Below are 57,671 nucleotides of genomic sequence, written 5' to 3'. Positions count from 1 at the left end.
GAAAAACAAAAGTTGTATTTTTATTTCTACAGGAAGCATTTTTCCAAAATAGTATTAAAACAACAATTGTATTTAGGGATTATTGAAGGAATTAAAAAAATATTCCTCAAGGGAAATCCAGTTCATTTATTTAATATTATAAAAGGGTATAGATTGTCAAATTTTAAGGCTAATTGATGTTAGTTGTAAACAAATAAAGTTTTATGTTAAATAGAATTAAAGAGTTTTTTAGAAGAAAAATTTACAAACGTTATAATATAAGTTTCTCAAAATCTGGAGAAGATATGCAGTTAAAGCAGCTTTTAAACACAAGAAAAAAAGGAGTATATGTAGATGTTGGTTGTTGGGATCCAGTCAAAGCATCAAATACTTATTATTTTCATTTAAGGGGATGGAAAGGTATTTGCATAGATCCAAATCCAAGAATGAAAGAGTTGTTTGCAAAAAAAAGAAAATCCGATATTTTTGTGAATTATGCGGTTGGCTTGGGTAATGAAAAATTAACTTATTATATGTTAGAAGATGAATTTTCTTCTATGAATACTTTAGATTTTAGTTTTATTAAAAATAACAACTTAGAGGACAAAGTGGTGGCTAAAAAAGAAATCATAACAATAAATCTAAAGAGTTTATTAGATAAGTTTATTGATGATAATCAAAAGATTGATTTTCTAGACATTGATGTAGAGGGTTATGATTTAGAAGTTCTTAAGTCAAATGATTGGAGTAAGTATAGACCTAAAGTTATTTTAATCGAATCAGACAGAGAATTAAAGGATAGTTTTAGTTGTGAAGTCACTCAATATCTGATAAGTAAAAACTATTCATTAGTCGGGAAGTCACTTATTAATTATAATTTGGGAAATTTATTTTTTACTGATAATCAACAGTAAGGTAATGCGAGTAGGCTTCAATCCCCATAAAGACAAAATTCAACAAGCATCTGAGTATGTACATCAGGTAATTATTCCTGTTTATATTCCTAATCAGGAAGGCTATTTTAAAGATAGTTTTGCGATTTTAAAATTGTGTTTGGAGTCTTTATGTGCCACTGTACATGAGAAAACGTTTATCACGATAGTTAATAATGGGAGTGAAAAGATTGTTGCGGATTACCTTGATTTACTTTTAAAAGAAAATAAAATACAAGAACTCATTCATACCGAAAATATTGGGAAGCTTAATGCTATTTTAAAAGGCTTGGTTGGAAATGCTATTGAGTTGGTTACTATCTCTGATTCGGATGTATTATTTTTGCCAAATTGGCAAAAAGAAACCCTAAAAGTATTTAAGGAGGTTTCCAAAGCTGGAGTGGTTGGTATTGTTCCTCAATTTAAGACGTATGAGAGTAATTGTGGGAATGTGTTATTTGATTCTCTATTTAATTCGAAGCTTCAATTTGTACCAGTAAAAAACAAAGAAGCCTTAATTCGTTTTTATGATAGTTTGGGTTGGGACAGGAATTATAACCAAGATTACTTAGCCTATACTTTAGCTTTAGAAGTCAATCCTGAGTTAAGTGTTTTGATAGGTTCGGGACATTTTGTAGCCACTTATAAAAAAGATATTTTCGAATCTGTTGTTACTTATATTGGATACAAAATGGGAGGAAAAAGTGAAGGTTATTTGGATACTTTGCCTTTGGAAAAAGATTATTGGAGGTTAACCACAGTGGATAATTATGCCTATCATATGGGTAATACAATCGAGAATTGGATGGTGGTTGATACTCCAAATGAAAGTAAAGAAAATGTTATTGTTGAATACAGTTTTCTGAAAAGAAAAAAAATAAACAGCATTTTATATTTTATAAAAAACCGACTTTTTGTAAAGTTTATTTCGGTAAAAATTTTAGTAAAACTTTTTTTGAAGTGGAAAAGATTACCTAAAAAAATGATTCATAACTATTAAAATGCAAAACAGCGCAAAATTTTCCATCTTAATCACTACCAAAAATCGTTTGCCTGATTTGGTGTACACATTACAACGCATTCAGCATTTGATTGAAAGAGAAGACGTAGTTTTTGTGATTTGTGATGATGGTTCTCAAGACGGTACTTCGGATTATATACGGCAGCATTATCCAAACATTATTTTGCATACTAATGTACAATCTAGAGGCTATTTGTTTTGCAGGAACAAAATGTTGAATGAAACTCAAGCAGATTATGCCATTTCACTGGATGATGATGCGCATTTCAATACAGTGGAACCGCTAGAAAGCATTGCCAACTATTTTGAAGAAAACCCTAAGGTAGGTTTGCTAGGACTTAGAGTCTTTTGGTCTAAAGAACAACCATCAGAAACTACGTCAACCGAACATTCTATTCGAATGAAAAGTTTTGTGGGTTGTGGGCATGTTTGGCGAATGACAGCTTGGAGCGCTATTCCGAATTACCCTGAATGGTTTGTTTTTTATGGAGAAGAAGATTTTGCTTCGTATCAATTATTCAAAAAGAATTGGGAAATTCATTATTTGCCTAAAGTTTTAGTCCACCACAGAGTGGATATCAAAGCAAGAAAAACTCAAGGGGATTATAGTCTTCGTTTAAGGCGTTCATTACGTTCTGGGTGGTATTTGTATTTCTTGTTTTATCCTATAAAAAGGATACCAAGAAAAATGGGATACTCTCTTTGGATGCAATTCAAATTGAAAGTATTTAAAGGAGATTGGAGAGCTTTACAAGCAATCGTTTCGGCATTGTTTGATTTACTAAAAGCTACTCCTAAAATTATAAAAAACAGCAATCGATTGACTTCAGAGGAATATAGAGCTTATCAAAAATTAGAAAATGCTAGAATTTATTGGTTGCCTAAAAATGAATAATTTTTTAAAATCTCACAAAATAATAATTTTTTTTCTCAGTTCGAACGATTATTAGTTTGCAACGTGACATATTTGAAGGGTAACTTTGAATAAATTTTGAAGGTTAGCAAAGTTTACTTTTGTTATATTTGAACGTGAAAACACCGCATTTGAAAACCATTGCCATTATATCTGCTTGAGGCGGATCGAAGAGTCTTTCAAATAAGAGTAAATTACTACTTAGAGATTTGTTTTTTGATGATTAATAACAATAAATATATGTATGGTTTCTGATAATTTTTGCGATTCATTATATTATAGGAAAGGGTGTTTTATTCAAATTTTATAAAGACGTAAAAAATAATAGGTTAAATAAAAAAATGAAACACATGAAAGAAGGGAAAACCTATATTATTGCAGAGATAGGTCAAGCCCATGAGGGTAGTATTGGGATATTGCATTCTTATATTGACGCTTTAGTTGAAACAGGAGTAAATGCTGTAAAATTTCAAATGCACATTGCGGAAGCAGAAAGCAGTTCAGAAGAACCTTTTAGAGTTCAATTTTCATTAGAGGATAAGACACGATTTGATTATTGGAAACGAATGGGTTTTACTCTCGAACAATGGAAAGGGATTAAAAAACATTGTGATGCTGTTGGCTTAGATTTTATATGTTCTCCATTTAGTAATTTGGCTGTAGATTGGTTGGAAGAAATTGGAATAGAAAAATATAAGATTGGTTCTGGTGAAGTAAATAATTTTTTGATTTTAGAAAAAATAGCTCAAACGGGGAAACCTGTAATAATATCTTCAGGTATGAGTTCTTTTGAAGAATTAGATCAAACGGTGACTTTTTTGAGGGAAAGAAATGTGGTCTTCTCCATTTTGCAATGCACCACAGCTTATCCTACGCATCCAGAGCAATACGGATTGAATGTAATTCAGGAATTAAAAAACCGTTATAAAGCACCTATTGGTTTTTCAGACCATTCGGCAAGACCTGAAACCTGTATTGCAGCAACGGCTCTTGGGGCAGAAATTTTGGAGTTCCATGTAGTTTTTGACCGGCAAATGTTTGGACCAGATTCCAAATCATCCTTAACGATATCAGAAACCAAAGAGTTGGTATTAGCTGTTCGGAACATTAAACGAGCGCTAGATTGTCCTGTAGATAAAAATTCTAATGAAAATTTTACAGACTTAAAACAAATTTTTGAAAAATCATTGGCTTTAAATAAAAAATTGCCCAAAGGTCATAAAATAACGATTGAAGATTTAGAGGCAAAAAAACCAAAAGGATATGGTATTAACGCAGCAAAATTTAAGGATGTTGTTGGTAAAACTCTTATTTTTGATAAAAACAAATGGGATTTTTTAAATGAAGATGATATACAATGAGTAGAAGAAAAATTGCTGTAGTTATTACAGCTAGGCCGTCCTACAGCCGTGTAAAAACGGTTTTGTCTGCCATTCAAAAGCATGCAGATTTAGAATTGCAGTTGGTTGTCGCTGCTTCGGCTTTGTTGGACCGCTATGGTTCAGCAGTAAATTATATTGAGAAAGATGGTTTTGCTATTGCAGCCAAGGTGTTTAATGTTTTGGAAGGAGAGAATTTAACAGCTGCAGCTAAGACTACAGGAATTGGGATATTAGAATTATCAACGGTTTTTGATAATTTAAAACCGGATATTGTCGTAACAGTGGCCGATCGTTTTGAAACCATGGCCACGGCTATAGCGGCTTCATATATGAACATTCCACTAGCCCACATTCAGGGTGGCGAGGTTACAGGAAATATAGACGAAAAAGTACGCCATGCTATTACCAAATTGGCGGACTACCATTTTGTAGCTTCAGAAGGAGCCAAAGAACGAGTGGTGAAATTGGGTGAAAATCCAAATTTCGTTTTCAATACAGGTTGTCCTTCTATTGATTTGGCCAAAGAGGTGAAGGAAAATAGTGCTACTTTACCCTTTAATCCTTATGAAAAATATGGTGGAGTAGGTGCCAAACCCGATTTGTCGAAGGGTTATTTGGTGGTCATGCAACATCCCGTAACCAATGAATACCAAAATTCGCGTAAACATATAGAAGTAACCTTGGAAGCCATTTGCAAAGTAAATCTACCCACTTTATGGTTTTGGCCCAATGTAGATGCGGGTGCCGATGGGACTTCAACGGGTATTCGAGCCTTTCGAGAGCAACACGACTTGTCTAATGTCCATTTTTTCAAAAATATGGAAGGCAAAGATTTTTTGCAATTGTTACAGCATAGCGATTGTTTGATAGGGAACTCGAGTGTTGGTATCAGAGAATGTGCCTATTTGGGAGTACCGGTAATTAATATTGGTTCCCGTCAAAATAGAAGAGATAGGGGCGCGAATGTGATGGATGTGGATTATGCACAAGCCCCAATTGAAATAGCAATTGCAACCGCAATCCAAAAAGGCAAAGTCAAATCTTCTTCCATTTATGGTAATGGAAAAGCAGGAGTTCAAATAGCCCAATTATTGGCTGAATTGCCGTTGCAGTTTCATAAAACGATAATGTATTAAGATGCGAATTTTAGCCATCATCCCCGCTCGAGGAGGATCCAAAGGTGTCCCTGGGAAAAACACTAAATTGTTAGGAGGGAAACCACTTATAGTTCATGCGAGCGATTGTGCAAAACAATCAAAATATGAAATGGATATCGTAGTTTCTACAGATAGTGAGGAAATTAAAAAATGTTGTATTGATAACAATATAAAATATGTGGATAGACCTTCCGAATTTGCTAAAGATGATAGCTCTGTGATTCCTGTTATTCATCATGTTTTAGAAAAAATGAATAGTAATTATGATTTAATTGTTTTATTACAGCCTACTTCTCCTTTTAGAAAGAGTGAGCAATTAGATCAAATCATTACTTTTTTTAAAAAGGATATCAATTTAGAAGGTGTTATAAGTGTGGTTCCAGTTGAAGATAATCATCCTGCTAGAATGTATAGTTTGAATTCTGATTTTGGAATGAAGCCTTTCTTGTCTTCAAAAGATGAGACGGTTAGAAGGCAAGATTTGAATCCTGTTTATTTAAGAAATGGTTGTTTCTATGTAGTAAAAACTGAGTCATTTTTAGCTCAAAATACAGTGATGCCTTCTCAAAAAAAAGGGTATATCATGGATTCTAAATATCATGTGAATATTGATAATCCAAGAGATTTTATGCTTGCCAGTTTAATATATGAAGAATGGGAAAATGAAAATAGCCATAATTGAATCACAAAATTTCAGTAAAACAGGTCTTGAAAAACTGAAGACTATAGCTGATGTTCAACAATATGATTTTAAAACAATTAAAGAGTTAATTCAACGGTGTAAAAATGTTGACGTGCTTTTTGTACGTTTGCGCTTTAAATTCACCAAAGAGGTCTTGATACAATTGCCTAATGTGAAGTTTATTCTTTCCGCAACTACAGGAACTGATCATATAGATGAAGACTTTTTTTTGAAACGAGGAGGTAAAGTAATTTGCCTAAAAGGGGAGACTGAATTTTTAGAGCAAATACCATCGACAGCAGAACATACTTGGGGCTTGCTTTTATCATTAGTAAAAAAAATCCCATTTTCATTTGATGATGTAAAGAAAGGTAATTGGAACAGGGATTTTTTTAAAGGAAATAATCTTAAAAATAAAAAAATTGCCATTCTTGGAATGGGAAGAGTTGGTAAACAAGTAGCTAAAATTGCCAATTGTTTTGATATGGAAGTTGGATTTTATGATATTAAAGAAGTTGATGTGCCTTATCTTAAATTTGATTCTCCAATGACTTTGATTGAATGGGCTGATATTATTAGTATTCATATTCCGCAGAATAAATCTAATGAAAATTACATAGACAAAAACTTATTGTCACATGTTAAAAAATCCGCAGTATTGATTAATACATCAAGAGGAGGAATTTGGGATGAGGTAACACTCTGTGAAATGATATGGAATAAAGAAATAAAAGGTGTTGCTACAGATGTTTTAAGAAATGAATTGGATAATAAGATTGATAAAAATGGATTAGTTTCTTTATCTCAAAAAGGATTTCCAGTAATTATTACGCCTCATATTGCTGGTGCTACTATTGAATCTATGGAAATGACGGAAGAATTTATTGTGAATAAGTTTATTAATTGCAAAATAAAATAGTTTCTTTTATTATCAATGAGAAATAAAATGATAATTGTTAGCATTTAAATTACGAGATAAATCATATATATAAAACAGAAATTACTTGAAATCAAAACCAAAAATATTCATTTTACTACCCGATGGTATAGGGTTACGAAACTTTGCCTATTCGGAATTTCATACCATAGGCGAAAAAGAAAATTTCGATCTCGTGTTTTGGAACAACACCCCTTTTGATCTAACGACACTTGGTTTTACCGAAATTAAAATCGGAAATTCTAAATCACATCCTCTAACCGAGACGTATAAAAATGCTCGCAAGCAAATAGAGTTAAACCTGAATATTCGAAGGACTAAAGACCGCGTTTATGACACCTATCGCTTCCCTTTTTTGTACAATACTGTAAAAAAGGCGATTAAGAGCAGTGTCACTCAATTAATGTCTTTTACGCATTCTTCGCAATATGGATTAACTCGTATTCGGAAAAAAATCAAACACAAAGAGCGTAAAACCCTGTATTATCATCAGTGTTTGGAAACTTTACAAAAGGAACGGCCTGCCTTTGTGTTTTGCACCAATCAGCGTCCGATGACGGCTATTGCTCCTTTGTTGGCGGCAGAAGAATTGGGTATTCCGACAGCCACCTTTATTTTCTCTTGGGATAATTTGCCCAAAGCCACAATGGTAGTCGAAACGGATTATTATTTTGTTTGGAGTGATTTGATGAAAAAAGAATTACTGTTCTATTATCCGTACCTTAAAGAGGAGCGGGTTTTTGTAACTGGCACTCCACAGTTTGAGTCGCATTTTGATAAGGCCAAGATACTGTCTAAAGAAGATTTTTGTAAACAGTACCACTTAGATTTAAATAAAAGATACATCTGCTACTCGGGTGATGATGTGACTACTTGTCCTGATGATCCCAAATATTTAGAAGATGTGGCTATAGCTGTTCGTGAATTGAATCAAAAAGGGCATGCACTAGGTATTGTTTTTAGACGTTGTCCAGTTGATTTCTCTACTCGTTATGATAAAGTCTTGGAAGACTATAAAGATGTAATTACTCCAATTGTTCCTCTTTGGGAACGAATCGGAGAAGGTTGGAATACGATATTGCCTACGCCTGATGATATTGCGCTACAAAATGCAACCATTGAGCACACGGAAATGGTTGTCAATTTGGGTTCTTCTATGGTATTTGATTATGTGGCGCATCACAAACCGTGTGCTTTTATCAATTACGATGTTGACCAAAAGATAATTACCGATTGGTCGGTTAAAAAAATATACCAATATGTTCACTTTCGTTCGATGCCTAATAAAGAAGCTGTTTTATGGATCAATAGTCCAAGGGAAATCTCGACAATCATCGAAAAAGGAATCACTACACCTTCGTTAATAATCGAAAATGCACAAAAATGGTTTGAAATAATCAATCAACAGCCACCGCAAGAAGCTTCTCAACGCATTTGGAAAGCCATTAAAACTATCATTTCTAAAGAATAATGCTTTTCTTTGCAAAGCAAAAATCAATTCAAATCAAGACTACTGCATTATATGTAATTTACCTAATGAGTTAGTGAGAATTAGTGTAATTCGTGTTAGTTTTTTTAATATAAAATATGTTTTTCAACTCCTTGGCTTTTGCCATTTTTTTACCAATAGTTTTTTTTTTGTATTGGTTTGTTTTTAATAAAACTAAAAACACCCAAAACGCTTTACTGATACTTGCCAGTTATTACTTCTATTCCTGCTGGGATTGGCGGTTTTTATTCCTGTTGGTGTTTTCTACTTTTTTGGATTATTACACAGGTATCCGAATCGAAAAAAGCGCTAATGAGAAAGGGCGAAAGTTTTGGTTTTGGCTCAGTATTCTGGTCAATTTAGGATTTTTAGGGGGTTTTAAATACTTCAATTTTTTCTCGGATTCGTTTGCTCAACTACTTACTTCTGTTGGGTTTAAAGCGAGTCCAATACTTCTGGATGTGATTCTTCCTGTTGGAATTTCTTTTTACACCTTTCATGGCTTATCTTATGTAATTGATATTTATTACAAGCGCATCAAAGCGGAGTATAACTTTGTCGATTATTCTTTGTTTGTGAGTTATTTTCCACTGTTGGTGGCCGGACCAATCGAAAGAGCCACCCATTTATTGCCTCAGGTCAAAGTACAACGAAGCTTTGATTTGGAAAAGGCAAAAGAAGGCCTTGCCCAATTCGTTTGGGGATTGGTCAAAAAAGTTGTGATAGCCGATACTTGTGCGACTTATGCCAATGCAGTTTTTGATAACTATTCTTCTATGAATTCTTTATCCTTGATGCTGGGAGCTATTTATTTTGCATTTCAAATTTATGGTGATTTTTCAGGCTATTCTGATATGGCTTTAGGGATGTCAAAACTGTTTGGCATTGATTTATTGAAAAACTTCAATTATCCCTATTTTTCAAGAGACATCGCCGAATTCTGGAGACGCTGGCACATTTCGTTGTCCTCTTGGTTCAGGGATTATTTATACATTCCTCTAGGAGGCAGTCAAGGTGGAATGTGGTTCAAGATTCGCAATACCTTCATTATTTTCTTGGTGAGTGGTTTTTGGCACGGCGCTAATTGGACGTATGTAGTTTGGGGATTATTGAATGCCATTTACTTTCTACCTTTGTTGGTGTTGCAAAAAAACAGAAACAATACCGGCCCTGTGTTATTGAGCTACGATTGGAAAGGAATACAAACCATTTGGAACATTCTTTTGACTTTTACTTTAAGTACAATTGCTTGGGTCTTTTTTAGAGCAAAATCCATAACCGATGCGGTTTTGTATTTAAAGCAAATGGTCATCAACGGAGATTTTAGTTCGCAGTATTTGTCAAACGAAAGGTACAATTACGAAATACTCCTTTTACTTGGTGTTTTTGTAGTGGTAGAATGGAACAATAGAAACCGAGTAGAACCCTTATCAGGACGCTATAGTCTCCTTAAATTTGGTTTGGCTATTGCTGCCATTATGGCTTTAGGGACTTTTTCAGATTATAAGGAGTTTATTTATTTTCAGTTTTAAGGTATAATTTTAACCCTGTCAGAGTTCCAAATTTTTACAGGGTTAAAACTCTGAGAGGGTTAGTTAAAAACAAGAATCACAAATGAAACAATTTTTACTATATACATTAAAAATACTACTACTAACGATAGTTATCGCTGTGGTATTGGATTTTGGCTATACTAAAGTCTTTTTACAATCCTCGAATAGGGGGAAAATTGAAAAAGTCTTCAATTCTACAGATGAAAAGTATGATGTAGTTATTTTAGGCTCCTCAAGGGCTAACAATCATTTTGTAGCTCAGATGTTTGAAGAAAGAGGATTAAAAACCTTTAACTACGGTATGAGTGGCGGCCATTTGTTTGAAGCTTCCTTGTTATTGAAATTGATGATAGAGCGCAACTATCTAATTAAAAACGTCATTTTGGAAGCCGATTTAAATTTGTCAAACGACCATCAAGCGGAAGGGATATCGGCGAAATTCTTGCCGTTTCTCCACGAATCCGAAACCATAAGAAGGCATTTTGAAAAGGAAGCAGATTATAGGGAGTTGTATTATATTCCTTTCTACCGTTATGTAAAGTATGATGCCAAAATTGGAGTACGAGAGGTTTTGGATACTTCTAGAAATAAACCTACTAGTTTATTAGACAACAAAGGATACTACCCTTTGGGGAAGAAACCGAATGCTAACATGAAAAATAATATTACGAATTTGAACCCTTTGAAAAAGAATCAATATTTTTACGAAATTAAGAAGTTTTGCGAACAAAAAGGAATTAAATTTATTGCTGTAATGACCCCAATGTGTGAAAATACAAAAGGAATGGATTATTTTGAAAAAGTAAAAAAACTATATCCAGAAATTCACAATTATGAAAAAGTCGTTTCAGAAGATCGTTATTTTTCATCTTGTGGACATTTGAATGATGCTGGTGCTAGATTGTTTACTGCTCGAATTTTAAAGGATTTTTTTAATTAACTGAGTTAACCCTTTCAGAGTTCAAAACTCTGAAACAGTTAAAAACGAAAAAAATAACATTGTAATTATGCATATCGCTTTCTTGACCCCAGAATATCCTCATCCTCGTGTCCTACACGCAGCGGGAATTGGTACTAGTATCAAAAACTTGGTTTTGGCTTTAGTAGTAAAAGGAGTACAAGTTTCGGTTTTTGTATACGGGCAAAGTGAAGGGGCTGTTTTTGAGGAAGCAGGAGTTACTATTCATTTGTTAAAAAGTCAAAAATACAAAGGGTTTGGCTGGTATTTTCATCGAAAATTTATTCAAAAATACCTCAACACACATATTGTTTCAGAAAAAATTGATTTAGTGGAGGCTCCCGATTGGACGGGTATCACAGCTTTTATGAAGCTAAAAGCACCATTGGTAATTCGTTTTCATGGGAGTGATACCTATTTTTGTCATTTGGAAAAAAGAAAACAAAAGTTTAAAAATTATTGGTTTGAGAAATTAGCGATGATACGAGCTAGCGCTTTTGTAGCTCCGACTGCCTTTGCAGCTGACGTGACGCAGCAATTGTTTGGTCTTACCCGCAAAAATATAAAGGTTATTTATAACGGATTAGACTTGAATGCGTTTAAAAATGACGCTCCTCTGCTTTATGAAAAAGGACTAATTTTATATGTTGGTACGATTATTCGAAAAAAGGGTGTATTAGAACTACCTGCTATTTTTAATAAAGTGAGAGAAGCAATTCCAGAAGCTCGATTGGTACTTATTGGAAGTGATTCTTTTGATATTCAAACGCAATCTTCATCCACATGGGAATTACTGAAAAAAGAATTTGAAGTGGAGGATCTAGAGCAAGTTTCGTATTTGGGAAAGATGTCTTATATAGCTGTAAAAGAGTATATTAGAAAAGCTAATGTGTGTGTTTTTCCTAGCTTTGCGGAAACTTTTGGAATGGTAACGATTGAAGCTATGGCCATGCAAAAACCAGTAGTAAGTAATGATTTTGAATGGTCTCAAGAAATGATAGCACATGGTGAAAGCGGTTTTTTGGTGCGTCCTTCAAAACACGCCGAGTTTGCTAAAAGAATTGTAACACTATTAGAAGAGGAGCATCTTTGTGAAAAAATGGGGGATGCAGCTAGACAAAGAGTGGAAACTATTTTTGATATTCAGCAAATTGCCCAACAGAATGTTGAATTGTATTCAGAAATAATACTAAAATCTCATAAGGAAAATGAAGTTAGAGGAATATAAAACAAATTCAGGTGAAATTATTCTCTATCAAGGTCATCCTGATTTTGAGATATTAGAAGAGCTTGCATTAGGCACTGGAGATATTTGGCACAGTTCTTTTGAACAAGGCTATAAAAATGTTTTTCAAGAATTGGTTTATCAAACTGCTACTTTTTTTTGGTATTTAAATGATTTCGATAGCCATGAACAATGTGTGAGTTGGAGGGTAAATCCAAGTGCTTTTGCCGTTCGGAAAACAGTTTGGGATATCCTAAACGGCTTTGATTCTGATTATGAGAATCTAGAATTACAAGCGTTAGATTTTGGCTATAACGCGGTACGAAATTCAGGAGCAGTTGCATTGTACGTAAAAGATTTATTTAGAACTACTGACGTTCAACAAATAAATATATCACCAAGAGATCGTTATGTTTTCTTTATAAAAAATTTCAAATTAGATCATGCTATATTCATGATTTATAGACAAGGTTTTTGGAAATGGAAGGAATGGGATGCTTTTTTTTACGCTAAAAAGAATTTTAAAAAATCCAAATTAAAACCAATAGTTAAACCTAAAGTTTTAAATGAAATAGAAGGGAATCCAAAGGTTAGTTATATCATTCCTACTATGCTTCGCCAAAAGTTTACTTTGCAATTACTGGAGGATTTGAGTCAACAATCTTATTTACCCACACAAGTAGTGGTAGTTGATGCAACCCCAATCAGTAATCGAGACGAGAGCTTGTATTTACAAAAAGAATATCCATTTGAATTAATGGTTAAATGGCAAGAATCCAAAGGGAGTTGTAGAGCAAGAAACGAAGCTATTGATTTGTGTATGGGAGATTATATAGTTTTTGGAGATGATGATATTCGAGTTCCAGCAAATTTTATAGAGAATCATATTCGATTTTTGCAAACCAATAAAGCTGGAGCTTGTAATGGATTAGATATTAGAGCTGATCACCAAAAACAAAATTTACAAGATTTGGAAGATAAATTGGAACAGCTAGGTGATAAAAGATGGATTACTGGTTGTGCTCAAATCTTTAGTAATGCCAATTCATGTGTTAAAAGCGAATATGTAAAACAATTGGTAGGGAACGACATAAATTTTGATGGAGGTTATGGTGAAGATGGTGATTTTGGTATGTCATTGTCAGAAATTGGTGTTACTGTATTGCATAATCCTTTTTCGGTAAATTTACACCTCAAACCACCCATAGGAGGTTACCGATTTTGGGGGACCCAAGCAAAGATTATAGGTAAGAAACGAAAGAGGCAACCTTGGGAATTGGATACTCCAGTGAAATGGGTTCGACCTGTTCCAAGTCCCACTGTATTGTATGGTTTTGTTAAACATTTTACTCCACAACAAGTAATCGAATACAAACAAAAACATTTTTTTCTGTATTTGTTTAAAGGACCTAAAGTGACCTTTTTATATCGATTTATTAGAATGCCCTACAAAAATATTCAATTTAAAAAATCCCTTTTTTATGCTAAAAAATTAGTCGCATTGGGGAAAAGAACTCAATAAATATGAAATTTTCACTCATCATTTGTACCTATCTGCGTCCCAAACCTTTGTTGCAATTGTTGCAATCGGTGCAGGAACAAACTTTATATCCTGATGAAATTCTGATTATTGATGGGTCAACTAACGATGCTACTCAAGTTGTTTTGGAGCAAAATCATTTCCAAAACTTACACTATTTTTTAGTGCCCAAAGAACAAAGAGGTTTGACCAAGCAACGCAATTTTGGAATCGATAAGATAGGTGCGGACAGTGAAATCGTTTGTTTTTTGGATGATGATACGGTTTTGTCAACCTATTATTTTGAGCAATTACTAAACACTTACCAAAAATATCCAGATGCGCTAGGAGTAGGCGGGTACATTCATAACGAAACCAAGTGGGAACCTATAGATGCTAATTATAAGCCTCAAATAGATGAGTTTTGTTTTGATGGATGGAAAAGAAAAGACGGAAGTCGATTTGTTTTAAGGAAAAAGTTAGGATTAGATAGTGATTGTCCGCCAGGATTTTCTTCTTTGTATTCACATGGAAGAAGTGTAGGTTTTTTACCTCCAAGCGATAAAATTTATGAAGTAGAACAATTGATGGGAGGCGTTTCATCTTTTAATAAAAAGGTGTTTGAAACCCATCAGTTTTCGACTTATTTTGAAGGCTATGGCTTGTACGAAGATGCAGATTTTTGTTTACGAGTTGCTAAAACAGGTAAATTATACCTGAATACAGCTGCAAAATTGAACCATTATCATGCTGCTTCAGGGCGTCCTAATCAATTTCATTATGGCAAAATGGTAGTGCGAAACGGTTGGTATGTTTGGCGGATAAAAAATCCAAAACCACTCTTTAAAGATCGATGGAAATGGCATGCGATTACTTTGCTATTGACTTTCATTCGATTTAGCAATACCTTTACTTCAAACCAACGTAAAGATGCCTTTACTGAAGCTTGTGGAAGAATGATAGGTTGGTGGAGTTTGATGTGGAATGTGCCTAAAAGATAGATAATGAAATTCGCCATCATCACTCATGTCATTCATAAAAAGCGAGGTAATCAGTATTTTGCTTATGCTCCTTATGTGAGAGAAATGAATGTTTGGGCAAAGTTTGTTAAGGAGCTAGTAATTGTAGGAGCGGTTGAAGAAAAAGAATTTACGGCTATAGATTGCGCCTATCATCATAATGAGATTGTTTTTATTCCCATTGATGCTATTGATGTGTTAAATTGGAAGTCAAGAATAACTACTTTTTTTAAACTGCCAAGAATTACTTGGCAAATTTTCAAAGCCATGTATCAAGCCGATCATATTCATTTGCGCTGTCCAGGTAATATTGGTTTGATCGGATGTTTGGTGCAGGTTTTATTTCCTTTCAAATCCAAAACGGCTAAGTATGCGGGAAACTGGGATCCTAAAGCCAAGCAACCTTGGAGCTATCGCTTACAAAAATGGCTCTTACATAATCCTTATCTGACTCGTAATATGCAGGTTTTGGTGTATGGGGAATGGGAAGGTAGTAGTAAAAATATAAAACCGTTTTTTACCGCGACGTATTGGGAAGCCGATAAAGTGCCTTTGAAACCCCTTACCTTTGCCAACCCGATCCGATTTGTTTTTGTAGGAACTTTGTCTTCAGGAAAACGTCCGATGTATGCTGTTGCCTTGGTTGAAGCTTTGTTTAAAAGAGGCTATGCTGTTCAATTGGAGCTGTATGGAGAAGGGATAGAAAGAGTCGTATTGGAAGACTATATTGAAAAGAATGATTTGAGAAGATTTATTGAATTGAAAGGCAATCAATCAAAAGAAGTTGTTATGACAGCTTACCAAAACAGTCATTTTGTACTCCTTCCTTCTCAAAGTGAGGGCTGGCCTAAAGCTATAGCAGAGGGGATGTTTTGGGGATGTGTCCCACTGGCGACCTCGATTTCTTGTGTTCCCTTTATGTTGAATTATGGTAAGAGAGGGGTTGTGTTAACTACTGAACTAGAACAAGATGTGCAGCAAGTAATGGCCATTTTGAATGATGAGGTAGATTATTTGGAAAAAAGAAAGAATGCCTCCGATTGGTCCCGAAACTACACTTTGGATGTTTTTCAAAATGAAATACAAAGAATAGTTTCGACGTCTCGATGATTACCTTTAGTTTCTTATCTTATTAAAACGAACACTATATTTATGCGCATTTTACAACTCATAGACTCCTTAGAAGCCGGGGGTGCAGAGCGAATGGCTGTAAATTATGCCAATGCGCTTGTGGATACCCTAGGTTTTTCTGCGCTTGTAGCTACACGAAAGGAAGGAGCTTTGTTAGAACAAATCGATTCGAAAGTGACTTATCTTTTTTTGCATAAAAAAAGGCAACTTGATTTTGGAGCCCTATGGCGTTTGCGTTCTTTTGTTTTACAACATTCGATTACCCACATTCATGCCCATAGCACTTCGTTTTTTATTGCCTTTCTTCTTAAAATGACGATGCCCTCTCTGAAGATAATTCGACATGATCATTATGGGAATGCTTCTTTTTTAGCCAAGAGGCCTTGTAAAGTGTTACAATTCACGACATTTGGTTTTAGTGGTGTAATTGCAGTCAATCAGCAGTTAAAAGATTGGTCTGAGAAGCGATTAAAAGCTAGAAATGTTATTTATCTCCCTAATTTTATCCCATTAGCACCTAAAAAGTATACTAAAATAACCTGTCTAAACGGGAGAGCAGGAAAAAGAATAATAGTATTGGCAAATCTAAGACCTCAAAAAAATCATTTTATGCTATTGGATGTAGCCGCTCAAATGAAGTTGTCACATCCGGATTGGACCTTTCACTTGGTAGGGAAAGATTTTAATGACGAATATTCTCTTGCAATAAAAAACAAGATTAGAGCTTTGCAATTAGAAAATCAAGTATTTTTGTACGGTTCAAGAGCTGATATTAACTGTGTTTTGAATCAAAGCGATATTGGAATTTTGACTTCTGCTTCAGAGGGGTTACCTGTAGCCTTGTTGGAGTACGGGATGCAACCGTTACCTGTAGTGGTTACAGCCGTAGGTGAATTACCTAACATCATAAATAATGGTCTCAATGGTTGGTTAGTACCTTCTAATGAGGGAGTGCTTTTTTACAAGGTTTTGATTACTTTAATTTCGGATCCCTCAATGAGAAATAGGATGGCATTGGCTTTACAACAAACGGTTTTAGAAGGATATTTCTCAAAAGGTGTTTTACGAAAATACATACAATGGTTAGAAAATTTATAAAATGAAAAAAGAAGAGGTTGTTTATCTTTATTTATTAGCCCTACATGCTTTTTTAGGCTTTGTGTTTTTTTTGTTTCCTTTTCTAAGTAAAGTATATGGCATTGCGATATTGGTTTTTGGAATATATTACATTACTCAATCTAAAAATAAACATAACGAAGCGCTGTTAATGGCGGCTTATGCAGTAAGTGCCGAAATCATGCTAAGGATGACGGGAGGAGCTTTTGTAAACGAGTATGGAAAGTACCTCGTGGTACTTTTCCTGTTTTTAGGAATGATTTTTACTGGGTTTTCTAGAAATGCTCTAATTTATTGGTTGTTCTTGTTTTTTTTGGTACCAAGTATCGTCCTTTCTACCATAACCTTAGATATTACTACCGATGTTAAGAAAGCCATCGTTTTTAATATATCAGGACCAGTTTGTCTGGGGATTTCTGCTATTTATTGCTTCAAGCGTGAGCTAACTTTTCAACGATTACTAGGGATAGTCACTGCTTTTTCATTGCCTTTACTATGTTTGGTCACGTATTTGTATTTTTATACGCCCAACATACAAGATGTGGTTACGGGTACTCAATCCAATTTTGAAACTTCGGGGGGATTTGGTCCCAATCAAGTTTCTACTATTTTGGGTTTTGGTATATTTATCTTTTTTGTGCAATTGATGCTCAATTCCTCTAATGGATTGCTTCAGATGATAAATGGTGGGTTAGTGCTAGTATTTGCTTTTAGAGGTTTGGTTACATTCTCTAGAGGAGGAGTTTATACAGGTGTTGCTATGATACTTTTACTATTAGCGATTTTGTATTTTCAAGCTAATTTTCAAACCAAGCCTAAAATTGCGGGGATTATTCTATTATCTTTTTTAGCTACTCTAGCTGTTTGGAGTTATAGTTCTATAAAAACCAATGGATTATTAGATAAACGCTATGCCAATCAAGATGCGAAAGGAAGAAAGAAAGAAAGTCAACTTACTGGTAGGGAAATTTTAATTGAGTCCGAATTGAAAATGTTTTATGAAAACCCTATTTTAGGTGTGGGGGTTGGGAAAAATAAAGAATTGAGAGCGTCTCAATCAGGAATCCAAGCGGCTTCACACAATGAGATTAGTCGAATGTTGGCTGAGCATGGAGCATTAGGGGTAATAGGATTGTTGATTTTATTGTTGACACCACTTTATTTATTTGCAGTTGACCGACAAAACATACTAGCACTTTCTTTTTTTATATTTTGGTTATTAACTATTAATCATGCTGCAATGCGTTTATCCGCTCCTGCTTTTATCTATGCCTTATCACTTTTAAAAGTTTATCGTGAAGCACCTGCTGTACATAGGAAATAAGTTAGCCCACACGGGAGCGAATCCCACGTGTATAGATAGTCTAGGACTGCTGTTGGAAGGTGAAGATTATCGGTTGACCTATGCCTCAGGATATAAACATAAATTGTTGCGATTTCTTCATATGATAATCACAACAGCATTTGTTAAAAAAGTTGATTATGTATTGATTGATACGTATAGTACCACAAATTTTTGGTATGCTTACTGGGTGGGTCAATTATGTCGTTTTAGGAAGCTGAAGTATATCCCTATTTTGCATGGAGGCAATTTACCTCAAAGATGGCAAACACATCCCAAAAGCTGTGCGTTGCTTTTTAATCATGCTTATCGAAATGTTTGTCCATCTTTTTATTTGACGCAAGCTTTTGAGCAAATGGGGTGTCCTAATTTAGTGATTATTCCTAATCCTATAATTATAAATGATTATACTTTTAAAGAAAGAACTGAAATACAACCAAAACTATTGTGGGTGCGCGCTTTTGCTGATTTATATCACCCTGCTATGGCGGTTCAGGTTTTGGCTGCACTAGTTCAAGAATTTCCTGAAGCCGAACTTTGCATGGTGGGATCAGACAAAGACGGTAGTCTTGAAAAAACAAAAAAAATAGCTCAAGATTTAGGTTTAAACGTTATTTTTCCAGGGCAATTATCTAAGAAAGAATGGGTGCTTTTGTCCGAACAATATGATTTTTTTCTTAATACCACCCATTTCGATAATATGCCGGTGAGTGTAATTGAAGCTATGAGTTTAGGATTAGTTGTGATCTCCACTCGGGTAGGTGGCATTCCTTTTTTGATTGAAAATCATGTCGATGGCCTTTTAGTAGCAGATAACGATGTACAAGCGATGAATAGTGCTATTCAGTTTTTGATGAAAAATCCTTCAGAATTTAGTAAAATCACCAAAAAAGCGAGGGAAAAAGCTGCTTTTTTTGAATGGGAAAGGGTCAAAGAAAAATGGTTCATAATTTTTAATAATCGTTCCTAGTATGGTTAAAATTCAGTAACTTGCGTCTCAATACCACAGTTATATGAATAAGAAAAGAATACATTTCGAACTTTCGGAAAGAAAACTTCTATTACGAATAGTAGACCTTGTTGTAGTACTAGGAGCATTGTATTTATTAACTGTATTTTTCCCATTCACTTATTTTGAATTTTCTTCCACTACTTTTTATTGGACTATAGTTTTTTCTGTTTATTTATTGCTCTTAGGAGGTGTTTTTGAAATGTATAATCTACAAGTCGCTAGTCATCCGTTTCAGATTTTAAAAAGTACCATTTTAACCGCTACTGCTACTGTTTTAGCTTATTTGTTAACGCCTGTTTTATCACCACAATTACCCAAAAGTAGAATACAATTATTGTTTTTTTATGCTACTGTTTTTTTTGCTTTATATCTTTGGCGTATTTTTTATGTTAAGTTTTTAGCGTCCAATCGTTTTGTGCAAAACGTAATTTTGATTTGTGATAAAGGGCAATTAGAGCAATTGGTTGTCGATTTAGAAGATGCTGATCCTTATTATAAAATTATAGGCTATGTTAATTCTGATAAAGGAAATTTGGATGATTCCAAGTATAAGCTTAAACGAGAAATTCCGGTAGAGCAGTTGACTAAATTTGTATCTAGAAGTGGGGTTTCTGAAATTGTAGTTGCCTCCCAAAAAACTGATGGAATTACTACAGAATTGTATCAGCAACTTTTGCATTTGCTTGAATCAGGAAAAAGTATACGGGAGTATGTTCATGTGTATGAAAATAAAACCCAGCGTATACCTGTCCATCAAATTGCCGAAGATTTTTACCGTTTTTTTCCATTTAGTCGGAGCAATCAGAACAAATTATACTTGTATCAGGTACGTTTTTTTGAATTGCTATTTTCAATAACGGGTATTATAATTGGTGCACTACTAGTCCCATTTTTATTAATAGCCAATTGGTTTTGGAATCGAGGTCCTTTGTTTTACACTCAGGATCGTGTGGGAAAAGATGGTGTCCTGTTCAAAATTTATAAGTTTAGAAGTATGGTAACCAATGCCGAGATCAATGGTGCTGTATTTTCTAAAGTTGGAGACACCAGAGTAACCCCTTTTGGTAAATTTTTACGTAAAACCCGTATCGACGAAATTCCTCAGTTTTTAAATATTCTAAAAGGCGACATGGGAGTGATTGGGCCACGTCCCGAGCGACCGATGTTTGTGGAAGAGATTTCGGATATTATGCCTTTTTACGAAACTCGTCATATTATCAAACCAGGATTAACCGGATGGGCTCAAGTAAATTATAATTATGGAGAGTCTATAGAAGAGAGTTTAGTGAAACTGCAATATGATTTGTATTATATCAAACATCGTAGCGTTTTTATTGATATTAGTATTATTTTTAAAACTATTTCTACTGTGGTGTTTTATAGAGGACAGTAAAATAGTTTTAAGTCCGAAGTGATTAGCGATTGGCTCTTAGTTTTGTACTAAGCTTTTTCTTTAGTGTCAGATCTTATTTAAGATTGATGTATCTCCTTGTTTATTCGATATACTATAAATGAAGTGACTCCAGTCAAAGGTAACAGGAACCAAAACGGCGCTTTATTGATTAATAGTATGGTGTAAATCAAAAAGCATCCCCAAGTAAAGTAAGTCAGCCATTTTGTGACTTTTTTATTTTTTTGAAGTACAAAAAAGACCAATAAGAGTAAAGTAGGATTAAATAATAGAACATTATAGTTGTTGGTCAATTCTGGATGAAAAGAATACCATCCCATAAAAAGAAAGAACAATCCGAGAACACCCATTACGATCAAAAAAACCAATGCTATACTTCTTTTTTTCCAGAAGACTAGTAATAATAAAAAAGCACCATAGGTATAAGCATTATTCCACCACGAGTGAGGTGTTGTGGGAGTAACCGTTAAAAGTGAGACAATAGGTTCGCTAAGGGATTTGTTTTTATACTTAGCGATTTTAAGACTTTCCAATAAATCAAAGGGAAGAAAAAGGGTAGTTGCTTTTTCATCTACTTTGGTACCAAAGATAATGCTGGTGCCTAACTGCTCATAAAAATGATGGTCAAAGTAAGGAAACAAAACGCTGCGATAGGTACTTTCGGTTGCTTTGGTTTTGGTAATTACTTTAGTTCCTAGTGCCTCATTAAGTAAATCGACCACCATAGTAGTACAGTTTTTATCGATAAACTTATAGGTGTAAAATCGATCTTCTGACTGTAAAGTGCTATTGAGTTGATCAAAAAGATGTTGTTTTAAAGGGAGTGCTATGCGCAATTTTTGTTCATATACACTTCTTCCTTCGTATTGGTATTGACTGATAAAGTCCAAATAGGAGTGAGCAACAACAAAATATTGTAGGTCTCCCTTAGCAAATTTCGCCACAAAATTGGGTGTAGAAAAGTCAAATGCTCCATAATTATATACCACATCTAGCGCTTGACTCGGGTCACTAATTCGGAGTGCTGTATGCCCGAAAAGCGAATAAGATTCATTACCAGTCGCACAAGTTAACACGCTTACTGTGGTTTTTGGTGTGAGAGGTAAAAGTTGTGCTGAAGTTGTTAAACTCCATAATGCAACAAAGAATAGTAAAAATTTATTTAAAGCAGTAGATGCAGTAGTCCTATTCATAAAAAAGGAAAAATTAGTAAGTGGTGTAAAAATAGCGCATTCTGTGGAATTCATGGTATTCGCTAGGATAAAATTATTTAAGTTTTTGCTACGGATTTGTAGTAATTTGGTTAATTGTTTAATCGCTTAACTGTTTAATGATGTTGCCCTTTGCGGTTAAGTTTTTAGCTACTGTTGCTGGTGTTTTTGTCCCCCTTTTTGGGGTTAGGGGCTTTTCACCTTCTAAATTGCCCCAAATCCACTTTTACCGAGAAAATATTTGAATATAAAGATACGCCTTGGCTACCTAAATTCGTCAAAGCGTAATCTATTTGAATGCCTCGATATTGAAATCCCAATCCGATGTTGGGCTGAAAATTGGTTTTTTCGCTGGCGTCTAATTGGGTTACTTTTTGAAAATTCCCTAAACCTGCTCTTAGAAAAACCAAATCCGTATAGCCCAATTCGAATCCTAAAGCAGGGTCAATGCTCACGAAGTCACTTGTAATAATATCATTAGTTTTGGTAAAGCGCATATTCAGGTTGGCAGCTGCCAATAGACTATAGTCGTAGTGAAAAACGAATTTTTTAGAAATGCCAAGTTGTGCTTTTGGGGCTGTAATTTCGGTGCTTTCGGGAAGTTCTTGGTTTTGACCAGGAATAGCATCGGCTATGGCTTGGTATTTTTCTTCATCAATATTCCAAATATTGTAAGTGGTAGTTAGGTCTCGAACAAGTAAGCCAAACTGCCAATTGTTGCGTTCAAATTGCAAACCTACATCAAAACCAAAGCCCCAAGAATTGGCAAAATCTCCAATGATTCGGCGCACTACTTTGGCGTTGACTCCATATTGAAAACCAGGAACTGGGAGTTTTCTAGCATAAGAAAAGGTAAAACCATAATCGGCAGTAGAGAATAATTCAATACGGTTGTAATCAATATTGCCTTGATTGTCGATGAGTTCGGTAGTATTCAAAATATCATCCACTCCAAAACGAATCAATGAGATGCCCCAGCTACTTCTGTCATCTATGGGTGAGGCATAGGCCAAATAGTCGTATTGCGCAATATTGGCAAAATAGTTAGCGTGCATAGCGGCTACTTGATGGTCTTTGAGATGCGTTAAACCAGCCGGATTCCAATAGCCTGCATTGACATCAGCAGTGAAAGAAACCGCAGTATTCGACATTCCTAAAGCCGCCGCATCTACACCAATGTTTAGAAACTCATTGGAATATTTTCGGACCGTTTGAGCGCATAATGAGCAAGTACCAAGTACTAAAAAAAACGAAAGAATCTTTTTCAAAAGCAAGGAGAGCTAGTTGGGGTGAATAATTTTTTCAAAAATAGAATTTTTTAGGGAGCTTATTCCTCACTTTCAAGAGAATTCTCTTTTCTTTAAAAAATGCTGAAGAAACTCTGATAAAAAACGCACTTCTCTTTCACTTATTATCTTACTTTTGCGAGTACAATTTTTTTAATACCGATTCCGATGACTTTCAAAAAACACATTCCTAATAGTATTACCTTATTGAACTTATTTTGTGGTTGTATTGCTATCACTTTTGTGGTGCAACAACAATTCGAAATGGCCTTTTATTTTGTTTGTTTAGGAATTTTTCTTGATTTTTTTGATGGTTTTTTTGCACGCCTCTTTCAGGTTTCAAGCCCTTTAGGATTACAATTGGATTCTTTGGCTGATATGGTGACTAGCGGCGTAGTTCCAGGATTGACAATGTTTTATATGATGCTGAAAGCCTTTGGTTTACAGATTAGTTCCCCGTTTTCTGGTCAGTATGCGTTGGCTTTTTTGGGTTTTTTGATCACGCTAGGTTCTTGTTATCGATTGGCTAATTTTAATATTGACACGCGTCAAACCGACTCTTTTATTGGTTTGCCTACTCCAGCCAACGCTTTGTTTATTTTGAGTTTGCCCTTGGTTGTTCGTCATTTCGATTCGTTTATGATGTTCGAATTATTGTCGAATTATGGTGTACTTTTGGCTATCAGTATTGGGAGTGCTTACATTTTGAATGCTGAAATTCCTCTGTTTTCTTTGAAAGTCAAAAAACTTACCGTTCGAGATAATAAATTGACCTTTTTCTTTCTGGCGGTTTCTGTTTTGCTATTGGTGACGTTGCAATTTTTAGGGATTCCATTAGTCATACTTTTTTATATTTTTCTTTCTATCCTTAACAATAAATGGATAAAGTAATAGGGATTTCAAGATGAGGAAAGTGACCAAAAACTATCCCAGACGTCGACCGAATAAGAAAAACAACCAAGGTATAGCTGCCCTCAAAAAATATGTATGGGCTGCCTTTGGATTACTATTTTTAGGAAGTGTCATTTATCATTATCGTACAGCTTTTGCGTATTATTTAGGTTTTAAATCCAATAAGCTCAGTAAAACTGATGTTTTTTCGGAAGCTAGAAATTTGCGAGTACTCGAAAAACACGACGGAAAAACCGTAGGAATTGATGTGTCAGAATATCAAGGTAAAATAAGTTGGTCGTATGTCGATACGATTGAGAACCAATACCCTCTGCATTTTGTGTTTATCCGTGCCACTGCTGGCAATGATGCGGTTGACAGACGTTTCAAGCGCAATTGGGAAGGGGCTAAAAAGAACAAAATGATTCGTGGCGCTTATCACTATTATCGTCCGAATGAGAACTCTTTAGAACAAGCTGAGTTATTTATCAAAACGGTACGATTGCAAACCGGAGATTTACCTCCAGTATTGGACATTGAAAAATTACCCAAAAATCAGTCGATGACCAACCTCAAAAAAGGACTTAAAAGATGGTTGCAAGCCATAGAAAATCATTATAAAGTCAAACCCATTATTTATACAGGTGAGAAATACTACGATGATTTTTTGAAAGAAGAATTCAGTGATTACCTCTTTTGGATAGCCAATTATAATTTTTATCGAGAAGAAATTCAAGACGATTGGTTGTTTTGGCAATTTACGGAACGAGCTGCTGTTCCTGGAATTGAGGGAAATGTAGATGTCAATATTTACAATGGCGATTTGCAACAATTGCAATTCATTACAGTCGAGTAATCATAGAATCTTTGAGTTTACTTTTGATTCATTTTAATTGGTTACTGCTTAATCGATTAGTTGTTGTACACTTTGTATTCCTTGAGTAAATCTTTGTGTTCTTTGTAGTTACATTTTCTTTACTATTTTCTATTTCTGGCTTTTCTGTAGCATAAAACTTACATGCCCTTATTTGCCTTATATGGTTCAAACACATTGGCGCTCAACCCAAAATTTTACTGACTTATATGTTTTAACCTTTGCGTCCCTTGCGTAGTTCTTTGCGCTCTTTGCGGTTAAATCTTTTCATCATAATGAAACACGAACAACACACGAAGCTGCACAAAGGAATGCTATTGAACTTTGCGTCTTTGCGTCCTTGCGGTTATATTTTTCACGCTGATTCCACAGATTGCATAGATTTTAAAACAGTTAATGATTTAAAACTTTGCGTCCCTTACTTAATTCTTTGTGCTCTTTGCGTTTAAATTTTTTTTAAGAAAAATGTAAATATCACTAAATCTGGGTATTGTCGGTTCAGATATAGCTTTTTATTTTTATTACTGCAAATACTATTAATTTTTGTTAATAGTATGTAATGTCTAATTTTAATTGAAAAGGTCTTGAAAATAAAGAATATCCTGCTCTTACTTTTAATTTTTAGTTTTGGTTGCGCTTCCGTTTTTGGCCAACAAGGAAAAGTTGATCCTACCTTTAATACCTATGATGATGGTCTTTTAGGTGATGGTTTTGACAATACAGTTAGAACATTGTCTGTACAAGGTGATGGTAAATTGATTGTAGGTGGTGATTTTCTAAATTTCAATGGTGTGGCGACGCCTTATTTATGTCGATTGTTGCCCGATGGATCCAAGGATTTATCTTTTATTCTAGGAACAGGTTTTAATAATAAAGTTTATACCTGCTTACTTCAGCCTGATGGTAAGATTTTAGTTGCGGGTTCTTTTACTCAGTTTAACGGTACAGCAGTAGGACGGTTGGTTCGTTTGAATCCAGATGGAAGTCGTGATAGTTCATTTACTTCATCTCCTGGAGCAACCAATAGTATTATTTATGATATGGCATTACAATCCGATGGGAGTATTTTTTTGGCGGGAAGTTTTACGAATTTTAACGGAACAGCCGCCAATAGAATAGTGAAAATTTTACCAAACGGAGCTGTTGATACTAGCTTTGTTATTGGTTCCGGTGCTTCTGGTTTAATCGAAAAAGTAGAAATTCAACTCGATGGAAAAATTATCATTGGTGGAGGTTTTAGTTCGTTTAATGGTGTTAGCGTGGGTAAAATTGCTCGATTGAATGCCAATGGTAGTTTGGATACTAGCTTTGTAACTGGTGTTGGTTTTGATAACAATGTAAGTGCTATTGGCGTTCAATCAGATGGCAAAATTATTTTGGGAGGTTCATTTACAAATTATAACGGCAATGTTGCGAATAGAATTGTAAGGATAAATACGGATGGAACTCTAGATGCTTCTTTTGCTTCTGGGACAGGATTTAACTCGGGAGCAGTTGAGGCTATTGTAATGAATGCTGGTGGAGGTCTTTTGATAGGCGGTTCTTTTTCTGGAACCTATAATGGAGTAGAAGTCAATAGAGTGCAACTTTTCCATCTCGATGGAGCAATCAATACTGCATTTGATATCGGTAATGGTCCAGCTTCTGCCACCGTTTATGCTTTAGAAAATTTTATGGATACTTCTTGGTATGTTGGTGGTTCTTTCTCTGTTTTTGATGATCAGAATCAGGGAAAGTTAGCTAAAATTGATGTACAAGGCACACTGGATATTGGGTATCTAACTTCGGGAGTGGGTCTGAATAACAGTGTTTCAAAAGTACTCCCGTTATCAGATAAAAGTGTAATCGTGGTAGGGAATTTTACACAATTTAATGGTGAAGTAGTTCCAAGAATAACCAAACTCAACGAAGCAGGTGAAAGGGATAGTACATTTAATGTCTTGAGCCAAGGAGCTAATGCTACCATTCGTAATGCGGCGGTACAATCAGATGGAAAAATTATCATTGTTGGAAATTTTACCTCATATAACGAAACAGCAGTCAATCGAATAGCTCGTTTATTGCCCAATGGAAGTATTGATGCTACGTTTAATATGGGTTTGGGTTGCAACGGACAGGTGTATGGAGTAGCGATTCAGTCGGATGGTAAAATTGTTATAGTGGGTAATTTTTCGACTTACAATGGAATTCCTGCTGTAAAAATTGCACGTTTATTACCCGATGGTACTTTAGATGCTAGTTTTATTTCAGGTTCAGGTGCCCAAGATGGACTAGTCGAAACGGTGGCTTTGCAGTCGGATGGGAAAATGATTTTGGGAGGGCATTTTACACTATTTAACGGGGTTTCATCCCCAAGACTTATTCGTTTGAATGCTGATGGTAGTGTTGATTCAAGTTTTTCGGTTGGTGCTGGATTTGATGCAATTGTTTATCATGTGACCCTGCAATCGGATGGTAAAATCGTGGTGGGCGGTTCTTTTGCTGCTTTTAATGGAAATGCAAGGCGAAGAATTGTTCGGCTACAACCTGATGGTGCTTTGGATGTGAGTTTCGTCATCGGGACAGGATTCAGTAACGGAACGGTCCGAACTATTTTGGTGCAACCTAATGGTAAATTATTAATTGGAGGTACATTTTCTAGAACGTATAATGGAGTAGGGGTGAAACGAATGCTTAGAGTGCATGCAAATGGAGCGGTTGATGGAAGTTTTTCGGTCAATTTGAATGGCACACTGTCGACTATGGCGATGACTTCCGATGAGAAAGTAGTGATTGGTGGTATTTTTAATTCTGTTTCAGGAACAACGAAACATCGAATTGCTAGATTGTTGCTGTGTGTGGATCAAACGAAACGAGTTGCAGGGGCTTGGACCAATGGTGTACCAACAGCTGGAAAGGAATTGTTTTTTGAAGAGGATTATACTATTGCCAACACAACCTACGCGTGTAATTGTGCAATTGCTTCAGGTTTTGAAGTAAAAATTAATGCGGAAACTACCTTAGCCTTGCGATATCAATATGAAGGAACTGGACTTTTGGTTGTCGAAGATGGGGCAAGTTTACATCAAATAGATGATCAGATTAGTAATTCGGGTGCCATTCAATTAAAAAGGAAGACAACTCCCATTCGGAAAATGGATTATACCTATTGGTCTAGTCCCGTTCAAAATCAGCGATTAATCGATGTGTCTCCTGCGACACTTTCGGATAAATTTTTCTCTTTTGATGGAGCAAGTGGTACTTGGAAAAACGAATCGCCGACGTCGTTAATGACTTTTGCTAAGGGCTATATCATCCGTGGGCCTCAACATTTTTCGACTACGATGCCCTCGGTGTATGAAGCTGTTTTTTCAGGAATTCCTAATAATGGGGTATATGATTTTGCAGTAGGAAGTGATCAATACAACTTGATTGGAAATCCTTATCCATCGGCTATTGATGCTGATTTGTTTATGACCGATGCCAATAATGCTAGTATTATTTATGGGGCATTGTATTTCTGGACGCACAATACACCTATCCAACAAAGTGGTTCGGATTATATTTATACTGCCGATGATTATGCAACCTATAACCGCACGGGTGGTACGGGGACGAAAAAAGGAGCTGCACTCTCTGGAGGGCAAGTCCCATCTGGCAAAATCGCATCAGGTCAATCTTTTTTTGTAGGAACGACCTCTGGAATTCCCGAAAACAGCCGTTTTCAATTTAAAAACAGTATGCGAGTTATTGATCAAAATACTCAATTTTTCAAACAGGCTAGTATCAAAAAAGCAACAGCTATTGAGAAAAACCGCATTTGGTTGAACTTGACCAATAGTGGAGGTGCTTTTAAACAATTATTAGTGGGCTATATAGAAGGCGCGACAAATTATTGGGATAACTTGTATGATGGGCCAAGTTTTGACGGGCAAGAGTTTGTGGATTTTTACAGTATCAACCAAGGGCAAAACCTGACCATTCAAGGACGTTCTTTGCCGTTTGAAAACACAGATGTAGTGCCTTTGGGCTACCGAAGTACTATCGCAGGGGTATTCGAAATTAGCATTGACAATAGAGAAGGAACTTTGGCCAATCAAGAGATTTGGTTGGAAGATAAAAAAACGAATATTCTTCACGAGTTGACCAAAGAGAAGTACATTTTTACCGCCATCAAAGGAGTAGAAAATGACCGTTTTGTGTTGAAATATACCAATGTCAACAAAAGCTTGGGTACTGATGATAATGAAGTGGTAGATAAATCGCTTATTGTAAGTGTGAAAAACAAAAAAATCACCCTTGCTTCTTCGGCAGAGGAGATAACACAAGTTCAAGTATTTGATTTGTTGGGCAGAAAAGTATATGATAAATCGAAAATCAACGCGCAAGAATGGTCAATTTCGAATTTGCCTTCGAGCGAACAAACCTTGATTGTAAAAACTACTTTAGCGAACGGCGCCATCAGTAATAAGAAGATTATTTTCTAAAGAAACAGCTTTTTAACTAAAAACCTTTTCAGAGACAAGTGCTTTGAAAGGGTTTTTCTTTTGTAGTATAATATATTAATTGGTTGATGGTTTAAACTGTGTGTGGTTGAACTTTGCGCCTTTGCGTCCTAGCGGTTAAGTTTTTTACCACAAACCAATACGAAGAACTCACGAAGCTATACATAGCGTGACTATTGACTTTGCGTTCCTTGCGTAAGGCTTTGCGAACTTTGAGGTTAAATTTTACTATAAAGGCTACGATTTTTTAATAGGTGTTAGGTGTTGATATTCAAGTATATAATAATTTTATAAAAAAAGCTATTTAATTAAAACCAAATTATATGATAAATCGTATATGATATAGAAATGTTATCCATAATTTTGCAAACTTCTAAAGTAATGGAGATCATGTTTTTAGTATGTTGATTTTTATTTTCAAAGGATTAAAAACGAATAAATAGAATTTTAAAAAAATACCACATGATTAAAAAGCTATTTTTTAATAAACTGAATGCCAAATGTTGTTATTGGTTATGGTTACTGTTTTTACCAGTTTTAGGAACTGCTCAAGCATTATCAGGTACTTATATTATTAGTGCTTCTCAACCCGCACCTTTTAATAGTATTACTAATGCCATAACTAGAATTAATACTTCAGGAGTGACAGGCCCAGTTACTTTTTTGTTAGATGATGCAACATATTCTGCTTCTGAAACATTTCCTATTGTTATCAATGCTTTTACGGGAGCAAGCGCTGTAAACACGTTAACTATAAAGCCAAATGCAGGTAAAACTGTTTTAGTGCAAGGCAATAATAATCCTAGCTCTAATCCATTAGCAAGTGTTTTTGATTTGAATGGTGCGGATTATGTTGTTTTTGATGGGAATAATGGATCGGTAAATAAAGCTTTGACGGTTTATAATAACTCAACACTTCATTATGCAGAAAAAACTGTTTTTTGGTTAAGAGGAGGAGCTTCATTTAATCAGTTTAAAAATCTAAATGTAAGGCAGAATTTCGATGCTAATAGTAATTTATCCTTAGGTCTTTTTGCAGGAGGTACTTCAATTAGCACAAGTAGTAATGGTAATAATCCCAATACGACTATTGATAATGTGAATTTTGTTGACGTAAAGCATTTACTGTATGTTAATGGTACTGATGCAACAGGAAATGCTAATTGGACGGTTAATAACAATACAAATTCCTCTACTAGTGCTGCAAATAAACCTTTTACAGGTCTGTTTTTAACTAACACATCAAATTTTACGATATCTAATAATCTTTTATCCAATTTTTCAGAGACCAACTTTTCCTATGGAAATTTTCCTTTTGCAGGAGCGATTGCGGTTACAGCAAACAATGGTAGTGTTTCAAATAATCAAATAAATGATGTGATAAGTACAATTGCTAAAACAGCTTTTGGTATTTATTTGTCTGGAAACGATATTACTGTAGCTAATAATGTTGTTTCAAATGTAGCTTCCACTGGGGGAGGAGGTACGGATACACAAAATGGCTTTGGAATCATAGTAGCGAGTGGTAATAATGCCAAGATTTACTACAATAGTGTGCGTTTGGGGGTGAATCAAACTTCAGGGGTATCCGCTCCAATTTATGTAGATAGTAATTGCAACACATTGGATATTCGAAATAATATTTTTGTAAATGCTCAAACAAGCGGAGGTACAAGAGTTGCTTTCTATTCAGAAGGACAAGATACTAGCAAGTTTCTTAATTTAGATTACAACAATTATCAATCTACTCAACACATTGGATCATGGGGAGATTATTATAACTCGACCAATTTAAAAACAACTTTGGCGAATTGGAGAACCGCTACTGCTAAAGAAACAAATGCCCAGAACATAACTCCAGATTTTGTTTCAACTACTACTTTACGATTGCAACAAACTTCGAATAATGCAACACTTCAAGGAGTCGCCATAGCTACTGTTGTTACAGATATTGATGGAGAGAATCGTAGCAGGCCTTATATGGGAGTAGATGAATTGTCTTGTACAGTAACCACCACTTCTTTTGGCACGACACAAACCATCTGTTATAATCGTGAGGTGATTAGTCCAAACGTGGGAGGGGTTACTTTTTCAGCAGTTCCTTTTAATCGTTATGTTACCCTCAATGTGATTCAAGGATTACAGTATAGAATAGCTACTTCTGCGAGTGATATCGGTTTAGTAAAAAAAATAACGCTTTACAATAATGCGTCTCCAGTTACAGGATTAGGCAGCTCTTCTGCTAGTAGTACTACTAGCAGTGCTTCTTTGGATTGGACAGCTTCGTTTACGGGTGTTTTGAGAATTGAATTTACAGCAACAAACTGTCAAACAAATGCCAATACAGATACCGTGACAGCAACTTTCATTGGTGGTAGTAATACAGTTGATAATGCAAATGCAGCGGGTACTAATTCATGGATTGGACATGTTTATGATTTTAGTAATGATTTGGATATAGTACCAATGCCTCCTAGCGATGCTAATGCTTTTGCCAATTATTTAGGAAATTTTACGCAAACCAATACGGTTTCTGGATCAACTATTTCTCTTGCTCCAAATTATGGTGGTGACAATACTTGTTACTCTTTTACAGCTGGAGGTACAACACATTCTTTCAGAACAGATACTTTCGCAGTAAGATATCGAATGAACACTACAGCTGCTGTATATCCAGCGGGTTGTTATTTTGTGAATATTACAGGTGATGATGGTGTTCGATTATATATTGATGGTACATTAGTTCTTAATTCCTGGAGACAGCAATCTCCCACTCCTTACAATAATGTCTTGGTATATTTGAATGGTTCTAGCCAACTGGTATTTGATTATTATGAAAAGAACGGTCAAAATGTTTCAACATTTACTATCAGACCAGCCTCAACATCCATTACGAGTCTTAATACAATCATTACTAGTGGTCCAATTAGTCGTTGTGTTAGCACGACAACGTTTTTAGATGGTTCAGTTGTTGCAACAAAAGGAAACAATACAATTGATCCCGTAAAGTATCAATGGCAATCTTCGACAGATAATTCTAATTGGACGAATATTTCTGGAGGAACTGCAGAAGATTACACGGTACCAGCAACTAATCCCAGCACATCAACTGTTATTTATTATAGAAGAAATGTTTTTGGATCAACCGCCAGTTCAGCTGCCTGTATTTACAGTACCGCTTCAATAGCCATTACGACCAATCCATCTGTTTCTGCCCCTACAGTTGGCACCATAACAAATGTTACTTGTTCTTCAACTACAGGTAGTGTTGTGTTGAATGGTTTGCCTTCAGGATCTTGGACAATCAATCAAAGTGGTACTAATAGTACATCTTATTCAAGTTCAGGGAGTAGTTATACCGTTACAGGATTAGCAGTTGGGGGCTATACTTTTACAGTAAGTAGAGGCGGATGTACTTCATCGCCTACACCCAATGTTCCCATCGCTGATGCTTCTAGTACTACATGGAATGGTTCTTCATGGAGTAATGGTGTACCCGATACTACTAAAAACATTATCGTTTCTTCAGTAAATCCTAGTTCACCTTTTACAGCCAATTTAACAGGTTGTTCATTAGCGATTAGTACAGGAGTTACCGCTATTGTTCCATCAGGAGTTACCTTAACCATTACGAATTCCGTAATTACTAATGGACAGTTAATTTTCGAAAACAACGCAAGCTTGGTACAAACCACCAATGCCACTAATATAGGAGCGATAGAGTACCGTCGTATTTCTTCACCTATGAAGAATTTTGATTTTACCTATTGGTCATCTCCAGTAACGGGTCAAAATATTGTTGATTTGTCTCCGAATACTTTGGCGGATAAATATTTTAGATTTAGTGGTTCAGCAAATGATTGGGTATTTTATAATGGTACAATGGTACCTGGCTTAGGTTATATCATTCGTACTCCTAAACCTGGAATTTACGGCGCGCCTTACCCAGAAACAGTAGTGATGCCTTATTCACAACCGGTAGCTTTTAAAGGCGTTCCAAACAATGGCAACTATCCTTTTGCTGTAGGTCCCAACGAATTGAACTTGATAGGTAATCCTTATCCATCAGCTATCAGAGCAGATGATTTTATCAATGCCAATAGTGCGATTATAAATGGTGCCTTGTATTTCTGGACACACAATACAGCGATTACTAATAATACATATACTGCTGATGATTATGCGAGTTATACTTTAGCAGGAGGTACAGGAACAAGTAAAGCGCCAAGTACAGGTTTGGGCGGAACTGTTCCCGATGGATTTATTGCTGCAGGTCAATCGTTTTTTGTAGAGAATTCAATAGCAGGAAGTTTTCAATTTACCAATGCGATGCGTGTAGCAGGCAATAATTCACAGTTTTTCAAACAAGCGAATACCCAAAAAACGGCAGCAGTTGAGAAAAATCGAGTTTGGTTGAACTTGACCAATAGCGGTGGAGCTTTCAAACAATTGTTAGTGGGTTACATTACAGGAGCAACCAACGATTGGGATAATTTGTATGATGGACCAACTTTTGATGGACAAGAGTTTGTGGATTTCTATAGTGTCAACCAAGGAAAAAACTTAACCATCCAAGGAAGAGCTTTGCCTTTCTTAGAAACTGATATAGTGCCTTTGGGTTACCGAAGCACTATTTCTGGGGCTTTCGATATTAGCATTGACAATAGAGACGGTGCTTTGGCAGGTCAAGAGATTTGGCTAGAAGACAAAAAGACGAACACGCTTCACGAGTTGACCAAAGGGAAATACACGTTTACCGCCATCAATGGAGTAGAGAACGATCGTTTTGTGTTGAAATACACCAACAAAACTTTAGGTACTGATGATAATGAAGTGGCAGATAAATCGTTTATTGTAAGTGTTAAAAACAAAAAAATCACCCTTACTTCTTCGGCAGAGGCGATAACACAAGTTCAAGTATTTGATTTGTTGGGCAGAAAAGTATATGATAAATCAAAAATCAATGCGCAAGAATGGTCAATTTCGAATTTGCCTTCGAGCGAACAAACTTTGATAGTAAAAACTACTTTGGCCAACGGCGCCATCACTAACAAAAAAATTATTTACTAAAGAAACAGCTTTTAACTAAAAACCCTTTCAGAGGCAAGTGCTTTGAAAGGGTTTTTCTTTTATAGATTGGTTAATCGTTTAATTGGTTAACTGTTTCAACTTTGCGTTCCTTGCGTAATTCCTTGCGAACTTTGCGGTTAAATTTGAGACACAGATTCCTCAGATTCCACGGATTTTAAAAAAGGATTTGATTGTTTAAAACTTTGTTTTACAACTGTTTAATTGTTAGTGTGCTTAGTGTCTTCTTTGTGAATCTTTGTGTTTGAATTTTTCAGCTATAGATTTCAAAACTAAACTTATATGCCCTTATTTGCCTTATATGGTTCAAAATAGACAGCTTATTCATAAAAACTTTGATGACTTAGATGTTTATTTCTTGCGGACTTAGCGGTTAAGTTTTTCACCACGAAGAAACACAAAGAACTCACTAAGCTACACAAAGGAATACGGTTGAACTTTGCGCCTTTGCGTCCTTGCGGTTAAGTTTTTCACCTCAACGAAATGCGAAGAACTCACGAAGCTACACAAAGCAAAAGTGTTACAATTGTTGTTCATGGCGGTTATATAGAATTCATCCAGAACTTATATGCCCTTATTTGCCTTATATGGTTCAAAATATACGGTTTATTCATAAAAACTTCGATGACTTAGATGTTTATTTCTTGCGAACTTAGCGGTTATTTTTTTATGAGGACGGGACAGATCACACCGATTTTCATTGAAAGGGAAGATAAATGATTAGAGTTGTGATTAAGTATTTTCTGAGATTAGCTTGCATTAATTTTGAACACTTTACAAAAATAAATAACTGTTTTTGAATAATCACGATTTATACTTTTTGCAGATTTTTTTTTCTTGTATTGCAATCATTATTAATTACTTTTGTGCACTACTTTGATACTGTAAAAAGAAGTTAATCTTTTTTATTTTTTTTACTTTGTCTTAGTTTTAAAATTTCTAAACATTTTTTTATGAAAAGAATTTTATTTTTTGCGGTTTTGTTTTTTACGGTTACGTTTGTAAATGCAGCAGATTTTATATCTGCACAAACGGGTAATTGGAATTCACCAGCAACTTGGACAATTACAAGTGGCACAGATGGTGATGGTATTCCAGATGCGGGTGACAATGTTATTATTCAGGGTGGTTTCACTGTAACAACTAATGCCATTTCTGCTTGCAACAATTTGACTATAGCTTCTAGTTCAAGTCTCGTAATTGCAGGATTTAATTTTACCGTATCAGGTACAACTTCAATTTCAGGGACATTGACCCATAGTAACGCTGCAGGAACTAAAAGATTTGATGGCTTAGTTACAATAAATTTAGGTGGTACTTGGACTAATACTATTGATGAGGCTATAAATTTTAGAGGAGGACTTACTAATAATGGTACTTTTACTTCTGGTATAGGAATTTACACTTTCACAAATAATAATCAGGCTTTAAATGGTAATATAACAATACCTAGCTTGGATACAAGTGTTACATTAACTAATAATGGTATTCTTACTGTTTCAACTGCACTTTCAGGCACGGGAACATTAACCAATGCAGGTACAGGAACATTAAATATCGGGGGTACTTCTGGAATTAATACACTTACAGCTACAGCTGCTGGTAATACCGTAAATTATAATGGGTCAGCGCAAACTGTAAGAGCTACCACTTACAGTAATTTGACACTTTCAGGGAGTGGTGCTAAAGCGGTTACGGCTAATATTACAGTAAATAATAATTTAACAGTTTCAGGCACTGCCTCATTAGCTCCCAATGCGGCTAATAGAATATCTGATGGTTCTAGATTAGTATTAAATGGCGGTAGTTATACCACTGGAGGATTTAGTGAAAGTATGAATACTTTGACTCTCAATGAAAATTCTACTATTGCATTAGGAACAGGAAATCATACTGTGAATTTTGCTGCGAGTAATGGGACAACTTGGGTGGCTGGTAGAACTTTAACCATTACGGGTTGGACGGGTGTTTTTGGCAGTTCTGGTAGAATTTTTGTTGGGACTAGTACATCAGGTTTAACAGCAACACAATTGGCACAAGTAAAATTTCAGGTAGGAGCAGATATTAGGGATGCAACACTATTAGCTACAGGAGAATTGGTGCCTTCTTTTTGTCCTTTTGTAAGTAACACTCAATCAGGATCTACCCAATCTATTTGTTATAATAACGACGTGGCGGGAACTAATATTGGTAGATTTACTTATACGGCGGTTCCTGTAGATCGATATATAGCGGTAAATGTGGTTTCGGGTATTCAATATCGTATTGCTACCACTACCACTGATAGAGGTTTTATTAAACGATTAACCTTGTTTAATGGTAGTAGTACTACTACCGCTTTGGCTACAGCAAATGCAACGGCAACTAATACCGCAGCTACTATTGATTGGACTGCTACTTTTACAGGGGTATTGTATGTAGTTTTTAATACCGCAAATTGTCAAACTAGTACACAAACGGATGATATAACGGCTTCTTACATAGGAGGAGGGAACAATGTTGATTCTCAAACTGCTGCTGGAACTAATTCATGGATTGGGCATGTGTATAATTTTTTAGACAGTATTCCTTTTGGTGCTGCTGGTACTCCTGGTCCTAGTGATAGTGATGCCTTTTCTTCTTACATAGGTTATTTTGCTCAAAACAATACAGTTTCGGGATCAACTATTTCGTTTAATAATGGTTATGGTGGGACTGAGACCTGCTTTAATGTTACTGCGGGAGGAACTACTCAAACTGTTTATACAGAAACATTTTCCGTTCGTTATCGAATGCAAACTACTTCAGCAGTTTATCCTGCGGGTTGTTATTTTGTTAATATCACAGGAGACGATGGTGTTAGACTATACATCGATGGTACATTGGTATTTAATTCATGGATTCAACAAGGAAGTACTGACTATAATAATGTTTTGGTTTATTTAAATGGAAATAGTCAATTGCTTTTTGATTTTTATGAAAAGAATGGTGGTAATGTTTCTAATTTTTCTATTTTCCCAGCAGCTACTACTATTAGTGGTTTAAATACAGTTACTCCAGTAGGACCTATCACAAGATGTACTAATACGCCTACTTTATTAACAGGAGGCATTGTAGCTACACAAGGCAATAATACAATTGCACCAGTTCAATACCAATGGCAGTCCTCAACAGATAATAGTACTTGGACGGATATATCTGGTGCTACATCTCAAGACTTTACTGTTCCAGGGACTTCACCAACTGTTGCTACCCAAATTTATTATAGAAGAAATGTGAGAGGTTCAACCGTAAATTCTTCGGCATGTGTGTATAGCTCTAATGTTGTCTCTATTATCACTGGTACAACAGGAACACCCGCAGCACCAACTTATTTGCCAAGTACAAATATTAGCTGTTCAAGTTTTACGGCGAATTGGAATTCTGTTACAGAAGCTACTTTGTACAGATTAGATGTTTCTACTGTAAGTGATTTTTCATCATTAGTTCCTGGATATAGCAATGTAAATGTTGGATTTGTTACTTCTATTAATGTTACAGGTCTTGGTCTAGGGACATATTATTACCGAGTAAGAGCGGTTGGATGTGGTGGAGCTACTAGCGCAAATGTCAATACTCCTCTAGGTTATCAAACGGTTGTTACTCTTAACCCAAGTGTTATTATAAGTGGAGCTACTACTGTTTGTCAAAATGCAGCTTCACCCAATATTACTTTTACAAACCCTAGAGCTAGTGCAATCACTGTAATTTATAGAATTAATGGTGGTGCAAATCAAATTATAAATGTAGGAGCTTCTTCATTTGCTACAGTTGCTGCACCTACAATAACCTCTGGGCCGTTTACCTACGGTTTGGTTAGTGTTGCTTATCAGTCGGCTCCAACTTGTAGTACTATTGATACAAATACAGCAACAATCATAGTAAACCCGCTTCCAGCTGCTGCTGGAAATATAATAGGAACGGGAACTGTTTGTCAAGGACAAAGTGGTGTTTCCTATTTCGTACCTGCAATTACTAATGCTACAAGTTATACGTGGAGTTATTCAGGAACAGGGTTTACACCCTCAGGTACGACATCTTCTATCACTGGAAGTTTTTCATCAAGTGCCACATCAGGAAATTTAACAGTAACGGGAGTTAATGCTTGTGGAAACGGAACGGTTTCTGCAACTTACCCTATTATTGTAAATCTGCTTCCAGCTGCTGCTGGAACTATAACTGGAACAGGAATTGTTTGTCAAGGACAAAGTGGTGTTTCTTATTCCGTACCTGCAATTGCTAATGCTACAAGTTATACGTGGAGTTACACAGGAACAGGGTTTACACCCTCAGGTACGACATCTTCTATCAATGGAAGTTTTTCATCAAGTGCCACATCAGGAAATTTAACAGTAACGGGAGTTAATGCTTGTGGAAACGGAACGGTTTCTGCAACTTACCCTATTATTGTAAATCTGCTTCCAGCTGCTGCTGGAACTATAACTGGAACAGGAATTGTTTGTCAAGGACAAAGTGGTGTTTCTTATTCCGTACCTGCAATTGCTAATGCTACAAGCTATACGTGGAGTTACACAGGAACAGGGTTTACACCCTCAGGTACGACATCTTCTATCACTGGAAGTTTTTCATCAAGTGCCACATCTGGAAATTTAACAGTAAGAGGAGTTAATTCATGTGGTAGCGGAACTGTTTCTGCAACTTACCCTATTGTTGTAAACCCTCTGCCTTCTGCCCCTACAGTTGGCACGATAACTAATGTTACTTGTTCTTCAACTACAGGTAGTGTTGTATTGAGTGGATTGCAAAACGGTTGGATTATTACACAATCAGGAACTGCGCTAGGAAGTTATACTTCATCAGGTACGAGTTATACCGTTACAGGATTAGTGGTTGGAAGTTATACTTTTAGCGTAAATAATGGAACTTGTACTTCAGCTAGCACACCCAATGTTCCCATCGCTGATGCTTCTAGTACAACATGGGATGGATCTTCTTGGAGTAATGGTTCTCCTGATGCAACTAAAAATATTATAATAGCTTCTTCGTTGGGTTCTCCTCTTGCGGCTAATTTAACGGGTTGTGCTTTAACAATTAATAATGGCGTTACTGCTACGGTTCCATCAGGATTTACATTAACGATAACGAATGCAGTCACGACCAACGGTCAGTTAATTTTTGAAAACAACGCAAGCTTGGTGCAAACCACCAATGCCACTAATATAGGAGCTATAGAATACCGTCGTATCTCTTCACCAATGAAGAATTTTGATTACACTTATTGGTCATCGCCAGTTTCAGGACCAACTGTAGAATCACCAGTTTTAGGACAAACGGCTAAACTATTATCTCCAAATACCTTGGCCGATAAATATTTTAGATTTGATGGTGATGTTGCTGTTAATGATTGGGTTTTTGATGATGGTGTAATGACACCCGGTGTTGGGTTCATTATCCGTGTACCCAAGCCAGGTACTACTTATCCAAATGGTGAAAATTGGAATACACCTACTTATTCACAACCAGTAGCTTTCAAAGGAACTCCAAACAATGGTAACTATTCCTTTAGTGCAGGTCTGGGTGAATTCAATTTGATAGGGAATCCGTATCCTTCTGCAATTGATGCTGATTTGTTTATAACCAATCCGAACAATGCTACTATGATTAATGGGGCTTTGTATTTCTGGACGCACAATACAGCAATTACCAATAACCAATATACTGCTGATGATTATGCGAGTTATACCTTAACTGGTGGTACTGGAACAGGAGTTGGAGTTGGGAATTTTGTCGATGCTAATAATAATGGAATTATGGATCCTGGAGAGGAAGTTGTTTCTAACAGACCACTTGGAAAAATTGCAGCAGGCCAATCGTTTTTTGTAGAGAATGCAGCAGCAGGAAGTTTTCAATTTACCAATGCGATGCGAGTATCAGGCAATAATTCACAGTTTTTCAAACAAGCCAATACCAAAAAAACAGCAACTGTAGAGAAAAATCGTGTTTGGTTGAACTTGACCAATAGCGGTGGGGCTTTCAAACAATTGTTAGTGGGCTACATTACAGGAGCTACCAACGATTGGGACAATTTGTATGATGGACCAAGTTTTGATGGACAAGAGTTTGTTGATTTTTACAGTACCAACCAAGGAAAAAACTTAACCATCCAAGGACGAGCTTTACCATTTGAAACTACCGACGTGGTTCCTTTGGGGTATCGAAGTACTATTGCTGGGCCATTCGATATTAGCATCGATAACAGAGATGGTGCTTTGGCGGGTCAAGAGATTTGGTTAGAGGACAAAAAGACGAATACGCTTCATGAATTGACTAAAGGTAAATATACGTTTACCGCCATCAATGGAGTAGAGAACGATCGTTTTGTGTTGAAATACACCAACAAAACTTTAGGTACTGATGATAATGAAGTGGTAGATAAATCGCTTATTGTAAGTGTTAAAAACAAAAAAATCAGCCTTACTTCTTCGGCGGAGGCGATAACACAAGTACAAATATTTGATTTGTTGGGCAGAAAAGTATACGATAAATCAAAAGTCAACGCGCAAGAATGGTCAATTTCGAATTTGTCTTCAAGCGAACAAACCTTGATAGTAAAAACTACTTTGGCCAACGGTGCTATTAGTAACAAAAAGATTATTTACTAGACAAAAAAACAGCTTTTAACTAAAAAAAACCTTTCTGAATCAATATCAGAAAGGTTTTTTAGTTAATGAAGAACTATGACTTTTATTAATCAATCGTTGATTGTTTTTAAAAGATGGGATTATTTTGAAATACTAAATTTATTCTACTTTTGGAGTGTTAAAATCAATTTTAGTCTTTCTTAATTCAAAATTTTGACCCAAGTACACTCTTCTGACCATTTCGTCTTCTACTAGTTCTTCCGGAGTTCCTGCTTTTAGAATACCTCCTTCAAACATCAAATAGGTTTTGTCGGTAATGGCTAAAGTTTCTTGTACGTTATGGTCGGTAATCAAAATACCAATATTTTTGTTTTTTAATTGTGCTACGATGCGTTGAATATCTTCTACCGCTACTGGGTCAACACCCGCAAAAGGTTCATCCAATAAGATGAATTTTGGGTCGGTAGCTAAACAACGTGCAATTTCGGTTCTTCTTCTTTCACCCCCAGATAGCAAATCACCTCTATTGGTTCGGATATGTTCCAAACTAAACTCGGCAATTAGGTTTTCCATTTTTGCAATTTGTTCTTCTTTGGTATGATTGGTCAATTGCAAAACACTCAGAATATTATCCTCGATACTCAATTTTCTAAACACAGAAGCCTCTTGTGCTAAATAGCCCACTCCTTGTTGAGCACGTTTGTACATTGGATATTCGGTAATATCCAAATCATCCAAATAAATATGACCAGAGTTGGGTTTTACCAATCCTACAATCATATAAAAAGAGGTGGTTTTACCAGCACCGTTAGGTCCTAAAAGACCAACAATTTGTCCTTGGTTTACTTCCAAAGAAATACCCTTTACAACACTACGGCCTTTATACGTTTTTATGAGGTTTTCTGCTCTTAATTTCATTGTATTTGAATTGCTAAAATCCTTAGATTTTACTGATTAATAAGTGGAAAAGGTTACGTCATAGAAAAGCTTAGTTGCTAAGCAACTAGAAACTCAGTAACTTCAAGTCTAGTGTTGCTCTTCCAAAGCTTCCCAAAATTCGTAGGCTCTTCTTAAATGAGGCACCACAATTGTTCCTCCTACCAAAGTAGCGATTCCCATAGCTTCCATCATTTCTTCACGTGTAACTCCTTCTTTATGGCTAGTTTCTAAATGATATTTGATACAGTCATCGCAACGTAACACTGCTGAAGCAACTAATCCTAATAATTCTTTTGTTTTTACATCCAATGCACCAGCAGCATAAGCATTAGTGTCTAAATTGAAAATGCGTTTTACAATTTTATTATTGTCTGCCAATAATTTTTCGTTCATTTTAGAACGGTAGTCGTTGAATTCTTGAATTAAATCAGCCATTTTGTTTCTTTTGGTTGCGTACAACAAGTTTTGAAATTAATATACTTACTTCATAAATCAGTAACATCGGAATCGCTACGATAGTTTGACTCACTACATCTGGTGGGGTGACAATAGCCGCAACGATCAAGATAATGATTACGGCATATTTCCAATATTTTCTTAAAAATTCCGGAGTTACCAAACCTAGTTTAGTCAAGAAATAAATGACTATAGGTAACTCGAAAAATAATCCACCGGCCAACACCGAAGTTTTAACCAATCCTATATAGGAATCTAAAGTAAATTGATTTTTTACAACATCAGACACCGTAAAAGTAGCCACGAAGTTCACAGACATTGGGATTATGACAAAATAGCCAAAAAGAACCCCTAAGAAGAAAAGAATAGAGGAAACTCCAATAAAAAATTTGGCTCCTTTCTTTTCTTTTTCATATAAAGCAGGACTGATAAATTTCCATATTTCAAATAATATATAAGGAAAACTTAGAATAAAGCCCGCTAACAAACACATCCATACAAACATGTTCACCTGCCCCTCCATTTGTGTATTTTGGATAATAAAAGGAAGTTCGGTTATACAAATACTGTCAACAAAGCCTAATTGATGTGATAGGTCACAAAAAAAACGATAAGTAAAAAAAGAGGGTCGGGTGGGCCCAAAAATGATACTATCAAATAAAAAATCACTAATGAAGTAGGTTATAAAGGCCATAATCAATATAGCAGTAGTACTTCTTACCAGTACCCATCTTAGTTCTTCAAGATGGTCTAAGAACGACATTTCGTTAAGGTTTTTCTTCGCCATTATACAATTCCTTCTTTTAAAATGTCATGTAAATGCAAAACCCCTTTGTAGTTTCCATTGTCAATTACAATTAACTGAGTAATAGAGAAATCTTCCATCAAGTTGAAGGCATCAATTGCCATAGCTTCGGAATGGATTTGTTTAGGGTTTTTAGTCATAATATCTTTGGCTGTTAAACCGGCAATACTGTCGCGGTCGTTGAGCATTCTTCGAATGTCTCCATCGGTAATAATACCAACTACATTTTCGTTATCCACAACAGCGGTTACTCCTAATCTTTTTTCTGAAATCTCAAAAATTGCTTTTTTTATTGAGGTATCGGAGGTTACGATTGGTTTTAATGAATGTTCAATTAAGTCTTTTACTTTTAATAAAAGTTTTTTTCCAAGTGCTCCCCCTGGATGATATTTCGCAAAATCTTCGGCTTGAAATCCTCTCATTTCCATCAAGCATACCGTAAGTGCATCACCCATTACTAATTGGGCAGTTGTGCTATTGGTAGGTGCCAGATTCATGGGACAAGATTCAGCATCAACGGTGGTGTTTAGGACAAAATGAGAGCCTTTCGCTAAAAAAGAAGTCATATTGCCTGTCATTGCTATTAAGGTGTTTCCAAAACGTTTTAACAACGGAACCAATACCTTGATTTCAGGACTGTTTCCACTTTTTGAAATACAAATAATTACATCCTCATCTTGTATCATTCCTAAATCTCCATGAATCGCTTCTGAAGCATGTAAAAATAATGAAGGGGTACCAGTAGAATTAAGAGAGGCTACAATTTTTTGTGCAATAATGGCACTCTTTCCAATTCCAGTAATTATCACACGACCTTTGGAATGATATATTTTTTGAACGGTTGATAGGAACTGATCATCTAAAAAGGTGGTCAATTTAGCAATAGACTCACTCTCAGAAAGTATTGTTTTTTTGGCCAAAGCCAATAGGTTTTCGTTGCTAATCAAAACAGAATGTTTAAATTTGTATCTATAAAAGATTTTTGTATCTTTATTGATGCAAATTTATACAAAATACCACATAATAAAGAATGAATTCAAACGAAATTGATATACACAAAGAATTAAAAAAGTATTTTGGCTTCAGTCAATTCAAAGGATTGCAGGAACAAGTCATAAAAAGTCTTTTAAATAAAGAGAATACTTTTGTAATCATGCCTACAGGTGGAGGCAAATCACTTTGTTACCAATTGCCCGCTTTAATTCTAGACGGAACAGCAATTGTAGTTTCTCCTCTAATTGCTTTAATGAAAAATCAAGTGGATGCCATAAGAAGCTTATCTTCTGATAATGGTGTGGCGCATGTATTAAATTCTTCATTGACCAAAACAGAGATTGCTCAAGTTAAAAAGGATATTACATCTGGTATAACCAAGTTATTGTATGTGGCGCCAGAGTCCTTAACCAAAGAGGAGTATGTACAGTTCTTACAACAAGTTCCCCTCTCTTTTGTAGCTATTGACGAAGCACATTGTATTTCTGAATGGGGACACGATTTTAGACCCGAATACAGAAATTTAAGGCATATTATTAGACAATTAGGTAAAGTTCCTGTGATTGGTTTGACCGCTACAGCTACCCCAAAAGTGCAAGAAGACATTCTAAAAAACTTGGATATGTCCGATGCAGTAACTTACAAAGCTTCTTTTAATAGACCCAATCTTTTTTATGAGGTACGTACCAAAACCAAAAATATTGAATCCGATATTATTCGATTCATTCGTCAACATAAAGGGAAATCAGGTATTATTTATTGTTTGAGCAGAAAAAAAGTAGAATCAATTGCTGAAGTTTTGCAAGTAAACGGCATAAGTGCTGTTCCTTATCATGCAGGATTGGATGCCAAGACTAGAGCCAAACATCAAGATATGTTTTTGATGGAGGATGTTGATGTTGTGGTAGCTACGATTGCTTTCGGTATGGGAATAGACAAACCAGATGTACGTTATGTAATTCACCATGATATTCCAAAATCTTTAGAAAGTTATTACCAAGAAACAGGTCGTGCAGGTAGAGATGGTGGCGAAGGACATTGCTTGGCATACTACTCTTATAAAGATGTAGAAAAATTAGAAAAATTCTTGTCTGGTAAACCTGTTGCTGAGCAAGAAATTGGCTTTGCGTTACTACAAGAAGTAGTAGCTTATGCAGAGACCTCTATGTCGAGACGTAAATTCTTACTCCATTATTTTGGTGAAGAGTACGACAACGAAACTGGGGAAGGTGGAAATATGGATGATAATGTTAGAAATCCAAAGACCAAGGTTGAAGCCATGAATGAAGTGGTGAAAATGCTTCAGGTGGTGAAAGGAACCAAACATATATACAAATCAAAGGAGATTGTTTTTACTTTAATTGGTCGGGTCAATGCAGTAATTAAAGCGCATAAGACTGATTCACAATCTTTTTTTGGCAGCGGAAAGGAGCATGACGAGAAGTATTGGATGGCATTATTGCGCCAAGTCTTGGTTGATGGTTTTTTATCCAAAGACATCGAAACCTATGGAGTGGTGAAAATCACATCTAAAGGACTCGATTTTATCAATAATCCTTTTTCCTTTTTGATGTCTGAAGATCATGAATACAATGAGTCTGAAGATGATGCAATTGTTACAGCAGCTAAATCAACTGGTACTGCCGATGAGAATTTGATGGCAATGCTAAAAGAACTACGAAAAAAAGAAGCCAAAAAATTAGGCGTTCCACCTTTTGTCGTATTTCAAGATCCTTCTTTAGAGGATATGGCTTTAAAATACCCGATTTCATTAGAAGAACTTAATAACATTCATGGAGTAGGGGAAGGTAAAGCCCGAAAATACGGAAAAGCATTCGTTGCGCTGATTCAACGTTATGTGGAGGATAACGATATTATACGTCCAGACGACTTGGTGGTTAAATCTACAGGGGTGAATTCGGCCAATAAATTATATATTATCCAAAATATTGATAGAAAACTAGCTTTAACGGATATTGCCTCTGCTAAAGGTCTTTCTATGGGAGCGCTAATTAAAGAAATGGAACAGATTGTTTATTCTGGAACAAAACTCAATATTACCTACTGGATAGATGAAATGTTAGATGAAGATCAGCAAGAAGAAATTCACGATTATTTCATGGAATCTCATTCAGACAATATTGAAGAAGCGTTAAAAGAATTTGATGGTGAATATGATATTGATGAATTGCGACTAATGCGTATCAAATTTATTAGTGAAGTAGCGAATTAAAAACAAAGTACAATATTTAAAAAATCCAAATTCCAAGTTGCTCTTTTGCGTTTTGGAATTTGGATTTTTTTTATTGGAATTTTATTCTGAATACACCTCTCCTCGATGGGGTTTCAAAGCATCTCGTACAGAAATCATATCTTCTTCTTCTACTACCATAAAGGCTATGGCATGCATTTCTCCATAGGTTTTGAACCCTGTGATTTCAAGCGGTAGTTGCTCAATCTTTATATATTCTTTTAAATGAATTTCGTGATGTTCGGCTGTTTTTGCTGATGCTGGACCACGAAAATCCCATATAAGTTTTATTTTTCTAGACATTACTTTGATTTAAAGAAGAACAAAATTACAAAGACTTCTTTGGAATAGCTTTATTTTTTGATGATAAAAAAAGTCAAAAACTATAGGTTAAAAGGATACATCACATAACTTATATGTCCTTAAATGCATTATATGGTTTAAAAAAACGAACACTTCGTTTCAATTAAAACTTCCATGACTTATATGTTTTTATTTTTTTGAGAACCTCCTGTCGTTTTTCATTCTAATTCTCAAAATTGAATTCAAAATTGTACTTTTGTAGCCCGAGTAAACGAAAGATGTTTTACTCTAAAAATTGAAGTATTTAGATACTATGCCACAAGAACTCCTATTACAAGTTGCTCCCGAAATTGCTGCTAACGAAACGTTACTACACGATTATTTATCTCGACAATTAAAAATTTCGGTTAATGAAATTCAGTATGTTACAATTGTTAAACGTTCCATCGATGCGCGTCAAAAAGCTGTCAAAATCAATTTAAAATTGATGGTTTACTTAAAAGGAGAACCTTTTTTGGAACAAAAAATAGAATTACCTGACTACAAGAATGTGGAGAATGCTCAAGAAGTAATTGTGGTAGGTGCTGGACCTGCTGGACTTTTTGCGGCACTTCAATTGATCGAACTGGGTTTGAAGCCAATAGTTATTGAGCGCGGGAAAGATGTTCGAGGTCGTCGTAGGGATTTGAAAGCTATCAACAGAGATCATATTGTAAACGAAGATTCGAATTATTGTTTTGGTGAAGGAGGTGCAGGAACCTATTCGGATGGAAAATTATATACACGTTCCAAAAAAAGAGGCGATGTAAATAGAATTCTAGAATTATTGGTAGCTTTTGGAGCAACACCTGATATTTTGGTCGACGCTCATCCACACATTGGAACTAATAAATTGCCGCAAATCATTCAAGATATTCGAGAAAAAATAATCGAGTGTGGCGGTCAAGTTCTTTTTGAAACTAGAGTTACGGACATCATAATAAAAAACAATGAAGTTCAAGGCGTGACAACTCAAAATGGAGCAGTCATATCGGCCAATAAATTAATTTTAGCTACGGGACATTCTGCACGTGATATTTTCGAATTGTTAGATAAAAAGAAAGTTTTAATTGAAGCAAAACCTTTTGCACTTGGAGTTCGAGCAGAACACCCTCAATCGTTAATAGATAGTATTCAATACAGTTGTGATTATCGAGGAGAACATTTACCACCAGCACCTTATTCAATAGTGAAACAGGTGAATGGTCGCGGGATGTATTCGTTTTGTATGTGTCCTGGTGGAGTGATTGCACCTTGTGCTACCAGTCCTGGTGAAGTGGTTACCAATGGCTGGTCGCCTTCTAAAAGAGATCAACATACCGCCAATTCAGGGATTGTTGTCGAATTGAAATTGGAGGATTTTAAACCCTTTGCCAAGTTTGGTGCTTTGGCAGGAATGGAGTTTCAAAAAAGTATTGAGCAAAAATCTTGGCAATTGGCGGGTCAGACACAAAAAGTACCTGCACAACGTTTAGTTGATTTTACTCAAAGTAAAGCATCATCCGATATTCCTAAAACGTCCTATGTTCCGGGGACAACATCAGTAGAATTGGGACAGATTTTTCCAGGATTTTTAACTCAAATAATGCGTCAAGGATTTTCAGAATTCGGAAAATCGATGAAAGGCTATGCTACAAACGAAGCGATTTTGCACGCTCCTGAATCTAGAACATCTTCCCCGGTTCGAATTCCAAGAGATAATTACACTTTAGAGCATCTTCAAATCAAAGGATTGTATCCTTGCGGCGAAGGAGCAGGTTATGCTGGTGGTATTATCTCAGCAGCGATTGATGGGGAGAAATGTGCACAGAAAATTGCCGAAGTATTAAAAACAATGTGAGCCTCTTAATCTATTAAATTTATTTTTGAATAAATCAAAAAGAGTCTTATAGTGTATTTACTCTACTTGTCTTTTTGTTTATTAAAATTGTTTATGTGGATGTCGTAAAAATCTAAACGGAGACTGTGAACAATTGTACTTATAAATTATTGTTTTGAATTACTATGAAAAATTTTTTCTCAAATTTTTTTAAAAAAAAGGAAGAGGTTACTCCGCTAAGCTTTCAAATAATTGATGCTATTTATGATTATCTATATTATCAAAACAGCAGTTTTCAATTTAAGATGAAAGAAATTGATGATGTTGTCTACATAAATCGATATACTTTTCCAAGTTCATTCAACCATCCCGAGGGCTTAAAAGAAATTAATGGATGTGGTTTTAATAATCCTTATGAAGTTCTAAATGCGCTTTATAAAAAAATGGATATTGGCGAATTGTCTGAGGAAACATTAACTGAAGATTTAGAGTTTGATTGTATTCATGTACAGTTTTATAGTGAAGCTACCTCTATAAGTCCTTTTTTAAAACGTATTCTTCAAAATTTTTTCTTCTTTTTTTGTTGTGAAAACGGAAGTGCCACAATTAATGGATTTCGAATTTTATATTCAAGCAACCGATACTTTTCAAATTTTACTAAAGATTTATTAGAAACTAAGTATTTTACTTTGGAGAGTGATAAAGAAGGTATAGAAGCAATCGCTTGGCAAGATGTGCAGAAAGTTGTTATTGCTGCTTGCCAACAATTAAACATTACATTGCCAGAAGCGTTATCGACTAAGGATTTTTCTTTAGAAGAAGTTACAGTAGCACATGTTGAGGAATTTTTGCAATTGATTACTAGAAATACTATTTCGGAATTAGAGGTTAAGCTTCAAGCGGAAAATATTTTTTCAAACCCTCAAGATGATGAAAGCGATTTTATTGAGGATAATTATGAGTTTCTAGAAAATGTCAAGTGTTGGAATAGCGATTGGAAATTTGATCCGGAAGATGCAGAATATTTTATCTCGGAAATTTTAAATCAAGAATTTACTTTTGAATATCCAGAGGATACTTATAGTCACGATTTGTTTCCTTATTTGCAAGCGGAATTAGCCAAACAAGAATTAGAATTAATGACTTTTGATACTCACGGAGATAGCTATTTGTTTTTTGTAGCCAATAAAAATGAGGTGTCAAGATTAGTAGAACTTGGAAAAATGATAGCTATTCCAATAGAAAAATTATGATTTTTTTTACTGATAGAAACTGATTACTCGTGAAATTTGCCATTTACCCTTTGAGTTTTTCGAAATCATCAGGAATTTAAAAGTGCCGATTTCTTCTTTTTCATTTTCGAACGATGAAATTGCCGCCTACCAGTTTCAATAGCTTCATAGTCTTTTACTAGATGTACTGCCAAGCTTCCTTCAACAAGGCAGCGGGTGAGTTTGTTTTCGTTTTTAAACATTTTTTCAAAATTTTCAAAAACTGCAGTATTGGAAAGCAAGCCACCATTGTCTTGAAACCACTCTAAATCCTCAGTAAAAAGGGATTTGAATTTTGCCATATCTTTTGCGTTAAAGGCATCAAAAAAAATCTTGTCCATAGCTGCAATTTTATTATACAATGCTTTGGGAGTAGTCGTTACTTTTTTTCCTGAGCCAGTAATGTTATTGTCAATAAGAAATTGCAAATGACGCAAAATAGAATAGGGTATCCTTATATGAGGGGCTTTATTTCTTCTTGGTATTCATTTCCATATAATCTAAGGTCAAATCTGCCATACTCGTCATTCCTAAAACAAAGCTTCCTTCATCTATATAAAAGTCAGGGGTATGATGTGATGGCATTTCACTAGCTTTTTTTCCTTTGGGCATTCCTCCAATAAAATAAAATAATCCCGGAATTTTAGCTTGATAAAAGGAAAAGTCTTCGGCGCCAGTTACAGCTTCGGTTAAATGAACATTGTCTTTCCCTGCAGCTGCTTGTAAAGTAGGGAGCATTTGTTCTGTAAGCGAGGGTTCATTATAAGTTATTAATGTTTTTTTGGTAATAGTAACTTCTGAAGTAGCTCCAGCACTTTCGGCAATATTGGTAGCAATGGTCTTGATTCTACCATGAATCAGGTCTTGGGTTTGGGAATCCAAAGTTCGAATCGTGCCACTCAGCGTCAACGACTCAGGGATGATGTTGCTTCGAACCCCAGCATTGATTTGGCCTACACTCACTACAGCAGCGTTTTCTGTTAAATTTACATTGCGGCTTACTACAGTTTGCAAGCCCAAGACAATTTGTGAGGCGGTAACAATAGGATCAACAGATTGCCATGGATAAGCACCGTGCGATTGCTTACCGTTGACTTGTATGGTAAACCAATCCGAGGAAGCCATTGTTCCTTTGGGACGGTATTTTATTTGGCCGACTTCGGTTTGGGCATTAATATGAAGGCCAAAAATGACATCTACTTTTGGGTTGTTCAAAACACCTTCTTTTACCATTAACTCTGCACCTCCTTCTTCGCCTTCTGGTGGCCCTTCTTCCGCAGGTTGGAAAATGAATTTTACTGTTCCTTTTATTTCATTTTTTATTGAGGCTAAAATTTCGGCAGTTCCCATTAACATGGCTACATGGGTATCATGACCGCATGCATGCATTACCCCCACATCTTGTCCGTTATATTCTCCTGTTACTTTGGAAGTAAAAGGCAAATTTACTCGTTCTTTTACTGGGAGCGCATCCATATCTGCTCTAAGTGCTACAACTGGTCCAGGTTTTCCTCCTTTTAGAATACCAACAACTCCTGTTTTTGCCACTCCTGTTTGAACTTCAATTCCCAAAGAACGTAAGTGTGCAGCAATCTTTTCTGAAGTTTTAAACTCTCGATTACCTAATTCTGGATTTTGATGCAACTCTCGCCTCCAACTAACAACTTTAGATTCTAAACTGGCAGCTTTTTGAGCTACTTTTGTTTTTAGTGTTTGATTTTGAGCGGTACTGCACAATGCAATTAGCAAAAGGCTTGAAATAATTGTTGCTTTTTTCATGAATTTGGTTTTCGGGTACAAACAAATATAGTAAAAAAGGAACAGCATCAAGTCATAAAAAAAAGCCGAATTTTTCGGCTTTTTGATGTGTATACAAATTGGATATAATTTAATTTTTTGATTTAATTCGGTTTTTAAAAACTTTCTCAAATTTCTTTAATTTGGGTTGTATCACAAGTTGGCAGTAAGGAAGTGATTGATTTTTTTCGTAATAATCCTGATGGTTGTCTTTTGCTTTATAAAACTGATGCAAGGGTTCTAGTGTTGTAACAATAGGGGAATCATACACTTTAGCCTTGGTTAACGCTTGAATAATTTGTTGTCCTACTTTTTTTTGAGCTTCATTTTTGTAAAAAATAGCTGAACGATATTGAGTGCCTACATCAGCTCCTTGCCGATTCAATGTAGTGGGATCATGAACGGTAAAAAAGACTTTGAAAATTTCATCCAAATTGGTTTCGTTTTTGTCAAAGGTGATCTGTACCACTTCTGCGGCTCCAGTAGTACCGGATGAAACGGCTTCATAACTCGGATTTTTTACCGTACCCCCAGTAAATCCTGAAACTACTTTTTGTACTCCTTTTAGGTTTTCATAAACAGCTTCAACACACCAATAGCAGCCTCCTGCCAAAACGATAGTGTCTAAAGAGGAAGAAGGAGAGGGTGGAACTGCTTTTTTTTGAGCGAAACCAATGGAGGTTGTCAAAAGCATAAAAAGAAGTATCTTTTTCATAATTGAATAGTAATTTTAAAATGAATAACAGTTTATAAATGGTGTAACTACTGCTTTTTTTTGATTTAATTAGTTTCGGGAACGAAATCCAAAGAAATAGCATTCATACAATAGCGTTTTCCCGTTGGTGCAGGACCATCATCAAACAGATGTCCCAGGTGGCTATCACAACGACCGCAATTGGCTTCTATTCTCTGCATGCCATACGAGTTGTCAGGTTTGAAAGTGATGCTTTCTTTGTTTTCTTGTTCAAAAAAACTCGGCCAACCACAACTACTTACAAATTTTTGATTGGATTTGAAAAGTAAGTTGCCACAAGCAGCGCAATAATAAGTGCCTTTGGTTTCTGAATTCCACATGGTTCCTGTGAAGGCTCTCTCAGTATCAGCTTCTCTAGCAACCGCATACAAATCTGGAGATAGAATTTTTTTCCATTCTGAATTTGGAATCGAAATTTTTTTGGTATCGGAATTCGAATAATAAGGATTCTCAGGTTTGTGAAGTACGTTTTTCATAGTGGTGGTTTTTGATGATGTTTTTTTTGATGTTTTATTTTGTGCACAAGCCTGAAAGATTAGGCTATGTGTAAGTAACAATAAAATAAGTGGTCTTTTCATAAGTGTTGATTTAAAATGTTGAGGCAAAATTATTATGGATATAAGTCAACAATAGTCGTGAGGTTTACAGTAAGGTTGGTTTTGTAATAATTTTAACTTTTGTTTAGATTAATTAGTTGTTTGTGATAACATTTTGCTTTTTGATATCGGAAAATTGGCTTGTATAATTCTCTTTTGTATCTTACATGGCGAATAAATAAAAATGCGGCTTACATGATAAACCATTAAAAATAACTTTCGTATGAAGGTCTATACCTATTATAGTTCTTTCTGTTTGTTATTCAAAGATACAAAAGTTGAGGTTTGTTGCGGAAGAGGTAGAGGGGTAGCATGTTCTTGAAATAAAATGTATCAACAAAACGAAAGACAATGTTAAAGCATCCTATTTTTCTAATCATTTTTGTACTTTTGGCCAGTAATATTACTTATGGAAGAAGAAAAAGTTATCTTAGTCAACGAATTAGACGAACCCATTGGTCTAATGCCTAAATTAGAGGCACACCAAAAAGCAATCCTACACCGTGCATTTTCTATTTTTATCTTGAATGACAAAAAAGAAATGATGCTACAACAAAGAGCTCAACATAAATATCATTCACCTTTGCTTTGGACAAATACTTGTTGTAGTCATCAAAGACAAGGCGAAACCAATATTCAAGCGGGAAACAGACGCTTATTTGAAGAAATGGGCTTTAAAACAGAAATTAAGGAATTATTTCATTTTATTTACAAAGCACCATTTGATAATGGCTTAACCGAACATGAATTAGATCATGTCATGATAGGATATTATAATGAGGCTCCTATAATCAATCCTGACGAGGTTGAAAATTGGAAGTGGATGAAAATAGAAGAAGTTAAAAATGATATGCAGATTCATCCCGAGATATACACCGTTTGGTTCAAAATTATTTTCGATGAATTTTACCATTTTCTAGAAGATCACACTATATAATTTTAAATCCAAATGTAACTATACCTTATGAGAGTAACCATTTCTCGAAAAGCACATTTTAATGCAGCTCATCGTTTGTATCGAAAAGATTGGACTTTCGAACAAAATGATGCTGTTTTTGGAAAATGCAATAATCCCAATTTTCATGGCCATAATTATGAGTTGATTGTAAGTGTAACTGGCGAAATTGATCCTGAAACAGGCTATGTGATGGATGTGAAATTTTTAACAGATATTATCAAATCAGAAGTGGAGGAAAAAATGGATCACAAAAATTTAAATTTAGATGTTCCTGAATTTGAAAATCTTAACCCTACAGCAGAAAACATCGTGGTAGTGATTTGGAATAAAATCCGATCCAAAATAAAATCCAATCTAGACTTAGAAGTCGTGCTCTATGAAACCCCACGTAATTTTGTAACTTATAAAGGAGAATAATTAATAAACATATACAGTATAACTCATGCCAATTGAATTAGGAGATGTAATACCACATTTTACTGCACTTGATACTAATGGGAAAAAATTCGACATCCAAGAATATATAGGCAAAAAACCTTTAGTAATTTACTTTTATCCCAAGGATAATACACCAGGTTGCATAGCACAAGCTTGTGGTTTTAGAGACCAATACCAAGATTTTACTGATTTAGGTACAGAAGTAATTGGAATCAGTAGTGATACAGTTGATTCACATGATACCTTTGCAAAACGTTATAAATTACCATTTATACTTTTGTCTGACACAGATAAGAAAATTAGAAAGCTTTTTGGCGTACCTTCTGGTTTATTAGGAATTCTTCCTGGTCGTGTTACTTATGTTGTTGATCCACAAGGGAAAGTAGTTTTTGTTTTTGATAACAGTATCAATGCCACGAAACACATTTCAAAAGCTCTTGAGGTCATTAAAAAAATAGTATCATAAAACAATAAAATAATAGCAATTCAAATCAACAGAATTGGCGATATTTGAACAAAAAAAAAGATGCAAACAAATCTATATCCTCTGCAATTTAACCCTATACTTAAAGAACGTATTTGGGGTGGCGAAAAACTTAAAACTATTTTGAATAAACCAATAGTGTCACCGATTACGGGTGAAAGTTGGGAATTATCTGCGGTTGAAGGTGATTGTAGTATTGTTGCAAACGGCGATTTTAAAGGCTATACTTTAATTGAAATAATCGAAAATCATCCAGAAGAATTACTAGGGACTAAGGTGTTTGAAAAGTTTGGTAAACAATTCCCTTTGCTGTTCAAATTTTTAGATGCTCGCGAAGACTTGTCTATTCAAGTACATCCCAATGATGCTTTAGCTCAAAAAAGACACAACTCGTTTGGTAAGACTGAAATGTGGTATGTGATGCAAGCTGATCCCAAATCAAGATTGATTGTTGGATTCAAAGAAGATTCTAATGCGACGGAATATGTTGAAAAGCTCGAAAAGAACGAGCTGCTTTCAATACTAGATACCAAAGAAGTCCAAAAAGGAGATGTTTTCTTTTTAGAAACGGGAACCGTTCATGCAATTGGTGCTGGATTGGTTATTGCCGAAATTCAACAGACCTCGGATATTACCTATCGTTTGTTTGACTTCAATCGTAAGGATGCTCATGGAAATACGAGAGAGTTGCATGTTGATTTAGCATTAGATGCTATCAATTATCAAAGGGGAGAGACGCAAAAGGAGTATGCTAAATTTGTTAATCAATCTAATACAATGGTTGATTGTCCATATTTTACAACGAACTATATTCCGTTGCAAGGTGAGATGGTAGTAAATAAAACAGAAGAGTCATTTACTGTGTATATGGTAGTTGATGGATACTTTTCTATCGATATAAATGGTTTGGAATACAACTATCAAACGGGTGACACGGTTCTTGTTCCGGCTGCATTACAGTTGTTTACCTTAAGTGGAAATGCTTCTCTTTTAGAAATTTACATTTCATAGTTTGTATTCGAAAGATTATGTGTACTTTTGCAAACGCAAATTTTAGTACAATATATAAATTAAATAAAAATGGCAAACGTTAAGAATTTAAAGAAAGACATCAACTACGTTTTAGGAGATATTATTGAAGCAGTTTACTTGTATGAATTGACTACTACAGGAAAACCAACAGAAGAAACTAATGCTTTAATTGACGAAGCCATTGCTGCTTTTGATGCTTTGATTGCAAAAGTGAACCAAAAAAATGTGGAAAGTAAAAAAGCACATTTCAAACAAATTAATTTGGAGTTAGAACAAACTGCAAATCAGCTGATTGCTAAAATTAACGAATTGTAATCGAAAAAAAGTAAAAAAAAGTCTGAATTTGTTTTGGAGAATTCAAATTCAGACTTATATTTGCACCCGAAATAAGACGCCAGCGTAGCTCAGTCGGCTAGAGCAGCTGATTTGTAATCAGCAGGTCGTGGGTTCGAGTCCCTCCGCCGGCTCTAAAAAAAAACCATCTAGTAAATTAGATGGTTTTTTCTTTTTGTTGTCTAGTGATAGATTTTAAAGTTCTTGTAAAACTTTGTAAATTTGTTTTGCAAAATTAAAATATGTATTTATATTTGCACCCGAAATAAGACGCCAGCGTAGCTCAGTCGGCTAGAGCAGCTGATTTGTAATCAGCAGGTCGTGGGTTCGAGTCCCTCCGCCGGCTCCAGAGAAAACCATCTAAGTAATTAGGTGGTTTTTTTGTTTTTAGCCTATTTTGTATTGTTAGTGGGTGCAGTCTCATGATACGATACTTTATTTGTTGGTTTATCATTTATATTGTTGTTTGTTGTCTTTAAAAAAAAATACTAATAGTGTTTTTTTTGTTTGATTTCACTTTTCTTTTTTCAGGAGCTACTTCCGGCTGTCCGCTATATCTCTTGGGGTAAACCCTGCCCCAAGAGGATGCCACTTCCATTCGGGCTAGGCTGATTGTGGTTAAAAAGCTATTTCTGTATTTCTTGTTTATTAGTCATTATATATAATGTATGAATATGGGTACATTATATATAGTATAGATAAAGTAAGGGTGTAATAATGTTTTCTATTATATAAGTAACAATTAGTCTTATTGTATCCTGAAAATACAATACGTGGTGTGTTTAATGGCGGTAATTGCGCTTTAAAAGTAGTATGCTTGTTATGAACCACTTTTTTTACGACGCTAATGTTTGTGTTAAATAATGATTATCAATGTTTTATTGTTACATTAAAAAATAAATCAAAAAAAGGTTTAAAAAAGTCTTGTTAAAGTGAAAAAAGGTGTTACTTTTGCACCCGCAACAACGCAGACGTTCTTTTATATACTGGCAGGTTATTGAGATATTCGGGATTAGATTTCTGAAAAAAAAATATCAAAAAAAACTTGTGAGAAATAAAAACGTTACTTACCTTTGCACCCCGCAAAACACGGAAAGTTCCTTGAGAGATTGATAAGAGAAAGAGAGATAAATGAGAATAAAAATTTTCAAAAAAAAGTTTCAAATTTTCT

At 35.3% G+C, this 57,671-nt stretch carries 44 protein-coding genes and 2 tRNA genes (1 of these 46 running past the window's edge); 34 read left to right on the top strand and 12 right to left on the bottom strand.

The genetic code is table 11. From position 1 onward, the window contains the following. The 19 genes from WFZ86_RS02030 to WFZ86_RS01940 form a co-directional block, all read left to right on the top strand. Window positions 1–177 carry the end of a glycosyltransferase family 2 protein gene (locus WFZ86_RS02030; RefSeq protein ID WP_342690389.1) on the top strand. Its footprint begins 672 nt before the window's first position, so the window shows 177 of its 849 coding nt (coding positions 673–849); the start codon falls outside the window, past its left edge; the stop codon is at window positions 175–177. A 26-nt stretch (window positions 178–203) separates the two neighbouring features. Beyond that, on the top strand, window positions 204–893 hold the full coding sequence (locus WFZ86_RS02025) for an FkbM family methyltransferase (RefSeq protein WP_342690388.1): 690 nt from the start codon (window positions 204–206) through the stop codon (window positions 891–893). A gap of 4 nt (window positions 894–897) precedes the next feature. Continuing rightward, entirely contained in the window at window positions 898–1,911 is a 1,014-nt protein-coding gene (locus WFZ86_RS02020) for a glycosyltransferase family A protein (protein ID WP_342690387.1), read from the top strand. A 1-nt stretch (window position 1,912) separates the two neighbouring features. Beyond that, entirely contained in the window at window positions 1,913–2,827 is a 915-nt protein-coding gene (locus WFZ86_RS02015; protein ID WP_342690386.1) for a glycosyltransferase family 2 protein, read from the top strand. 368 nt (window positions 2,828–3,195) lie between these two features. Continuing rightward, window positions 3,196–4,206 (top strand): N-acetylneuraminate synthase family protein, encoded by a 1,011-nt coding sequence (locus WFZ86_RS02010; protein WP_342690385.1) that lies wholly within the window; start codon window positions 3,196–3,198, stop codon window positions 4,204–4,206. Beyond that, window positions 4,203–5,363, top strand: a complete 1,161-nt coding sequence (gene neuC, locus WFZ86_RS02005; RefSeq protein WP_342690384.1) for a UDP-N-acetylglucosamine 2-epimerase — start codon at window positions 4,203–4,205, stop codon at window positions 5,361–5,363. Before WFZ86_RS02010 ends, neuC begins: the two co-directional genes overlap by 4 nt. A gap of 1 nt (window position 5,364) precedes the next feature. Continuing rightward, window positions 5,365–6,066, top strand: a complete 702-nt coding sequence (locus WFZ86_RS02000) for an acylneuraminate cytidylyltransferase family protein (protein ID WP_342690383.1) — start codon at window positions 5,365–5,367, stop codon at window positions 6,064–6,066. Then, the gene (locus WFZ86_RS01995) at window positions 6,047–6,985 is read left to right on the top strand and encodes a 2-hydroxyacid dehydrogenase (RefSeq protein ID WP_342690382.1); all 939 of its coding nucleotides are present in this window, start codon (window positions 6,047–6,049) and stop codon (window positions 6,983–6,985) included. The genes WFZ86_RS02000 and WFZ86_RS01995 overlap by 20 nt, the downstream gene beginning before the upstream one ends. A gap of 85 nt (window positions 6,986–7,070) precedes the next feature. Beyond that, window positions 7,071–8,474: a UDP-glycosyltransferase gene (locus WFZ86_RS01990; protein ID WP_342690381.1), complete on the top strand. Its 1,404-nt coding sequence runs from the start codon at window positions 7,071–7,073 to the stop codon at window positions 8,472–8,474. A gap of 116 nt (window positions 8,475–8,590) precedes the next feature. Further along, window positions 8,591–10,024 carry an MBOAT family O-acyltransferase gene (locus WFZ86_RS01985; protein ID WP_342690380.1) on the top strand — a complete coding sequence of 478 codons (1,434 nt, stop codon included), beginning with the start codon at window positions 8,591–8,593 and terminating at the stop codon, window positions 10,022–10,024. A gap of 82 nt (window positions 10,025–10,106) precedes the next feature. Continuing rightward, window positions 10,107–10,985 (top strand): hypothetical protein, encoded by an 879-nt coding sequence (locus WFZ86_RS01980; protein WP_342690379.1) that lies wholly within the window; start codon window positions 10,107–10,109, stop codon window positions 10,983–10,985. Between the two features lie 67 nt (window positions 10,986–11,052). Continuing rightward, the gene (locus tag WFZ86_RS01975) at window positions 11,053–12,231 is read left to right on the top strand and encodes a glycosyltransferase family 4 protein (protein ID WP_342690378.1); all 1,179 of its coding nucleotides are present in this window, start codon (window positions 11,053–11,055) and stop codon (window positions 12,229–12,231) included. After that, window positions 12,212–13,750 (top strand): glycosyltransferase family 2 protein, encoded by a 1,539-nt coding sequence (locus WFZ86_RS01970; protein ID WP_342690377.1) that lies wholly within the window; start codon window positions 12,212–12,214, stop codon window positions 13,748–13,750. The genes WFZ86_RS01975 and WFZ86_RS01970 overlap by 20 nt, the downstream gene beginning before the upstream one ends. 2 nt (window positions 13,751–13,752) lie before the next feature. Beyond that, complete coding sequence (locus WFZ86_RS01965) at window positions 13,753–14,748, top strand: glycosyltransferase family 2 protein (protein WP_342690376.1); 996 nt, start codon at window positions 13,753–13,755, stop codon at window positions 14,746–14,748. A gap of 3 nt (window positions 14,749–14,751) precedes the next feature. Continuing rightward, the gene (locus WFZ86_RS01960; protein ID WP_342690375.1) at window positions 14,752–15,876 is read left to right on the top strand and encodes a glycosyltransferase; all 1,125 of its coding nucleotides are present in this window, start codon (window positions 14,752–14,754) and stop codon (window positions 15,874–15,876) included. A 42-nt stretch (window positions 15,877–15,918) separates the two neighbouring features. Further along, on the top strand, window positions 15,919–16,995 hold the full coding sequence (locus tag WFZ86_RS01955) for a glycosyltransferase (protein WP_342690374.1): 1,077 nt from the start codon (window positions 15,919–15,921) through the stop codon (window positions 16,993–16,995). A gap of 1 nt (window position 16,996) precedes the next feature. Further along, window positions 16,997–18,337, top strand: coding sequence for an O-antigen ligase family protein (locus WFZ86_RS01950; RefSeq protein ID WP_342690373.1), 1,341 nt, complete (start codon window positions 16,997–16,999; stop codon window positions 18,335–18,337). Beyond that, the gene (locus tag WFZ86_RS01945; protein ID WP_342690372.1) at window positions 18,309–19,325 is read left to right on the top strand and encodes a glycosyltransferase family 4 protein; all 1,017 of its coding nucleotides are present in this window, start codon (window positions 18,309–18,311) and stop codon (window positions 19,323–19,325) included. The genes WFZ86_RS01950 and WFZ86_RS01945 overlap by 29 nt, the downstream gene beginning before the upstream one ends. A gap of 43 nt (window positions 19,326–19,368) precedes the next feature. Then, a complete protein-coding gene (locus WFZ86_RS01940) occupies window positions 19,369–20,760 on the top strand; it encodes an exopolysaccharide biosynthesis polyprenyl glycosylphosphotransferase (RefSeq protein WP_342690371.1) in 1,392 nt (463 codons plus the stop codon). 77 nt (window positions 20,761–20,837) lie between these two features. Here WFZ86_RS01940 and WFZ86_RS01935 read toward each other — a convergent pair whose 3' ends face one another. After that, the gene (locus WFZ86_RS01935) at window positions 20,838–22,025 is read right to left on the bottom strand and encodes a lipoprotein N-acyltransferase Lnb domain-containing protein (RefSeq protein WP_342690370.1); all 1,188 of its coding nucleotides are present in this window, start codon (window positions 22,023–22,025) and stop codon (window positions 20,838–20,840) included. A gap of 161 nt (window positions 22,026–22,186) precedes the next feature. Then, on the bottom strand, window positions 22,187–23,257 hold the full coding sequence (locus WFZ86_RS01930; protein ID WP_342690369.1) for a putative type IX sorting system protein PorV2: 1,071 nt from the start codon (window positions 23,255–23,257) through the stop codon (window positions 22,187–22,189). Between the two features lie 186 nt (window positions 23,258–23,443). On the opposite strand from WFZ86_RS01930, the gene WFZ86_RS01925 reads away from it, so the two are divergent. The 5 genes from WFZ86_RS01925 (at window position 23,444) to WFZ86_RS01905 (ending at window position 41,253) form a co-directional block, all read left to right on the top strand. Further along, a complete protein-coding gene (locus WFZ86_RS01925) occupies window positions 23,444–24,166 on the top strand; it encodes a CDP-alcohol phosphatidyltransferase family protein (protein ID WP_342690368.1) in 723 nt (240 codons plus the stop codon). Window positions 24,167–24,179: 13 nt separating this feature from the next. Continuing rightward, entirely contained in the window at window positions 24,180–25,022 is an 843-nt protein-coding gene (locus tag WFZ86_RS01920) for a glycoside hydrolase family 25 protein (protein ID WP_425402849.1), read from the top strand. Window positions 25,023–25,624: 602 nt separating this feature from the next. Continuing rightward, the gene (locus WFZ86_RS01915) at window positions 25,625–29,506 is read left to right on the top strand and encodes a T9SS sorting signal type C domain-containing protein (RefSeq protein ID WP_342690367.1); all 3,882 of its coding nucleotides are present in this window, start codon (window positions 25,625–25,627) and stop codon (window positions 29,504–29,506) included. Between the two features lie 480 nt (window positions 29,507–29,986). After that, a complete protein-coding gene (locus WFZ86_RS01910) occupies window positions 29,987–34,594 on the top strand; it encodes a T9SS sorting signal type C domain-containing protein (RefSeq protein ID WP_342690366.1) in 4,608 nt (1,535 codons plus the stop codon). Window positions 34,595–35,565: 971 nt separating this feature from the next. Next, entirely contained in the window at window positions 35,566–41,253 is a 5,688-nt protein-coding gene (locus WFZ86_RS01905; protein ID WP_342690365.1) for a T9SS sorting signal type C domain-containing protein, read from the top strand. 138 nt (window positions 41,254–41,391) lie between these two features. Here the strand turns inward: WFZ86_RS01905 and lptB are convergent, their stop codons facing one another. The 4 genes from lptB to WFZ86_RS01885 all read right to left on the bottom strand — a co-directional run bounded on the left by lptB (window position 41,392) and on the right by WFZ86_RS01885 (window position 44,379). Next, window positions 41,392–42,150 (bottom strand): LPS export ABC transporter ATP-binding protein, encoded by a 759-nt coding sequence (lptB, locus tag WFZ86_RS01900; protein ID WP_159686978.1) that lies wholly within the window; start codon window positions 42,148–42,150, stop codon window positions 41,392–41,394. Between the two features lie 108 nt (window positions 42,151–42,258). Continuing rightward, complete coding sequence (locus WFZ86_RS01895; protein ID WP_342690364.1) at window positions 42,259–42,606, bottom strand: carboxymuconolactone decarboxylase family protein; 348 nt, start codon at window positions 42,604–42,606, stop codon at window positions 42,259–42,261. Next, on the bottom strand, window positions 42,599–43,414 hold the full coding sequence (gene tatC / locus WFZ86_RS01890; RefSeq protein WP_342690363.1) for a twin-arginine translocase subunit TatC: 816 nt from the start codon (window positions 43,412–43,414) through the stop codon (window positions 42,599–42,601). Before tatC ends, WFZ86_RS01895 begins: the two co-directional genes overlap by 8 nt. Beyond that, entirely contained in the window at window positions 43,414–44,379 is a 966-nt protein-coding gene (locus WFZ86_RS01885; protein ID WP_342690362.1) for a KpsF/GutQ family sugar-phosphate isomerase, read from the bottom strand. The genes tatC and WFZ86_RS01885 overlap by 1 nt, the downstream gene beginning before the upstream one ends. Window positions 44,380–44,462: 83 nt before the next feature. On the opposite strand from WFZ86_RS01885, the gene recQ reads away from it, so the two are divergent. Beyond that, entirely contained in the window at window positions 44,463–46,658 is a 2,196-nt protein-coding gene (gene recQ / locus WFZ86_RS01880; protein WP_342690361.1) for a DNA helicase RecQ, read from the top strand. Between the two features lie 81 nt (window positions 46,659–46,739). Here the strand turns inward: recQ and WFZ86_RS01875 are convergent, their stop codons facing one another. After that, on the bottom strand, window positions 46,740–46,979 hold the full coding sequence (locus tag WFZ86_RS01875) for a hypothetical protein (RefSeq protein ID WP_342690360.1): 240 nt from the start codon (window positions 46,977–46,979) through the stop codon (window positions 46,740–46,742). A 313-nt stretch (window positions 46,980–47,292) separates the two neighbouring features. Between WFZ86_RS01875 and WFZ86_RS01870 the strand changes: the two genes are divergently transcribed. Both WFZ86_RS01870 and WFZ86_RS01865 read left to right on the top strand, forming a co-directional pair. Continuing rightward, entirely contained in the window at window positions 47,293–48,858 is a 1,566-nt protein-coding gene (locus WFZ86_RS01870; RefSeq protein ID WP_342690639.1) for an NAD(P)/FAD-dependent oxidoreductase, read from the top strand. A gap of 164 nt (window positions 48,859–49,022) precedes the next feature. Next, window positions 49,023–50,090, top strand: a complete 1,068-nt coding sequence (locus WFZ86_RS01865; protein ID WP_342690359.1) for a DUF6630 family protein — start codon at window positions 49,023–49,025, stop codon at window positions 50,088–50,090. A 68-nt stretch (window positions 50,091–50,158) separates the two neighbouring features. On the opposite strand, the gene WFZ86_RS01860 is transcribed toward WFZ86_RS01865, so the two are convergent. The 4 genes from WFZ86_RS01860 to msrB all read right to left on the bottom strand — a co-directional run bounded on the left by WFZ86_RS01860 (window position 50,159) and on the right by msrB (window position 53,135). Further along, window positions 50,159–50,470, bottom strand: coding sequence for a nuclear transport factor 2 family protein (locus tag WFZ86_RS01860; RefSeq protein ID WP_342690358.1), 312 nt, complete (start codon window positions 50,468–50,470; stop codon window positions 50,159–50,161). Window positions 50,471–50,576: 106 nt separating this feature from the next. Next, window positions 50,577–51,887 carry an amidohydrolase gene (locus WFZ86_RS01855; RefSeq protein ID WP_342690357.1) on the bottom strand — a complete coding sequence of 437 codons (1,311 nt, stop codon included), beginning with the start codon at window positions 51,885–51,887 and terminating at the stop codon, window positions 50,577–50,579. 109 nt (window positions 51,888–51,996) lie between these two features. Continuing rightward, window positions 51,997–52,620, bottom strand: coding sequence for a peptide-methionine (S)-S-oxide reductase MsrA (gene msrA, locus WFZ86_RS01850; RefSeq protein ID WP_342690356.1), 624 nt, complete (start codon window positions 52,618–52,620; stop codon window positions 51,997–51,999). A 65-nt stretch (window positions 52,621–52,685) separates the two neighbouring features. Beyond that, the gene (gene msrB, locus WFZ86_RS01845; protein WP_342690355.1) at window positions 52,686–53,135 is read right to left on the bottom strand and encodes a peptide-methionine (R)-S-oxide reductase MsrB; all 450 of its coding nucleotides are present in this window, start codon (window positions 53,133–53,135) and stop codon (window positions 52,686–52,688) included. A gap of 529 nt (window positions 53,136–53,664) precedes the next feature. Between msrB and idi the strand changes: the two genes are divergently transcribed. From idi to WFZ86_RS01810, 7 genes are all read left to right on the top strand, one after another. Then, window positions 53,665–54,192 carry an isopentenyl-diphosphate Delta-isomerase gene (gene idi / locus WFZ86_RS01840; protein ID WP_342690354.1) on the top strand — a complete coding sequence of 176 codons (528 nt, stop codon included), beginning with the start codon at window positions 53,665–53,667 and terminating at the stop codon, window positions 54,190–54,192. A 27-nt stretch (window positions 54,193–54,219) separates the two neighbouring features. Next, complete coding sequence (locus tag WFZ86_RS01835) at window positions 54,220–54,630, top strand: 6-pyruvoyl trahydropterin synthase family protein (protein WP_342690353.1); 411 nt, start codon at window positions 54,220–54,222, stop codon at window positions 54,628–54,630. A 25-nt stretch (window positions 54,631–54,655) separates the two neighbouring features. Further along, a complete protein-coding gene (locus WFZ86_RS01830; RefSeq protein WP_342690352.1) occupies window positions 54,656–55,117 on the top strand; it encodes a peroxiredoxin in 462 nt (153 codons plus the stop codon). A 60-nt stretch (window positions 55,118–55,177) separates the two neighbouring features. Beyond that, the gene (locus WFZ86_RS01825; RefSeq protein WP_342690351.1) at window positions 55,178–56,146 is read left to right on the top strand and encodes a type I phosphomannose isomerase catalytic subunit; all 969 of its coding nucleotides are present in this window, start codon (window positions 55,178–55,180) and stop codon (window positions 56,144–56,146) included. A gap of 69 nt (window positions 56,147–56,215) precedes the next feature. Continuing rightward, the gene (locus tag WFZ86_RS01820; RefSeq protein ID WP_159686943.1) at window positions 56,216–56,482 is read left to right on the top strand and encodes a hypothetical protein; all 267 of its coding nucleotides are present in this window, start codon (window positions 56,216–56,218) and stop codon (window positions 56,480–56,482) included. A 78-nt stretch (window positions 56,483–56,560) separates the two neighbouring features. After that, window positions 56,561–56,634, top strand: a tRNA-Thr gene (locus WFZ86_RS01815). A gap of 138 nt (window positions 56,635–56,772) precedes the next feature. Continuing rightward, window positions 56,773–56,849, top strand: a tRNA-Thr gene (locus WFZ86_RS01810). 596 nt (window positions 56,850–57,445) lie between these two features. On the opposite strand, the gene WFZ86_RS01805 is transcribed toward WFZ86_RS01810, so the two are convergent. After that, on the bottom strand, window positions 57,446–57,671 hold a 226-nt coding region (locus WFZ86_RS01805; protein WP_342690350.1), incomplete at its 5' end, for a hypothetical protein.

This window comes from Flavobacterium polysaccharolyticum, assembly GCF_038739875.1.
Lineage (GTDB): Bacteria > Bacteroidota > Bacteroidia > Flavobacteriales > Flavobacteriaceae > Flavobacterium > Flavobacterium polysaccharolyticum.
Note: the sequence above shows the minus strand (reverse complement) of the source record. Positions and strands in the feature narration are given on the sequence as shown.

Coding starts and splice junctions, on each gene's coding strand:
- WFZ86_RS02025 (WP_342690388.1), top strand. CDS start 204: ATGTTAAATAGAATTAAAGAGTTTTTTAGAAGAAAAATTTACAAACGT.
- WFZ86_RS02020 (WP_342690387.1), top strand. CDS start 898: ATGCGAGTAGGCTTCAATCCCCATAAAGACAAAATTCAACAAGCATCT.
- WFZ86_RS02015 (WP_342690386.1), top strand. CDS start 1,913: ATGCAAAACAGCGCAAAATTTTCCATCTTAATCACTACCAAAAATCGT.
- WFZ86_RS02010 (WP_342690385.1), top strand. CDS start 3,196: ATGAAAGAAGGGAAAACCTATATTATTGCAGAGATAGGTCAAGCCCAT.
- neuC (WP_342690384.1), top strand. CDS start 4,203: ATGAGTAGAAGAAAAATTGCTGTAGTTATTACAGCTAGGCCGTCCTAC.
- WFZ86_RS02000 (WP_342690383.1), top strand. CDS start 5,365: ATGCGAATTTTAGCCATCATCCCCGCTCGAGGAGGATCCAAAGGTGTC.
- WFZ86_RS01995 (WP_342690382.1), top strand. CDS start 6,047: ATGAAAATAGCCATAATTGAATCACAAAATTTCAGTAAAACAGGTCTT.
- WFZ86_RS01985 (WP_342690380.1), top strand. CDS start 8,591: ATGTTTTTCAACTCCTTGGCTTTTGCCATTTTTTTACCAATAGTTTTT.
- WFZ86_RS01980 (WP_342690379.1), top strand. CDS start 10,107: ATGAAACAATTTTTACTATATACATTAAAAATACTACTACTAACGATA.
- WFZ86_RS01975 (WP_342690378.1), top strand. CDS start 11,053: ATGCATATCGCTTTCTTGACCCCAGAATATCCTCATCCTCGTGTCCTA.
- WFZ86_RS01970 (WP_342690377.1), top strand. CDS start 12,212: ATGAAGTTAGAGGAATATAAAACAAATTCAGGTGAAATTATTCTCTAT.
- WFZ86_RS01965 (WP_342690376.1), top strand. CDS start 13,753: ATGAAATTTTCACTCATCATTTGTACCTATCTGCGTCCCAAACCTTTG.
- WFZ86_RS01960 (WP_342690375.1), top strand. CDS start 14,752: ATGAAATTCGCCATCATCACTCATGTCATTCATAAAAAGCGAGGTAAT.
- WFZ86_RS01955 (WP_342690374.1), top strand. CDS start 15,919: ATGCGCATTTTACAACTCATAGACTCCTTAGAAGCCGGGGGTGCAGAG.
- WFZ86_RS01950 (WP_342690373.1), top strand. CDS start 16,997: ATGAAAAAAGAAGAGGTTGTTTATCTTTATTTATTAGCCCTACATGCT.
- WFZ86_RS01940 (WP_342690371.1), top strand. CDS start 19,369: ATGAATAAGAAAAGAATACATTTCGAACTTTCGGAAAGAAAACTTCTA.
- WFZ86_RS01935 (WP_342690370.1), bottom strand. CDS start 22,025: ATGAATTCCACAGAATGCGCTATTTTTACACCACTTACTAATTTTTCC.
- WFZ86_RS01925 (WP_342690368.1), top strand. CDS start 23,444: ATGACTTTCAAAAAACACATTCCTAATAGTATTACCTTATTGAACTTA.
- WFZ86_RS01920 (WP_425402849.1), top strand. CDS start 24,180: ATGAGGAAAGTGACCAAAAACTATCCCAGACGTCGACCGAATAAGAAA.
- WFZ86_RS01910 (WP_342690366.1), top strand. CDS start 29,987: ATGATTAAAAAGCTATTTTTTAATAAACTGAATGCCAAATGTTGTTAT.
- WFZ86_RS01905 (WP_342690365.1), top strand. CDS start 35,566: ATGAAAAGAATTTTATTTTTTGCGGTTTTGTTTTTTACGGTTACGTTT.
- lptB (WP_159686978.1), bottom strand. CDS start 42,150: ATGAAATTAAGAGCAGAAAACCTCATAAAAACGTATAAAGGCCGTAGT.
- WFZ86_RS01895 (WP_342690364.1), bottom strand. CDS start 42,606: ATGGCTGATTTAATTCAAGAATTCAACGACTACCGTTCTAAAATGAAC.
- tatC (WP_342690363.1), bottom strand. CDS start 43,414: ATGGCGAAGAAAAACCTTAACGAAATGTCGTTCTTAGACCATCTTGAA.
- recQ (WP_342690361.1), top strand. CDS start 44,463: ATGAATTCAAACGAAATTGATATACACAAAGAATTAAAAAAGTATTTT.
- WFZ86_RS01875 (WP_342690360.1), bottom strand. CDS start 46,979: ATGTCTAGAAAAATAAAACTTATATGGGATTTTCGTGGTCCAGCATCA.
- WFZ86_RS01870 (WP_342690639.1), top strand. CDS start 47,293: ATGCCACAAGAACTCCTATTACAAGTTGCTCCCGAAATTGCTGCTAAC.
- WFZ86_RS01865 (WP_342690359.1), top strand. CDS start 49,023: ATGAAAAATTTTTTCTCAAATTTTTTTAAAAAAAAGGAAGAGGTTACT.
- WFZ86_RS01855 (WP_342690357.1), bottom strand. CDS start 51,887: ATGAAAAAAGCAACAATTATTTCAAGCCTTTTGCTAATTGCATTGTGC.
- msrA (WP_342690356.1), bottom strand. CDS start 52,620: ATGAAAAAGATACTTCTTTTTATGCTTTTGACAACCTCCATTGGTTTC.
- msrB (WP_342690355.1), bottom strand. CDS start 53,135: ATGAAAAACGTACTTCACAAACCTGAGAATCCTTATTATTCGAATTCC.
- idi (WP_342690354.1), top strand. CDS start 53,665: ATGGAAGAAGAAAAAGTTATCTTAGTCAACGAATTAGACGAACCCATT.
- WFZ86_RS01835 (WP_342690353.1), top strand. CDS start 54,220: ATGAGAGTAACCATTTCTCGAAAAGCACATTTTAATGCAGCTCATCGT.
- WFZ86_RS01830 (WP_342690352.1), top strand. CDS start 54,656: ATGCCAATTGAATTAGGAGATGTAATACCACATTTTACTGCACTTGAT.
- WFZ86_RS01825 (WP_342690351.1), top strand. CDS start 55,178: ATGCAAACAAATCTATATCCTCTGCAATTTAACCCTATACTTAAAGAA.
- WFZ86_RS01820 (WP_159686943.1), top strand. CDS start 56,216: ATGGCAAACGTTAAGAATTTAAAGAAAGACATCAACTACGTTTTAGGA.